This is a genomic window from Sorangium sp. So ce1036 (assembly GCF_051369805.1).
GTDB lineage: Bacteria > Myxococcota_A > Polyangia > Polyangiales > Polyangiaceae > Sorangium > Sorangium cellulosum_F.
The window spans coordinates 8,337,221-8,394,891 of the sequence record NZ_JBBMOX010000001.1 but is presented as its reverse complement, the minus strand read 5'-3'; the positions used below and the strand labels follow the sequence as shown (position 1 = coordinate 8,394,891).

41 protein-coding genes and 2 pseudogenes (2 of these 43 running past the window's edge) are annotated in these 57,671 nt (G+C 71.8%); 33 read left to right on the top strand and 10 right to left on the bottom strand.

Annotated elements, in window-relative coordinates; all coding sequences use genetic code 11:
- Positions 1-2,121, top strand: partial view of a heparinase II/III domain-containing protein gene (locus WMF31_RS31590; protein WP_436605503.1) — the 3' portion only. Its footprint begins 108 nt before the window's first position; the window shows 2,121 of its 2,229 coding nt (coding positions 109-2,229); the start codon falls outside the window, past its left edge; the stop codon is at positions 2,119-2,121.
- Between the two features lie 28 nt (positions 2,122-2,149).
- Entirely contained in the window at positions 2,150-3,379 is a 1,230-nt protein-coding gene (locus tag WMF31_RS31585; protein WP_436605502.1) for a glycoside hydrolase family 88 protein, read from the top strand.
- 56 nt (positions 3,380-3,435) lie between these two features.
- Here WMF31_RS31585 and WMF31_RS31580 read toward each other — a convergent pair whose 3' ends face one another.
- Positions 3,436-4,989 carry a hypothetical protein gene (locus WMF31_RS31580; protein WP_436605501.1) on the bottom strand — a complete coding sequence of 518 codons (1,554 nt, stop codon included), beginning with the start codon at positions 4,987-4,989 and terminating at the stop codon, positions 3,436-3,438.
- 599 nt (positions 4,990-5,588) lie between these two features.
- On the opposite strand from WMF31_RS31580, the gene WMF31_RS31575 reads away from it, so the two are divergent.
- Genes WMF31_RS31575 through WMF31_RS31560 form a run of 4 tightly spaced genes read left to right on the top strand, consistent with a single transcriptional unit; the run spans position 5,589 to position 9,905 of the window.
- Positions 5,589-6,320 carry an ABC transporter ATP-binding protein gene (locus tag WMF31_RS31575; protein ID WP_436605500.1) on the top strand — a complete coding sequence of 244 codons (732 nt, stop codon included), beginning with the start codon at positions 5,589-5,591 and terminating at the stop codon, positions 6,318-6,320.
- The gene (locus tag WMF31_RS31570; protein WP_436605499.1) at positions 6,317-7,438 is read left to right on the top strand and encodes an efflux RND transporter periplasmic adaptor subunit; all 1,122 of its coding nucleotides are present in this window, start codon (positions 6,317-6,319) and stop codon (positions 7,436-7,438) included. The genes WMF31_RS31575 and WMF31_RS31570 overlap by 4 nt, the downstream gene beginning before the upstream one ends.
- Complete coding sequence (locus WMF31_RS31565) at positions 7,435-8,661, top strand: ABC transporter permease (protein ID WP_436605498.1); 1,227 nt, start codon at positions 7,435-7,437, stop codon at positions 8,659-8,661. The genes WMF31_RS31570 and WMF31_RS31565 overlap by 4 nt, the downstream gene beginning before the upstream one ends.
- Positions 8,658-9,905: an ABC transporter permease gene (locus WMF31_RS31560; protein ID WP_436605497.1), complete on the top strand. Its 1,248-nt coding sequence runs from the start codon at positions 8,658-8,660 to the stop codon at positions 9,903-9,905. The genes WMF31_RS31565 and WMF31_RS31560 overlap by 4 nt, the downstream gene beginning before the upstream one ends.
- A gap of 447 nt (positions 9,906-10,352) precedes the next feature.
- Here the strand turns inward: WMF31_RS31560 and WMF31_RS31555 are convergent, their stop codons facing one another.
- Positions 10,353-10,748, bottom strand: a complete 396-nt coding sequence (locus WMF31_RS31555; RefSeq protein ID WP_436605496.1) for a PAS domain-containing protein — start codon at positions 10,746-10,748, stop codon at positions 10,353-10,355.
- 166 nt (positions 10,749-10,914) lie between these two features.
- The gene (locus WMF31_RS31550; protein ID WP_436605495.1) at positions 10,915-11,385 is read right to left on the bottom strand and encodes an N-acetyltransferase family protein; all 471 of its coding nucleotides are present in this window, start codon (positions 11,383-11,385) and stop codon (positions 10,915-10,917) included.
- Positions 11,386-11,560: 175 nt separating this feature from the next.
- On the opposite strand from WMF31_RS31550, the gene WMF31_RS31545 reads away from it, so the two are divergent.
- The 4 genes from WMF31_RS31545 (at position 11,561) to WMF31_RS31530 (ending at position 15,565) form a co-directional block, all read left to right on the top strand.
- On the top strand, positions 11,561-12,241 hold the full coding sequence (locus WMF31_RS31545) for a YqiA/YcfP family alpha/beta fold hydrolase (RefSeq protein ID WP_436605494.1): 681 nt from the start codon (positions 11,561-11,563) through the stop codon (positions 12,239-12,241).
- A gap of 181 nt (positions 12,242-12,422) precedes the next feature.
- The gene (locus WMF31_RS31540) at positions 12,423-13,217 is read left to right on the top strand and encodes an alpha/beta fold hydrolase (protein WP_436605493.1); all 795 of its coding nucleotides are present in this window, start codon (positions 12,423-12,425) and stop codon (positions 13,215-13,217) included.
- A 253-nt stretch (positions 13,218-13,470) separates the two neighbouring features.
- The gene (locus WMF31_RS31535) at positions 13,471-14,937 is read left to right on the top strand and encodes a basic secretory protein-like protein (protein ID WP_436605492.1); all 1,467 of its coding nucleotides are present in this window, start codon (positions 13,471-13,473) and stop codon (positions 14,935-14,937) included.
- A 262-nt stretch (positions 14,938-15,199) separates the two neighbouring features.
- Positions 15,200-15,565: a DUF1428 domain-containing protein gene (locus WMF31_RS31530; RefSeq protein WP_129345741.1), complete on the top strand. Its 366-nt coding sequence runs from the start codon at positions 15,200-15,202 to the stop codon at positions 15,563-15,565.
- Between the two features lie 26 nt (positions 15,566-15,591).
- Here WMF31_RS31530 and WMF31_RS31525 read toward each other — a convergent pair whose 3' ends face one another.
- Both WMF31_RS31525 and WMF31_RS31520 read right to left on the bottom strand, forming a co-directional pair.
- Positions 15,592-16,977 (bottom strand): DUF1552 domain-containing protein, encoded by a 1,386-nt coding sequence (locus WMF31_RS31525; RefSeq protein WP_436605491.1) that lies wholly within the window; start codon positions 16,975-16,977, stop codon positions 15,592-15,594.
- Entirely contained in the window at positions 16,977-18,662 is a 1,686-nt protein-coding gene (locus tag WMF31_RS31520) for a DUF1592 domain-containing protein (RefSeq protein WP_436605490.1), read from the bottom strand. Before WMF31_RS31520 ends, WMF31_RS31525 begins: the two co-directional genes overlap by 1 nt.
- Before the next feature lie 331 nt (positions 18,663-18,993).
- Here WMF31_RS31520 and WMF31_RS31515 point away from each other — a divergent pair, with 331 nt between their 5' ends.
- The 3 genes from WMF31_RS31515 to WMF31_RS31505 all read left to right on the top strand — a co-directional run bounded on the left by WMF31_RS31515 (position 18,994) and on the right by WMF31_RS31505 (position 23,563).
- Positions 18,994-19,890, top strand: a complete 897-nt coding sequence (locus WMF31_RS31515) for a hypothetical protein (protein WP_436605489.1) — start codon at positions 18,994-18,996, stop codon at positions 19,888-19,890.
- Positions 19,880-21,907 (top strand): SBBP repeat-containing protein, encoded by a 2,028-nt coding sequence (locus WMF31_RS31510; RefSeq protein WP_436605488.1) that lies wholly within the window; start codon positions 19,880-19,882, stop codon positions 21,905-21,907. Before WMF31_RS31515 ends, WMF31_RS31510 begins: the two co-directional genes overlap by 11 nt.
- Positions 21,908-22,192: 285 nt before the next feature.
- Entirely contained in the window at positions 22,193-23,563 is a 1,371-nt protein-coding gene (locus WMF31_RS31505; protein ID WP_436605487.1) for a glycosyltransferase family 4 protein, read from the top strand.
- Between the two features lie 38 nt (positions 23,564-23,601).
- Here the strand turns inward: WMF31_RS31505 and WMF31_RS31500 are convergent.
- A pseudogene (locus WMF31_RS31500) lies at positions 23,602-24,486 on the bottom strand (serine/threonine-protein kinase); the annotation flags it as partial.
- 700 nt (positions 24,487-25,186) lie between these two features.
- Here WMF31_RS31500 and WMF31_RS31495 point away from each other — a divergent pair.
- From WMF31_RS31495 to WMF31_RS31460, 8 genes are all read left to right on the top strand, one after another.
- Positions 25,187-25,309 (top strand): hypothetical protein, encoded by a 123-nt coding sequence (locus WMF31_RS31495; protein ID WP_436605486.1) that lies wholly within the window; start codon positions 25,187-25,189, stop codon positions 25,307-25,309.
- A 6-nt stretch (positions 25,310-25,315) separates the two neighbouring features.
- Positions 25,316-26,320, top strand: coding sequence for a glycosyltransferase family protein (locus tag WMF31_RS31490; protein WP_436605485.1), 1,005 nt, complete (start codon positions 25,316-25,318; stop codon positions 26,318-26,320).
- 240 nt (positions 26,321-26,560) lie between these two features.
- Complete coding sequence (locus WMF31_RS31485; RefSeq protein ID WP_436605484.1) at positions 26,561-28,150, top strand: glycosyltransferase; 1,590 nt, start codon at positions 26,561-26,563, stop codon at positions 28,148-28,150.
- Positions 28,151-28,256: 106 nt separating this feature from the next.
- Positions 28,257-30,890, top strand: a complete 2,634-nt coding sequence (locus tag WMF31_RS31480; RefSeq protein WP_436605483.1) for an MMPL family transporter — start codon at positions 28,257-28,259, stop codon at positions 30,888-30,890.
- 19 nt (positions 30,891-30,909) lie between these two features.
- Positions 30,910-32,112, top strand: coding sequence for a glycosyltransferase (locus WMF31_RS31475; protein ID WP_436605482.1), 1,203 nt, complete (start codon positions 30,910-30,912; stop codon positions 32,110-32,112).
- 25 nt (positions 32,113-32,137) lie between these two features.
- Positions 32,138-33,460, top strand: coding sequence for a glycosyltransferase (locus WMF31_RS31470; protein ID WP_436605481.1), 1,323 nt, complete (start codon positions 32,138-32,140; stop codon positions 33,458-33,460).
- A gap of 146 nt (positions 33,461-33,606) precedes the next feature.
- Positions 33,607-35,055: a GuaB1 family IMP dehydrogenase-related protein gene (locus WMF31_RS31465; RefSeq protein ID WP_436605480.1), complete on the top strand. Its 1,449-nt coding sequence runs from the start codon at positions 33,607-33,609 to the stop codon at positions 35,053-35,055.
- Positions 35,056-35,301: 246 nt separating this feature from the next.
- A complete protein-coding gene (locus tag WMF31_RS31460) occupies positions 35,302-35,940 on the top strand; it encodes a lysophospholipid acyltransferase family protein (protein WP_436605479.1) in 639 nt (212 codons plus the stop codon).
- A 115-nt stretch (positions 35,941-36,055) separates the two neighbouring features.
- Here the strand turns inward: WMF31_RS31460 and WMF31_RS31455 are convergent, their stop codons facing one another.
- Positions 36,056-36,520: a hypothetical protein gene (locus WMF31_RS31455; RefSeq protein WP_436605478.1), complete on the bottom strand. Its 465-nt coding sequence runs from the start codon at positions 36,518-36,520 to the stop codon at positions 36,056-36,058.
- A gap of 646 nt (positions 36,521-37,166) precedes the next feature.
- Here WMF31_RS31455 and WMF31_RS31450 point away from each other — a divergent pair.
- From WMF31_RS31450 to WMF31_RS31405, 10 genes are all read left to right on the top strand, one after another.
- The gene (locus WMF31_RS31450) at positions 37,167-37,601 is read left to right on the top strand and encodes a hypothetical protein (protein WP_242515905.1); all 435 of its coding nucleotides are present in this window, start codon (positions 37,167-37,169) and stop codon (positions 37,599-37,601) included.
- Positions 37,602-38,606: 1,005 nt separating this feature from the next.
- Positions 38,607-38,918 (top strand): hypothetical protein, encoded by a 312-nt coding sequence (locus WMF31_RS31445; RefSeq protein WP_436605477.1) that lies wholly within the window; start codon positions 38,607-38,609, stop codon positions 38,916-38,918.
- Positions 38,919-38,927: 9 nt separating this feature from the next.
- Positions 38,928-39,395: a hypothetical protein gene (locus tag WMF31_RS31440; protein ID WP_436605476.1), complete on the top strand. Its 468-nt coding sequence runs from the start codon at positions 38,928-38,930 to the stop codon at positions 39,393-39,395.
- Between the two features lie 338 nt (positions 39,396-39,733).
- Positions 39,734-43,240, top strand: a complete 3,507-nt coding sequence (locus WMF31_RS31435; RefSeq protein ID WP_436605475.1) for a helicase-related protein — start codon at positions 39,734-39,736, stop codon at positions 43,238-43,240.
- Positions 43,237-44,616, top strand: a complete 1,380-nt coding sequence (locus WMF31_RS31430; protein ID WP_436605474.1) for an AAA family ATPase — start codon at positions 43,237-43,239, stop codon at positions 44,614-44,616. Before WMF31_RS31435 ends, WMF31_RS31430 begins: the two co-directional genes overlap by 4 nt.
- A gap of 27 nt (positions 44,617-44,643) precedes the next feature.
- The gene (locus WMF31_RS31425) at positions 44,644-45,267 is read left to right on the top strand and encodes a retron system putative HNH endonuclease (protein WP_436605473.1); all 624 of its coding nucleotides are present in this window, start codon (positions 44,644-44,646) and stop codon (positions 45,265-45,267) included.
- Between the two features lie 2 nt (positions 45,268-45,269).
- Positions 45,270-48,188 carry a DUF1156 domain-containing protein gene (locus tag WMF31_RS31420; protein ID WP_436605472.1) on the top strand — a complete coding sequence of 973 codons (2,919 nt, stop codon included), beginning with the start codon at positions 45,270-45,272 and terminating at the stop codon, positions 48,186-48,188.
- Entirely contained in the window at positions 48,185-49,231 is a 1,047-nt protein-coding gene (locus tag WMF31_RS31415) for an AAA family ATPase (protein WP_436605471.1), read from the top strand. The genes WMF31_RS31420 and WMF31_RS31415 overlap by 4 nt, the downstream gene beginning before the upstream one ends.
- A gap of 3 nt (positions 49,232-49,234) precedes the next feature.
- Positions 49,235-49,741: a hypothetical protein gene (locus WMF31_RS31410; RefSeq protein ID WP_436605470.1), complete on the top strand. Its 507-nt coding sequence runs from the start codon at positions 49,235-49,237 to the stop codon at positions 49,739-49,741.
- Positions 49,738-52,605 carry an ATP-binding protein gene (locus WMF31_RS31405; RefSeq protein ID WP_436605469.1) on the top strand — a complete coding sequence of 956 codons (2,868 nt, stop codon included), beginning with the start codon at positions 49,738-49,740 and terminating at the stop codon, positions 52,603-52,605. Before WMF31_RS31410 ends, WMF31_RS31405 begins: the two co-directional genes overlap by 4 nt.
- 157 nt (positions 52,606-52,762) lie before the next feature.
- Here WMF31_RS31405 and WMF31_RS31400 read toward each other — a convergent pair whose 3' ends face one another.
- The 3 genes and pseudogenes from WMF31_RS31400 to WMF31_RS31390 form a co-directional block, all read right to left on the bottom strand.
- On the bottom strand, positions 52,763-53,374 hold the full coding sequence (locus tag WMF31_RS31400; RefSeq protein ID WP_436605468.1) for a hypothetical protein: 612 nt from the start codon (positions 53,372-53,374) through the stop codon (positions 52,763-52,765).
- A 1,095-nt stretch (positions 53,375-54,469) separates the two neighbouring features.
- Positions 54,470-54,649, bottom strand: a pseudogene (locus WMF31_RS31395) (helix-turn-helix domain-containing protein); the annotation flags it as partial.
- 18 nt (positions 54,650-54,667) lie between these two features.
- Positions 54,668-55,042, bottom strand: a complete 375-nt coding sequence (locus WMF31_RS31390) for a VOC family protein (RefSeq protein ID WP_436605467.1) — start codon at positions 55,040-55,042, stop codon at positions 54,668-54,670.
- A gap of 241 nt (positions 55,043-55,283) precedes the next feature.
- Between WMF31_RS31390 and WMF31_RS31385 the strand changes: the two genes are divergently transcribed.
- Together WMF31_RS31385 and WMF31_RS31380 are read left to right on the top strand one after the other, a co-directional pair.
- Complete coding sequence (locus WMF31_RS31385) at positions 55,284-56,213, top strand: LysR substrate-binding domain-containing protein (protein ID WP_436605466.1); 930 nt, start codon at positions 55,284-55,286, stop codon at positions 56,211-56,213.
- 477 nt (positions 56,214-56,690) lie between these two features.
- Positions 56,691-57,671, top strand: partial view of a DUF4215 domain-containing protein gene (locus tag WMF31_RS31380; RefSeq protein WP_436605465.1) — the 5' portion only. It continues 1,122 nt past the right edge of the window; 981 of the gene's 2,103 nt are visible here — the first part of the coding sequence; the start codon lies at positions 56,691-56,693; the stop codon falls past the right edge of the window.

Genomic DNA, 57,671 nt, shown 5'->3' with positions numbered 1-57,671 from the left:
CCGCGGCTCCTCGCGCGCCCCGAGCACCGCGAGCGGCTCCTCGCGCGCGTCGATCGCGAGCCCTATGCCTCGATCCTCGCCGCGCTCCGGCGCGTCGCCGCCCGCGCGTACGCGGAGGAGCCCGAGCCGGCCTCGTGGGACCACCGGACGAACGGCGACAACGCGTCGACGGCGCAGGCGAACGCCTTCCTCGCCTGGGCGTTCGAGGACCGGGCCGCGGCCGAGAAGGCGCGCGAGTTCCTCCGCCGCCTCGAGACCGACTGGGAGACGAACACGGTCCTCGACATCAACATCCGGATGCCGAAGACCCTGATCGGGTACACGAACGCGTGGGATCTCCTGAGCGCGACCCCGTGGTTCCCCCCCGGCGAGGCCGCCGAGGCGGAGCGCAAGATCACCGAGATCACGCGCCAGTTCTTCGACAGGTACCTCGAGGACGGCTTCTATCGGGATGTCCTGCTCCGCATGGCGCAGAACAACCACCCGATCCGCACCGCGGACGCGATCGGCTACGTGGCGCTCGCGTTCCCCGGGCACCCGGCGGCCGAGGCCTGGTGGAACTGGTCGCTCTCGGAGCTCGACCACCTCTGGGGCCCGGACGGCCGGTACGTGCAGCCCGACGGCGGGGTCTCCGAGGGCCCGTATTACTTCGCGTTCGCCTGGGCGCCGACCGCGGCGTTCTTCATCGCGCTCGACAACGCGCTCGGGGGGCCCGCGCCGTTCACGCGCGACTGCCGCACGCGCTCCGACGAGGACCCCTGGGCCGGGCACGGCTGCGTCGACGGCGAGCCGGCCTCGCTCGAGCTCCCGCTGCGCGGCGGGCTGTTCACGAAGGCCGTCGACTGGTCGCTCTCGCTGCGGCTGCCCTGGGGCAGCCGCCCCCCGGTCGACGATGGCGTCTTCGACACCCTGAACGGGAGCGCGCTGCTCACGTCGTTCGGGGGCAGCGGCGTGTACCGCTGGGACTGGGAGCGAAACCGCGACAAGCCCCGTGACATGGAGTTCGGCGGCGACCTCATCGCCCATCACCTCCTCTACGTCGACGACGCGGTGCCCGCCGAGGAGCCGCCCTTCCTCACGCGCTTCTTGCCGGACGCGGGCCACGCGGTCTTCCGCTCGGACTGGGGCGAGGAGGCGCGGTGGCTCCTGCTCGTCGCGGAGCACGGCGCCGCGCGCAAGGCGATCCACGATCACGTGGACGGCACGTCGTTCTCGCTCGCCGCGTACGGCGAGTACCTCCTGATCGACCCCGGCTATTACAAGCCGGACGCGCTCGCCAACGCGAGGACCAGCCCCGCGCCGTCGCACAACGTGATCCTCATCGACGGCAAGGCCGCGCCCGACAAGGGGCTCCTCACCGATTTCGGCGACGCGGACGCCTGGATCCGCAACACCCACGACGGCGTCGCGGTCGAGTACGCCGAGGCGCACCAGGACTACCAGGACACGCACGTCGAGCGCTCCGTGGTCTTCGTCGACGGCCGCTACTTCGTGATCGGCGATCGCCTGGCCACGACGCACCCCGCGGCCCGGGCGCACGCGTTCCGCCTGCACGGCCACGCGGGCCGGAGCTCGGGCGGCGCCTTCGAGCTCCTCGCCGACGGCGCGCGCTGGGAGCGGCCGCGGGCGGGCGTCGAGGCGCGCGTGCAGTCGACGGCGCCGGGGCTCGCGGTCGTGGAGCCGCCGTACTCGCCGCTCACCGCGCCCCACGTGCACGAGTTCGACATGGACCGGAGGGCCGCCGATCACGCGGTCATCGACGCGACGGTCGAGGCGGAGGCGCCGGGGTTCTTGACGCTGCTCTTGCCCTACAAGGTCGGCGCGGACGAGGGCCCCGACGCGCCCCTCGCGGCGGCGCCGCTCGACGCGGGGCCCGGCGTCGTCGCGTGGCGGATCGAGGGCGACGGCGCGACCGACGTCGCGGTGCTCCGGCGCCGGGGCGCCGCGGAGGCGCTGACGCTGCCCGGAGGGCGGGTCCTCGAGACCGACGCCGAGCTCGTGGTGCTGCGGCTCGAGGGCGAGCGGCCGTTCGCGCTGATGGCGCGCGGCACGCGCGTGCTCGTCGACGGCGCGCCCCGGATCACGGCGCCCGACGCGCCCCCCGTCGCCGTGGAGGAGTGAGATGGCGCCGTCGCCGTGGAGGAGTGAGATGGCGATCGCGAACGGCTCCAGCGGGACGCGCGCGGCCAGGAGCGCGCCGCGCCGCCGCGCGCTGCTCGCCGCCGCGGCCGTGGCGGGCGCCGTCGCGGCGGCCGGCTGCTCGGGATCGGAGGCGCCGGGCGGCTCCGCGGCGACGTGCAGCCCGACGCAGCCCTCGCCGGACGACGCGTTCGCGCGCGAGCGCGCCCCCGGCTCCGGGGACGTGGCCCTCGCGCGCGCCATCGCCGACCGCTGGATCGCCGAGCACCCCCCGGAGTCGCTCCCGTGGGACTGGGGCGAGGGCACGATCATGCTCGCGCTGGTCGACCTCTACCGCGTGACGCAGCACGCCCCGTACCGCGACCACTACCTCCGCTACATCGACCGCCACATCGAGCGCGGCTACGAGATCACGACGAGCGATCGCTGCCCGCCGGCGGCCGCCGCGCTCGCGCTCCACGCGGAGACCTGCGCCGCGCGCTACGGCGAGGTCGTCGGCGACGTGCTCCATTACCTCCGCGAGGAGGCGCGCCGGACCGAGCAGGGCGGCATCAACCACCTCGGCGTGTCGCCGCTGTTCGAGCCCACGCTCTGGGTCGACTCGCTGTTCATGTTCGGCAACGTGCTCGTCCGCGCCGGCGAGCGCGCCGAGGGCGGGCGGGAGCTCGACGAGTTCTCCGGTCAATACACCCTCTTCGCGTCGCTCCTCCAGGACGAGCCGGGGCTCTTCCGGCACGCGTACAACTGGGCGACGCCCCAGGATCCCGGCGTGTACTGGGCGCGCGGCAACGCCTGGGTCACGGCGGCCGGCTACGAGTACCTGCGCGCGCGCGCCGCGCGCGGCGAGCAGGACGGCGCCGTGGCCGGGTCGCTCGAGCGGCAGGTCGCGGAGATCCTGCGCACCCAGGACCCGGACACCGGGCTCTGGTGGACGATCATGAACCGCCCGGACGAGATCTACCTCGAGACGAGCGCGACGGCCCTGTTCGCCGTCGGGCTCGCGCGCGGCCTGCGGTACGGCTTCCTCGACGCGTCGGTGCGCGGCGCGATCGAGCGCGCCATGGCCGGCGTGCGCGCGCGCATCGTGGAGGACGGGGCCGGTCGCCCCGTGGTCACCGGCATCTCCGGCCCGACGTCGGTCGGCCGGCTGGAGGACTATGCGCGGGTCGAGCTCCGCGACGACGTCTCGTACGGCGTCGGCGCCGTGATCCTGGCGCTCGTCGAGACCTCGGGGCTATAGGCTCTGTCTGACGGACGTCGCGAGCCGGCTGAGACCAGGGGGGCGCGGGCGAGGAATCAGGGCGGGCCCGCGGCGCCGTCCGCGATCCATTGACGCAGGATCTCGAGCTCCTGCGCGCTGAGGGTCGGCCCGCTCGTGCCGGGCGGCATCACGCCCGGGATGCACTGCGCGTCGGCGGTCGGCTGGCAACCCGCGGCGCCCGCCTTGTCGGCGGCCTTGAGGTAGAGCCAGCTCTTGTCGGGATCACCCGGGACGACGAGCTTGAACTGGCCGCCGTGGATGGAGGGGACGTTGACCAGGCCCTCGACGATCTCCTTGGAGCTGATGCGGCCGCCGAGCGTCAGCCGCGCATTGGCGCCCGTCTCGGCGTGGCAGCCGCTGCACAGGTTCTTCTGACTCTCGAGGATGGGCCGCACCTTCTCGTGGAAGAACCCTGACTCCTCCGGCAAAGGCTCGTCGATGGCCGGGACCTCCTCGGGCGGCAGCTTCTCCTTGACGATCCTGATGTAGGTGTCCATCTCGCGACACTGCGTCACGAGATCATCCTTCAACTTCTGATCGTCCGGCATCAACCCCTTGGCGCGGCGATACTTCTCCCACACGTTGTCGATCCAGCCGTGGAGCTTCCAGAACATGTAGTTGTCGATGTTCGCTTCGGTGTTGTTCACGCCGTGCTTCGTGTTGCCCGGCCGCGCCCACTTGGCGTGCAGCACGAAGTGGAGGCCCACCCACGGCATGTTGGTCGCACCCCTCAGCTTCTGCCCCACGTTGCACTGGAGCCAGAAGCCGAGCTCGCCTTCGTCCTTGAACCTCGCGAGGTTCTCGGGCTTGTCGATCTCGTCGCCGATCTTTCCGGCCTCGAGGATCTGCGGATCCCAGTCCTTCCACGCGGAGCGCCACTGGGGCGGTACGTCCTCCGCCTTGGTCGGGAACTTCTCGAAGCCCGTGAACTGCTCGCTATGGTTGGGCCAGAGCTGCTTCAGCGCCTGGATCATGTGGCGGTGAAACACCAGGAACTGATATCCGTCGCCGCCGGTCTGGCAGTTCTGATCTTCCGGGACCAGCTGCTTGTAGTCGCAGATCCCCACCTTGCTCAACAGGCTGCCGCCCGGAAGGCTGCAGCCGCGGATCGCGTGCCACTCGATGTGGGCAATCTGCCAGGCGTTTTCATACATGTACTCCAGCACTTCCGGCTGCACCGTGAGGTCCACGATGTTCGGATCGTCGTTGCCGGGCGGATAGTACTCCGCGGGGCCGTCCTTCATCGTGGGGCTGGAGTCGCTCGGGTGGGGAGGGTGGCCGTACAGGCAGTGGTCATACGGGTGGTCGTTCGCGTCGCCGCCGCCCACGCCCGCGCCCGCGCCGCCCGTGCCTGCCGCATCGCCGCTGCCCGTGCCGCCCGTGCCCGCGGTGACGGGGCCGCCGCTCGTGGCGCCCCCCGCTCCGGTTCCGGTGGTCCAGCCGCCGGTGGCGGTCCCACCGCCGGCGCTCCCGCTGGTGGCCTCTCCACCCGTGCTGCCGGACCCGCCGGTATTCGCGCCGGGGCCGTCCGAGGTTTCACCGACGCAAGCTGCCAGTGCGACGCATGCCGGTACAAGGACCGAAGTCAAGAGAATTCGATGGTGTCTCATGTGCGTTCTCGCCTTCATTCTGCATAAAAAATTCGGCGTAAGACCCTGCCGGACCCGGCGCAGTCGACCGGGCACGACGGTCGACTCGCTCCGGAGAGCATTCCCGCTCGCCGCCGAGTTGATCATGCGGGTAAAAGAATTCTGGTGGAGCGTGGCGCTGCGGGGGGAGTGCGCGCCGACACCGCTCATTTCCAGTCCGAGCGCTGGAGCAGCGCGCCGTCCGGCCATTCCGCGAGCCGCGGTTCTCGATGCCGGACTCTGCCATTGGAGGGCAGCCGGCTTCGATCCGGCAATTCGACAACCCTGTCGATTCGATCGACGTCAATCGCGCCAGCGGCTTCGGCGACGAGGTGGTCGCGGCGGCCGGCGACAAGGTCACCTGCGGCGAGGTCCCCCCCGCCGCCGCCGGCCCGGCTGCCGTGCCGCGCGCGCCGAAGCCCGTCCGCCTGCCCCCTGCGGCACGCGACTTGAAGCGATCCGGTCCACACGCCCCGGGATGTCCGGGCGTGCCAGGGCGATCCGAGCGCGCGCGCCGCGGCCGCCGTCGCGGCGCGCGCGCCGGAATCGGCGAGGACTCCATGGCTCCTCTCGTCAAGCTCGAGGCGATCTCCAAGGTGTACTGGATGGGGGAGGTGGGCGTGCAGGCGCTGCGCTGTGTCTCGCTGGAGCTCTCCCGGGGCGAGATGGTCGCGATCATGGGCGCCTCGGGGTCGGGCAAGTCGACGGCCCTGAACGTCATCGGCACGCTCGATCGGCCCACCGGGGGCCGGTACCTCCTCGACGGCGAGCCGATCGAGCGGCTCGACGAGGTCGAACTCGCCCGGATCCGCAACCGGAACATCGGGTTTGTCTTCCAGTCGTTCAACCTCCTGCCGCGCGACAGCGCCCTCGCGAACGTCGCGCTGCCGATGGTCTACGCCGGCGTCCGGCCGGCCGAGCGGCGGGCGCGGGCCGCGCGCGCCCTCGCGCGCGTGGGGCTCGAGGACCGGGCGCACCACCGGCCGAGCCAGCTCTCCGGCGGCCAGCAGCAGCGCGTCGCCGTCGCCCGCGCCATCGTCAACGAGCCGTCGCTGCTCCTCGCGGACGAGCCGACCGGCGCGCTCGACTCGGCCACCTCCCGGCAGCTCATGGAGCTGTTCTGCGCGCTGCACGCGCAGGGGATGACGGTGATCGTCGTCACCCACGACCGCTCCATCGCCGGCTACGCCACCCGCGTCGTCACCTTCCGCGACGGCGCCCTCGTCGAGGACACGGGCCCTCGCGGGCGGCGCGCGGAGGTCCCGGCGGCGCGGCCCGGGGGCCCCCCGTGAGCGCCCGGCGCAGGCGGCGGCGGTGGCCGTGGCTCGCCGCGGTCGCGGCGCTCGCCGGGGGCGGCGCCGCCGTCGTCGCGGCGCGCGGCCCGGGCCCCGCGCCCATCGACCCCGCGCTCGTCGTGACCGCTCGGCGCGGCGACCTCCCGGTCGAGGTCCTCGAGACCGGGCGCATCGAGGCCGGCGAGCAGGTCGAGCTCAAGTCCAAGGTCGCGGGCCAGGTCGCCGAGGTGCTCGCCGGCGAGGGCGCCCGGGTCGCGAAGGGCGAGCTCCTGCTCGTGCTCGATCCGACCGACCCCGCGCGCGAGGTCGCCCGCGCCGAGGCCGAGCTCGCCCAGGCCAGGGCCGCCGCGCGCTTCGCCCGGATCGAGGCGGAGCGGCGGACCGCCGGGGTCGATGCCAGCGTCACCCGCGCGGACGAGCGCGACCAGGCCCGGCACGAGCTCGCCGTCAAGACGATCGCGGTCCGGCTCGCCGAGGTCGCGCTGCGCGCGGCGAAGGACCGGCTCCGGGACACGAAGATCGCCTCGCCCATCGATGGCACCGTGATCCAGCGCGACATCGATCCCGGCGAGGTCGTCACGCCGGGCGTGGAGTCGACCTTCGAGGCCAAGGCGCTGCTCACCGTGGCCGATCTCTCGACGCTCGTGGTGAAGGTCGATCTCCACCAGATCGACGTGGCCAAGGTGGCGCTCGGCCAGCCGGCGACCCTGACGCTCGACGCCCTGCCCGGCAGGACGTACACGGCCACGGTTACCCGGATCGCGCCCGCCTCGGTGAAGCGCGAGGGCCGCGAGGTCGAGGTCTTCCCGGTCGAGGCCGAGCTCTCCGGGGTCGATGGCCTCCTCCGGCCCGGGATGACGGCGGACGTGCGCATCCTGCTCGACAGCAGGCCGGGCGTGGTCTCGTTGCCGATCGAGGCCGTCGCCGAGGAGGGCGGCAAGCAGCGCGTGACGCGCGTGGTCGACGGGCCGGACGGCGAGCCGATCACCGAGGAGGTGGAGGTCGCGCTCGGCGCGCGCAACGACCGCGAGGTCGAGGTCGTGAGCGGCATCCCGGAAGGGGCCCGCGTGCTCATCAACCCGCCCTCGGCGGCCCCGAACGAGACCCGGATGTGAGGTGGCTCGTCCCTCTCTCGATCGCCGCGAGGGCGCTCTCGGCGCACCGGCTGCGGTCGCTGCTCACGGTGCTCAGCATCGCGCTCGGCGCCTCCGCCATCGTGCTCATGATCTCGCTCGCCGAGAGCGGCCTGCTCACGCTGAGCCGCGGCCTCGAGGAGCTCGGCGGGGCGCGGCTCGTCCTCGTCGTGCCGAAGGAGCCGGAGCGCGCCGCGCGGAAGAGGGCGATGTTCACGACCGGCTTCACCCGGCGGGACCGCGACCGGCTCGCGCGCGGCGTGCCGCACGTGGTCGAGCGCGCGGCGTACGCGCCGCTCGGGCCCCAGGACGTGATCTCCGACGAGGGCACGGAGGATCGCGCCCACCTCGTCGCGGCCGACAGCGGCTTCCTCGGCGCCTTCCGGATGCGCGTCGCCCGCGGCCGCGCCTTCACCGACGAGGAGGATCGCCGCCGCGCACGCGTCTGCGTCGCCGGGCCGAGGCTCGCGGAGCGGCTCTTCCGCGGCGACCCGCTCGGCCGGTCGGTCACGGTCGGCGACCTCCGCTGCCGCGTCGTCGGCGTGCTCGAGGACCGCGCGCGCCTCGGCGTCGACTTCGGCTTCGACTGGGTCGATCTGCTGGTCGCGCCCATCGACACGGTGGCGGACGTCGAGGAGGCCGCGCGCGCCTCGGCGCTCCTCGTCGTCAAGACCGACGATCCCCGCAACAACGATCCGGTGAAGCGCATCCTCAACGCGCTCCTCGTGGAGCGCCACCACGGCGTCGACGACTTCACCCTCCTCGATTTCGGCGGCATCCTGCGGAAATTCGAGGGGACGGTGGCCGTGATGAAGGCGATCGTCGGCCTCATCGCGGGCGTCGCGCTGCTCATCGGCGGCGTGGGCGTGATGAACATGATGCTCGTCAGCGTGTCCGAGCGCGTGCGCGAGATCGGCGTCCGCAAGGCGCTCGGGGCGGCGCCGCGCGACATCGGCGCCCAGTTCCTGTGCGAGGCGGCGCTGCTCTCCGGCCTCGGCGGCCTGCTCGGGGCCCTCTGCGGCGGGGCCGCGGCCCACCTCGCCTCGGCGCTCATCCGCCGCTTCACGCCGGGCTGGGTCGGCGCGGTCTCGACGTCGGCGGTGGTCGCGGCGCTCCTCGTCTCCGGCCTCGTGGGCGTGGCGTTCGGGTGGCTGCCGGCCCGGCGCGCGGGCCGGCTCGACCCGGCGGAGGCGCTGCGGCGATGAGCCCCCTCGACCTCCTCCACGAGGCGCGCGCCGTCGTGGCGCACCGGACCCGCGCCGCGCTCACGCTGCTCGGCATCGTGATCGGCGCCGGCGCGATCGTGCTGCTCTCCTCGCTGCTCGCGGGCGGCGAGGAGGCGCTGCTCCGGGCGAGCCAGCAGGCCGTGGAGGCCGATCTGATCCAGATCCGCCCCGCCGAGGTGAGCCTCGGCGACCGGCGCCGCGCCCGGCGCGAGCTCTCACGGGACGACGCCCGCGCGCTCGCCGGGTCGCGGGCGCTCGGCGGCGCCGCCGCGCTGAGCGAGTCGGCGCGCCCGACCGAGGCGCGCGCCGGCCGCAAGACGAAGCGGATCACCCTGGTCAGCGCGGCGCCGGCGACGCCCGCGCTCTACGCGCTCGAGCTCGCGGCGGGCCGCTCCCTCGGCGAGGGGGATCTCGCGGCGCGGCGGCGCGTGTGCGTTGTCGGCCACGAGGTCTGGGCCGAGCTCTTCGGCGGCCCCCCCGCGCGGGCCGCGGCGGCCGAGGCGCTCCACCTCGTCGCGGAGGGGCACGTCTGGACGGTGGTCGGCGTGCTGAAGGATCGGCCGATCCTGGGCTCCACGCGCGGCACGGACCTCTGGAACCGCAGGGTCCTCGTCCCGGAGACGACCTACGACGCGCTGCTCTCGCCGGAGCACCGGGCGGACCGCCTCTACGTGCGCCGGGATCCGCGCGTCGAGGTCCGGTCCCCGCGCGCCGTGCTCCGCGGCGTCATCGAGGCGACGCTCCTGCGCCGGCACCACGGCGTGAAGAACTTCACGATCGAGGACGAGGACACCCGTGGCCGGGAGGCGCTCGTGCTGGGCGTCATCGAGGGGCTCCTGCTCAGCACCGGCGTCGTCGCGCTGGTCGTGGGGGGCATCAACGTCATGAACATCATGCTGGTGACCGTGACCGAGCGGACGCGGGAGATCGGCGTCCGCCGCGCGGTCGGCGCGTCCCCCCGCGCGATCCTCCTGCAGTTCCTCTGCGAGGCGGCGGCGGTCTCGCTGCTCGGCGGCGTGATCGGCGTCTTGTCGGGCGTGGGCGTCTCGTGGCTGTCCGGGCGGCTGCTCGCGCGCGTGGTCGGCCGCTGGGACTTCCACGTGGAGCCCTGGTCGATCGCGCTGGGGCTCGGCCTGTCGCTGGTCGTGGGCGTCGTGTTCGGCCTCTACCCCGCGTGGCGCGCCGCACGGCTCGCCCCGGTCGAGGCGCTCCGCGCGGAGTAGCGAGGGGCCCGCCGGGTGGCGCCTCGCCTCAGATCGTGCATGACGAGGACGTGTGGTATTTCTCCCTCACGCCCCACGCGAAGCCGGCGCCCGCCACGTGCTCGACATGGTTGGCATAGCTCCGGGGGGTGCTCCCGCTGGGGCCGCTCCACCAGTGATGCCAGTTGGTGTTGGAATCCTCGAGGAGAGGCTCACCGAGCTGCTAGGAGGGCTGGTCCGCCCTCGCATGCGCTCCCTGGGCTCGGGCCGCTCGCGACGCTCGTCAGACAGAGCCTAGCGCTACTGCGAAAAGTTGCCCCGGATCAGCAGAAGACCCGCCATTGCGCCAGTGACGCCAAGAAGAGAGGGGAAGGGTCGTCCCTCCATTTCCCCCTTCTACTTTCCTAATTTCTTGGCGCCCTTTTCGTCATGGCGGTTCGCCTCTCGGCCCGACTTCCCGCAGGTGCGCTAGCCGCGGAGGATCACCCAGATGGCGTCGTCCCGCACGTGCGCGGCCCGCCGGTAGACCAGGGAGACGTCGACGTGCCGTGTCTTGTGGGGGAAATAGAACACGAAGCCGAAGGTGGCGTCGAGCGCTCGCTGCTCGACCCCGAGCAGGAAACGCCCGTAAAACCGCCTCACCCGGCTGCAGGGGGCCACCTCGGTGAAGAAATGCCTTCCTATCACGTCCTGTCGCTTCCGGCGCGCGTGGTGCTCCTCGTAGGAGTTGTAGGAGAGCACCGTGGCGTTTCGATCCAGCCGGATGATCCCGAACGGCTGTGCGTCCAGGCCGCGCTCATCCAGGTTGAACACCCCGATGTCGAGCTCGCCGGTCCTGGGCTGCTCCTGCATCTGCATCTGCATTCGACCCCTCCACACATGCTGTCTGCGACAGAGACGTGCGCCAGCGTAGAGGACGTCCGGTAGCGCGCCTATCCGGCGTGGCCCTAACGTGAGGTCGGGACAGCGGCGCCACCCCGGTCGGGGGTGCATCTAAAGACCCCGGGGCGGCGCGGCGTCGATCGGTGGCTCAACCGCGCGCGAGCTGCGCGAGCGCCTCGCCGGTGAGGCGGTAGACGGTCCACTGGTCCATCGGTGTCGCGCCGAGCTTCCGATAGAAGCCGATCGCGGGCTCGTTCCAGTCGAGCACCGACCACTCGAACCGCCCACAGCCGCGCTGGACGGCGAGCTTCGCCAGGTGCACGAGGAGGGCTTTGCCGTGGCCCGCCCCGCGGTGCTCCGGCAGCACGAACAGGTCTTCGAGGTAGATCCCGGGCTTGCCGAGGAAGGTGGAGAAGGACTGGAAGAACAGGGCGAACCCGACGGCGGTCCCCTCCGATTCGGCCAGGACGACCTCGGCCGCAGGCCTGGGGCCGAAGAGCTGCGCCTCGAGCTCTCGCTCGTCGAAGACGACCTCGTGCGCGAGCCGCTCGTACTCGGCGAGCATGCGGATGAGGCGGGCGATGGTGGGGATATCGGCGGCGGTGGCGGCTCGGATCATGGTGTCTACGGCGCCTCATACCGCATCGTCCTCCCCGCGCGAAGCGCGTGAAACCCGCGAAACGCGCGACGCCGGACACGCGCAGGCCGGCCGAGGGAGGGCGAGGGCACGGGGCCGACAGCGGGGCGCGGCTTGCCGGTCGGCGCACGATCGCCGTAGGCTCCGCCACAGGATCATGTCGACCCCGCCCACCGTCGCCGGCCCGCGCTGGCTCTACCTGCACGGCTTCGCCTCGGGGCCGAGCTCGACCAAGGGCGTGGCGGTCGCCGCGCACTTCGCGCGCCGCGGGATCGCCGTCGAGCGGCTCGACCTGCGGGTCCCCTCGCTCGAGGGGCTGCGCCTCCGCGCGATGATGGACGTCGTGAAGCAGGCGATCGGCGGCGAGCGCGACCGGGCCGTGCTGATGGGCTCGAGCCTCGGCGGCCTCGCCGCGTGTCGCGTGGCCGAGGAGGACGCGCGGGTGTGCGCGCTCGTGCTGCTCGCGCCGGCGTTCCGGATCATGGAGCGCTGGCGGCAGCGGCTCGGCGAGGAGGAGTTTCGCGCGTGGGAGGAGCGGGGCTGGCTCGAGGTCGACGACCACGCGGAGAGGCGGCGCGCCCGGGTGGACTTCGGCTTCGCCGTGGACGCGGCCGAGGTGGATGAGCGCTCGGGCGGCTGGCCCGACGTGCGGGTGCCCACGCTGATCCTCCACGGCCAGAAGGACGACGTGGTCGAGATCGCGCTGTCGCGCGGCTTCGCGGCGGGGAAGCGGCATGTGCGGCTCATCGAGGTGGACGACGGCCACGATCTCGTGGCGTCGATCCCACGCATCCTCCGCGAGGCCGAGGATTTCCTGCGCCCTTTTCTCGGTCGCTGACCGGCGCGCGGGCGCTGAGCTTCTGTTCAGCGCGGCTCGGCGCAGCGGGCGAGTCGGCCTCCCCTCGACGACCGGGGCGCATTCTCGCCGCGAACGGCACAGCTATCAAGACCGACGAGCTCCGCCTAGAGCTCGGGTGTCCCGGCCGCGGATCGCCCGCGGCGGGCGACAGGAGGGAGCCATGACGACAGCGCAGATCGGCGCGCGCACCGCGCGCCTCGATGGCATCGAGATGCACTACGACCTCCACGGTGAAGGGGAGCCGCTCGTGTTGCTCCACGGCTTCACCGGGACGAGCGGCGACTGGGGGCACGTGTTCGATCTCGCGGAGCTCGGGCGCACCTACACGGTCATCGCTCCCGATCTGCGCGGGCACGGCCGGTCGACCAGCCCGGGCGCGCCGTTCACGATTCGACAGTGCGCCCTCGACGTCCTCGCCCTCCTCGACCAGCTCGGGGTGACGAGGTACCGGGCGGTGGGCCTCAGCTTCGGCGCCAATGTCCTCCTGCACATGGCCACCCAGCAGCCGGATCGCGTCGAGTCCATGATCCTCGTGGCCGCGACACCGTACTTCCCGGAGCAGGCGAGGGCGCTGATGCGAGCGTTCTCCGATGCGCCCCGGTCGGCCGAGGAGTGGGCGGCGATGAGGGGCCGCCACGAGCTCGGCGACGAGCAGATCCTGGCGCTGTGGCGGCAGCCGCGGCACTTCGCGGAGAGTTACGATGACATGAGCTTCACGCCTCCGTACCTGTCGACCATCACGGCGCGGACGATGATCGTGAACGGCGACCGCGATCCCTTCTATCCGGTCGAGCTCTCCCTGGAGATGTACCGGGCGATCCCGCGTGCTTGCCTGTGGATCCTCCCGAACGGCGGGCACGGCCCCATCTTCGGCGAGTGGAGAGCCCAGTTCGCCAGCGCGGCGCTGGCCTTCCTGCGCGGCGAGCAGGGCGAGCCGGCCGAGGTCCGGGCGTGACGAGGCGCCCACGCGCGGCTCCCTGAGGCACGGCGAGGGCGGATGGGCGGGGACAGGCCCGTGATCCGGCCCCGCGCCGCGCGAGGCGGCCGAGCACGATTTCGTGAAGGACCCCCGCGCCTGGCAGCATCCATGGGGCGAGCGAGCGGGCGCTGACGCGCAGAGCCCGCTCTCACTGGTGCTCGTGGCGAGCGCGCGGATCGAGCGAGCCGCGCCGCGCGGGCACGCCCTCGATGCGCGCGCAGGGATGAACATGACAGGAACGATCCACCACAGAACATCCAGGCTGCTGGGCCGAGGGAGCCTCTTGCTGGCGAGCTGGGCGCTGGGCGCCTGCGCCGTGGCCGGCGCGCCTCACGACGAGGCCGGGACAGCCGAGCTCGCGCTGACGCAGCAGGAGCGGGTCTTCGGGTTCGAGGACGTGGCCGACTGGACGGCATCCTCCGGGATCCGCGAGTCGTCGACGCTCCACACCGAGGGCGCGGCCGCGCTCGGGCTGCGCGGCTTCACGTACGCGGAGCTGACCTCGCCGGCGCTCTCCACCCTGTCGGGCGTCACGGACGAGCTCGCGCTCGACATCCGGCTCCCCGCGAGCCCGGCCTGGGGCCAGGTGCAGGTGCTCGTGAGCAGCCCGACCCTCGGCTTGAACAGGGCCTGGCTGGGTCAGGCGTCGCTGCAGGGCCTGCCGGCGGGCACGTGGAGCACGCTCGCGTTTGCGGTGCCGGCCTCCATCAAGAGCGCGCTCCAGCAGAGCACCTCCGATCTCCGGATCACGCTGACGCTGAACGCCCCGAGCTCCAGCGCGGCCACCGTCGTCGACCACCTGCGCTTCGAGGGCGGCGCGCCCGCTCCGGCGTGCGGCGACGGCAGCCCGTACACCCTCGACGTCACCACCGTCCCGGGCTTCGACGATGAGATCCTCGAGGACATGATCTGCACGTTCCACAGCGTGTATCCGCAGCTCGTCCAGCGCTTCAACCCGGCCGCGCCCACCACGGTGGGCCTGATCATCACCGAGGACCCCGGCGTCGCCTGGGCGAGCAACGGCAACACGTACTACAACAAGCAGCACATGCTCGACAACCCGCTGGACACGGACGCGGTCGTGCACGAGATCATGCACATCGTCCAGTCCTACTCGGGCCCGGTCCCCGGGTGGATCGTCGAGGGCATCGCCGACTACGTGCGTGACGCCTACGGCCTCCAGAACGCGGCTGCCGGCTGGTCGATCCCGAGCGGATGGACGTACGGGGCGCACTACCTGTTCGGCTACGGTGACGCGGCCGCCTTCTTCAAGTGGATCGACGCGACGTACCGCGCGAGCCAGACGCCGGTGGCCGACGAGCTCGACGACATCCTGCGCGCCGGGACGTACTCGAGCCAGACGTGGGTCGACCTGACGGGATACGACGTGGAGACCCTGTGGCAGCAGTACTCGAACAACCAGGCCCCGCTGCCTGCCACCTCGGGCATCGCCGTGTACGAGAACCCGGGCTTCGGCGGCAGGGCGGTCGTGCTCGACCGCGGGCAGTACGACGCGAGCGACCTGGGCGCCCGCGCGATCGGCAACGACTGGATCTCCTCGATCCAGGTGCCCCCCGGCTACACGGTCACGGTGTATTACGACTCGCCGTTCTCCGGCACGTCAATCCAGTACACCGCCGACGCGGCGACCCTGGGCGCCATGAACGACCAGATCTCCTCCATCGTCGTCGAGTGACGGCCCAGGGCGCGGGCCGCTCGCGCTCTCCCGAGCGTCGGACATCCCTGTCCCGGAGCCATGGACGCCGCGCCCCGGGACCATTCTCGATCGAGGCGCATGGCAGAGAGAGCGCCCGAGTCGGCCCCTGTCTCCATAACTCGACGGGAGAGCCACCTCGCCGTCGAGCGGCGCATCGGGCGCGTACCCTACCTCGCGGATCTCGCTCGGGTCTTTTCCAGGCGCTTGACGCCGTGCGCGACCGGTTCTCATCATCGCGCCCATGAGCTACATCGACGGCTTCGTTGTTCCGGTTCCCGCAGACAAGAAGGACGCCTATCGAAAGGTGTGCGAGCACGTCGCCCCGATCTTCAAGGAGCACGGCGCCACGCGCCTCGTCGAGTGCTGGGGCGACGACATCCCCGACGGCAAGATCACCGACTTCAAGGGCGCAGTGAAGGCCGAGCCCGGCGAGAACGTCGTGTTCTCCTGGATCGTGTGGCCCTCGAAGGAGGTGCGCGACCAGGCGCAGCAGAAGATCATGAACGACCCGCGCATGCAGAATGCAGGGGAAGCGCCGTTCGACGGCAAGCGCATGATCTGGGGCGGGTTCAGGGTCCTCTTCGACACGGACGGCGAGCAGGGCTGACCGAGCCGGAGGGCCCCCCTCCTCCTTCAGGCCGTGAGCCCCGTGAGCGGCCCGGTGCAATAGTTTGGATCCCCGAACGAGTCGGCCTCGACGCCCATCGCGTGGAGCAGCGAGAGGAGCAGGTCGTTGTGCGCGACCTCCTTCGGCTGGACGACGTAGCGGCCCGTCTTGAAATGGCGGCCGGCGCTCCCGGCGAGCACATAGGGGATGTTCTTGCGCAGGTGATTGCCGTCCGCGTGCTCGTTGGTCCAGAAGATCACCGTGTTGTCGAAGACCGAGCCGTCGCCCTCCGGCATGCTCTTCAGCTTCGAGATCAGGTACGCGAGCTGGCCGGCGTAGAAGCGGCTGATCCGGCTGAGCCGCTCGCGGTTCACCGGATCGGCGTAGCCGTTGTGCGCCATCGGGTGGTGGCCCTCGGTGATGTCCTGTCCGAGGAAGCTCAGCACCTTCGCCGTCGCGGAGTTCGTGAAGTGGAGGCTCGCGACCCGCGTGAGGTCGCAGGCGAACGACATCGCGATGAGGTCGAGCTGGAGCCTGCAGAGCTCCGGCATGCTGGCGACCCGGTCGACGTCGACGTCCGGCGTCAGCACCGGCGCGGCGCACGCCTCCGACGTCGGCGCCGAGCCGCGGTCGAGCCGCGAGGCGATGTCCTCCACCGACGCGAGGTGCCCGTCGAGCTTCTCCCGATCCGCCGCGCCGAGCCGCTTCCGCAGCCGATCGTAGTCGGCGTACACCTTGCCGAGCACCGCCCGGCGCTGCTCCGTCTTCCGCGCCGCGTCGTCCGAGCCGACCGACAGGTCGGAGAAGAGGCGGTCGAACGCGGCGTACGGGCTGTTCTCCGGCGGCAGGGGCTGCGCCGGGCCGCGGTACGCGATGCGCGCGCCCACGTTCGCCCCGTGGACGAGGACGCCGAGCTCGAGCGAGGGGAACTTGTTCTTCGTCCCGATGTGGTTCGCGATCTCCTGATCGAGCGAGATCCCGTCGGCCCAGCCGCACGACAGCCCCGCGTCGCCGGGGAAGTCGCCCTCCTGCATCGCGCGCGCGGTCAGGCACTGGCCCGTCCCCTTCTGGTGCGCGTCGCCCGGCCCCACGAGCGCCGACAGCGCGCTCACGTTGCCGAGCACCAGCAGATCCTCGTTGTGATCCTTGAGCGGCGCGAGGATCGGCGAGAGCTCCTCGCCGTTGCGGAGCGTCGAGGACGACGGCCAGAAGTCCGGCGGGACGGTGCCGTTCGGCGTGTAGAGGACGACGAACCGCTTCGGGAACTCGACCCCGAACCCGGCCCGCCCGGTCTCCTCGGACGCGGGGGCGTGCTGCCTGGAACAGCCCATCGCCTCGAGGAACGGCAGCGCGAGCGCCGCGCCCCCGAGGCCCCGGAGCACCGCGCGGCGGCTGAGTCGAAACGGCTTCATCACGGCTCTCCTCCCGGCCCGCCCGGCGCGGCGCCCGACGCGTCGATCGCGCGCCGGTAGCGGAACGCGTCGGTCTGCGTCAGCGCCACGAGCAGCGCCTTGATGTTGTAGCTCGACGCCTCGAACGCCTCGGTCGCCTGCGCGATGCTGCAGTGGTCCTCGCCCTGCTCGGCGCGCCCGTGGCCGAAGCGGAACCACTGCTTCACCACGCACGCGCGCACCTGCTCGCTCTCCGCGAGCCGGTGCGCGAGCTCGACCGCGCCGTCGAACGGGCCGTCGACGTCGGTCTGCGTGAGCTCGCCGGAGGCGTCGACCGGGATGCCGTTCTCGGTGTCCCGCCAGCGCCCGAGCGCGTCGTAGTGCTCGAAGCCGAACCCGATCGGATCGAGCAGCTTGTGGCAGCTCCGGCAGCCCGGATCCGCCACGTGCTGGGAGAACTGCTCGCGCGTCGTCTTGGTCGGGTCGACCATCGGCGGCTCGGGCACCACGTCCGGCGGCGGCGGCGGGATCTGGCAGAGCAGGCTCTGGCGCACGAACCGGCCGCGGTGCACCGGCGAGGAGCGGTTCGGCTTCGCGTAGAGCGACAGGAGCCCGGCGTGCGTGATGAAGCCGGCGCGCTGCGACGGGTCGAGCTCGACCCGCTCGAACGCCTCGCCGCGCGGGCCGCCCTCGACGCCGTAGAGCTCGGCGAGCTCGCGGTTCATCATCGAGTACGACGCCGTGAACAGCGTGCTGACGCTGGCGTCCTGCTCGAAGATCGCGTGATCCAGGAACGCCTCGGTCTCGGCCTGGAAGAGCGGCAAGAGCTCGTCCCGGTACTCGGGGTAGAGCTCCGGGTCCTTCCCGCCCGCGGCGATCTCGCCGATCTTCTCGAGCCCGAGCCACTGGCGATGGAAGCTCTTCACGGCCTCGCGCGCCCGCGGGTCCTCCAGCATGCGCCGCGCGTGCGCCTCGATCTCCTCCGCCGTGCCGAGGGCGCCCTGCTCGGCGGCCGCGAAGAGCGCGTCGTCGGGCATCGTGCCCCACAGGAGGTACGAGAGCCGCGAGGCGATCTCGTAGGAGGTGAGCGGCACGACGTCGCCCTCCACCGGATCGGGCATGCCGAACTCGACCCGGTAGAGGAAGTGCGGCGACTGGAGCATCGCCTGGACGACGAGGGAGAGGCCGGTCTCCGCGTCCGCGACGTCGGGCGCCTCGCCCAGGGTGAGCCCCTGCCGGAAGAGCTCCGCGAGCTCGGCGACCTCGTCCGCGGCGAGCGGCCGGCGGAACGCCCGCTTGCCGAACGCGGCGATGAACGCCTCGACCTCGTCGCGGCAGGCGTCGCCCCCCGCGGCCTCGCGGCAGGAGGGCACCTCGTCGAGCAGCCTGCCGACCGCGCGCGCCGCGATCGACTCGGCCGCCGACATGTACTGCTCGGCGAGCAGCGGGCTCACCACGAGCGCCGCCGCCTGGTTGTTGAAGCCGAGCGACTCCTCCTCGGGGACGAAGCCCCGCGCAGGGCGGCTGTCGTCGCCGAGGAGATCGAAGATCGTGTTGTCGTACTCCACCCGTGTCATCCGGCGGAGCGGGGACTCGCCGGGCTCGATCGTGGTGCAGAGCGGGGCCGTCGCCTCGCCGCCGCCCCCGGCCCCGTCGTGCGCCGGCAGGTCGCCGAACTGGCCTGTACAGGAGGCGAGGAGGAGCAAGCCGATAGGCCAGCGGAGAGCTCGGGGTTCAGCCATATGCCTCGTCAGCGAATGCGAGCAAGGGGCGAGGGCGCAGCGGGTCGCTGCGGTGTGCGGCGCGCTGTGCGGCGCGCTGTGGAGCGTGCAGCGGACGCGGCGCGCCGTCTCGCCATCATCCACGGAGCCTAGAGTAGTCCGCTTCTCCCGGATAGGCACGGCGAGCCGAGAGCGCGAATCGAGTGGGAGCTCGGGGGCCGGAGGACCCTTTTCTGCGCACACGCCTTACCGCGGACTCCCGACCTCGCGCGCGGCGCTCGACCCGGGCAGCGCAGAGCGACTATGCTCGCGGCCGATGCAAAGGCGAACGCTCGCCCGTTCTGTCCTTCACGCGAGCTCCCGGCGGCGCGCGGGTTGCTCCCCGGCGGCCGCGGCGCTCGTCACGGCCCTGTCGGCGCTCGCCGCGGCGCCCGTCGCGCGGGCCGACGGCGCGCAGGCCGCGGCCGGGGCGCGCGACCAGGACGATGGCCCACCCCCCGTGGGGACTGCGCTCTTCGTGGCGGGGGTCGACCTGGAGATCGCGGGCCGCGCGCTCTCCTATAGCGATCTGCTCTCCGAGAACCTCCGCACCTACGAGGCGCTCGGCGTGCCCATGCCGTGCGTCTGGGGCGAGCTGTTCCCGCTCGCGCGGAGCGCGCTCCCGGTGCTCCGCGATCTCGGCCTCTCGCTCTCGTACGCCCGCGCCCTGGGCCTCGACTCCGAGGGCGCGGGCGGAGCGCGCGCGTCGACGTCCTGGAACCGGCTGCACGCCGGCCTGCGGGGCCGCTATCGCCTGGACGGGCAGGCCGGGCCGGTCGTGTTCGGGACCTTCGGGCTCGCCTGGACCGGCTTCGATATCGAGCCCACCGGGGATCCCTCGCGCGACGCGGCGTCCGTCTCGTACGTCAGCTTGCGGCTGGCGCTGGACGGCCGTCTGCCGCTCGGCCCGGTGGCGCTCGAGGCGGGGGGCGGCTACCAGGCGCCGCTCTCGACCGGCAGGCTCGCGTCGTACTTCCGCGAGCCGAGCGCCCACGGCGTCGATCTGAGGCTCGCGCTCGCGGTCCCGTTCGCGCCGCGGACCGAGGCGCGCGCGGGCGCGTCGTACACGCGGTTCTTCTATGACTTCGACTCCGAGCCCGGCGACCTCCACGTCGCCGGCGGGGCGCTCGATCAGCTCTTCGGCGTTCACCTGGGGGTGTCTCATGCGTACTGACGGGCGCGCCGGTCGCGCGGCGGGCGCCGCGCGGGGCCTTCGTCGCCGCGGGCTCTGGGTGGCGGCGGCGCTCGCCGCGCCGGCGCTGCCGCTGCTCTCGGGGTGTCCGGGGACGATCGACGATCCGTGGCGGTTCGAGCGGCCGGGCGGCGGCTCAGGGGAGGGGGGGAGCGCCGCGTGCGCCGACGTGCCCGCGACGTTCGTCGAGCGGTGCGGCGGCCAGAGCTGCCACGGGCCGGGCGAGCCCGCGGCGGCGCTCGATCTCGTCACGCTCGGCGTCGAGGCCCGCGTGGCCGGCGTCCCGGCCCAGAGCTGCGCCGGGGTGCTCGCCGATCCCGCGCGGCCGGAGGACAGCGTGCTCTACGTGAAGCTCACGGACGCGCCGTCGTGCGGCGCGCGCATGCCGCTCGGCGGGGCGGCGTACTCGCCCGAGGAGCTCGCGTGCGTCGCCGCCTGGATCGCGGCGCTCACGCCGGACACGTGCAGCGGCGAGGGCTGCGGCTGCCCCGGCTGCGTGTGCCAGCCGGGGGCGCAGGAGGCGTGCTACACGGGCCCGGAGGGGACGCTCGGCGTCGGGCTCTGCGAGGCCGGGCAGCGGACCTGCAACGCGGAGGGGACGTCGTGGGGCCCGTGCACCGGGGAGGTCCTGCCCGCGTTCGACGCGTGCGACACGCCCGAGGACGAGGACTGCGACGGGCTCGAGCCGCCCTGCGAGGACGTGTGGAGCCGCGGCTTCGGCGACGCGAACGGCCAGTATGCCCGGTCCGTGGCGGTCGACGCGCAGCGGAACGTGGTCGTGGCCGGCCAGCTCGAGGGCGTCGTCGACTTCGGCGGGGGCCCGCTCGAGGCCACGGGCGTCGACGCCTTCGTGGCGAAGTTCGACCGCTTCGGCACGCACCTCTGGAGCAAGCGGTTCCCGGGCGACGGCAACCAGTTCGCGATGGCGGTCGACGTCGGCCCGGGCGGCGAGATCGTCGTCGCGGGGCGCGCCTTCGGCCGCATCGATCTCGGCGGCGGGGAGCTCGCGTCGCGCGGGCGCGACGACGTGTTCGTCGCGAAGCTCGACGCCGACGGCGACCACGTCTGGAGCCGGATCTTCGGCGGCTCGGGCGAGGATCGCTGCGACCGGATCGCCGTGGACCGGGCGGGCAACGTGCTCGTGGCGGGCGGCTTCGAAGGGGCCGTGGACTTCGGCGCCGGCCCGCTCTCCAGCGCGGGGGGGCGCGACGCCTTCGTGCTGTCGCTCGATCCGCGCGGCGAGACGCGCTTCGCGCTGCGCGCCGGCGGCGAGGGCGACGACTACGCCCACGCGGTCGCGGCGGACGCGGACGGCAACGTCGTGGTCGCGGGGCATTTCGCCGGGGCGATCGACCTCGGCGGCGGGCCGCTCGAGAGCGCGGGGCTCTCGGACATCTTCCTCGCGAAGCTCGACCCCACGGGGGCCCACGTCCACAGCGCCCGGTTCGGCGGCGAGGGCGCCGACGAGGCCCACGACGTCGCGGTCCACGAGGCCACGGGCGACCTGGTCCTCACGGGCACGTTCACGTCGACCCTCGACCTCGGCGGCGCGCCGCTCTCGAGCGCCGGCGAGCGGGACCTGTTCGTCGCGAGGCTCACCGGCGCCGGCGCGCACCTCTTCAGCCGGCGCTTCGGCGACGCCGAGGACCAGCTCCACACCGACTTCGAGACGGGCGCGCGCGCGAGCGTCGCGGTGGACCCGGACGGCAACACGCTGCTCGCGGGGCCGCTGTTCGGGTCAGCGGACTTCGGCGCCGGGCCGCTCACGAGCCGGGGCAGGACCGATGTCTACCTGGTCAAGCTCAGCCCCGCTGGAGAGCAGCTCTTCGGCGCGCTGTTCGGAGATGCCCAGACGCAGGTGGGCCTCGACGTGGCGGCGGACGCGGCCGGGAGCGCGCTGGTCGCCGGCCGCTTCTACGGCAGCATCAACTTCGGGCAAGGCCCGCTCTCGGGCGCCGGCGACGGAGACGCGTTCGTCGCCAAGCTTTCTCTCCAGTAGCTCGATCACGAAAATGGCGCTTCCTGCGCCGATGCGCCGTCTGCCAGGCTCTCCCGCCCGGCGGAGAGCGCGCGTGTGCAAATCCGCCTCGCATGGGGCAGGCTGGATCCCGACATTCCTGCTGAGCCGGTCTCTCGCGTCCTTCTTTCGCCGCGTTTCCAGCTTCTCCGACGTGGCATGTTCTCTGCTCGGGGTGGCCTGACCGCGCGGCGAGGCCGCGCACCCCATCCCGCATCCCGGAGCGGGCCTGTCGAGCCAGGCGGGCGAGCCCGGAGGAGCAGAGGTATGCGCATCCTGCTTATCACCAAGATCTTCCCGAACGAGATGAACCCGGGCCAGGCGCCGTACAACCGGCGTCAGTTCGCCGCGCTCTCTCGCTATTGCGACCTCGATGTCTTCGCCACGATCCCCTGGTTCCCCGGGGCGTCGAGGTTCTCCCGGTGGGCCATCTCGACCAGGGCGCCCCGCGAGGAGGTGATCGACGGGATGCCGGTGCGCCACCCGAGGTTCCTTTACCTGCCCAGGGTCGCCCCGTACCTCAACGGCCCGCTCTACGCGGCCTCGATGCTCGTCGAGCTTACCCGCCGCCACCCGGCGCCGGACGTCATCGTCGGATCGTTCGCCTATCCGGACGGCTTCGCCGCGGTCTGCCTCGCGGAGCTGCTCGGCGTCCCCTCGGTCGTCAAGGTGCACGGCTCGGACGTCGACGTGCTCTCCCAGCAGCCGGCGGTGAGGCCGGCGCTCTCGTGGGGGCTCCGGCGCGCGACCCGGGTGGTCGCCGTGAGCCGGCCGCTGGCGGAGGGGGTCCACGCGCTCGGCGTCCCGCGCGACCGCATCGACGTGGTCATGAACGGCGTCGATCGCGGCGTGTTCCGGCCGCGCGACAGGGGCGAGGCCCGCGCCGCCCTGGGCCGCCCGGCCGGGCGCCGGACGCTGCTCTACGTCGGGCACCTCCTGCGCGACAAGGGGGCGCTCGACGCGATCGCCGCGTTCGCGCGGATCGCCCCGGCGCACCCGGATCTCGACCTCGTCCTCGTGGGCGGCGGCGCCGACGAGCCGGCGTGCCGCGCGGCGGCCGCGCCGCTCGGCGGCCGCGTCGTCGTGACCGGCCACCTGCCGCACGCCGACGTCGCGCGCTGGGTCGCGGCGTGCGACGCGCTGGTCCTCCCGAGCCACCACGAGGGCACGCCCAACGTGGTGATCGAGGCGCTCGCCTCCGGCCGCCGCGTGGTGGCGACCCGCGTCGGCGGCATCCCCGACGTGCTGAAGAGCCCCGAGCTCGGCGAGCTCGTGACGCTGGGCGATCTCCCCGCCCTGTCCGCGGCCATGGTGCGGGCGGCCTCCACGCCGTACGATCCCGACCGGATCGCGGCGCTCGCCGGCTGCTCGGGGTGGGACGAGAGCGCGCTCTCCCTGTTCAACGCGATCCTCGTGGCGCGCGGCGAGCGGCCGCTCCCCGCCGCGGCCCCGCTTCAGGCCACGGAGGCGGCCTTCTCCGGCCGCAGGCGCACCGTGGGGCCGGGGTCCGGGGGCGGCGGCTCGCCGCGCGGCATCGCGGCGCGCGCGGCCCAGAAGCTCCTCGCGTCCTCCGGCGTCCACGGCGGGTCCGGCGCGCACGCGTCGAGCGCCGCGAGCAGCTCGCGCGCGCTCTGGTAACGGTCGCCGGGCCGCTTGGCGAGGCACCGCATCACCACCTCCTCCAGCGCCGAGGAGAGCGGGCCGGGCGCGCGGAGCGACGGCGGGATCGGCGGCATCGTCAGGTGAGAGTAGATGAGCTTGCCGAAGCTCCGGCCCTCGAACGGGGCCACCCCCGTGAGCAGGTAATAGAGCGTGACCCCCGCCGAGTAGATGTCGCTGCGGGCGTCGACGTTGCCGGCCGAGATCATCTCCGGGGACATGTAGGTCGGCGTCCCCTTGATCACGCCGACGTCCGTCATGGTGGCGTCCCCCTCGAGGCTCACCTGCTTGGCGATCCCGAAGTCGAGCACCTTGAGCACGTCGTGCTCGTCGCCGACGCGCGTGCTGAACAGGTTGTGCGGCTTGATGTCGCGGTGGATCACGCCCGCGTCGTGCGCCTCCGCCAGCGAGAGGCAGAGCTGCCGCGCGAAGTGCACGACGCGGGCGGGGGGCATCGGGCCGTGATCGCGCACCAGGGTGGCCAGGTCGGCGCCGGCCAGGTGCTCCATCGCGATGTAGAAGATGCCGTCGCTGCTCGCCCCGAAGTCGAAGATCCGGATCGTGTGCGGCGACGTCAGCCGGCTCGTCGCGCGCGCCTCGCGCTCGAAGCTGCGCACGTCGGCCTCCGACTTGCTCTCGCTGCGCAGCAGCTTCAGCGCGACGTCGCGGCGGAGCGACTCGTCCCAGGCGAGCCACACCTCGTTCTGCCCGCCCCGGCCGACCGGCGCCACCAGCCGGTACCGGCCGAGCTTGCGCGCCTCGTAGACCTGCTGGCGCGCCGACCACAGCCCGTGGCTCGCCGCCGACACCAGGATCGCGGTGGCGAGCACGAAGATGTAGTTGCAGGCGAACACCACGAGCGACCGCGGCGACGTCCACTGCGCCGCGAGCGCCGGATCCATCGTCGCCCCCGCGCCCATGATGATCGGGAAGCTGAGCGCCACCGGCAGCGTCATCCGGAGCGAGCGCGTGAAGTGCGTGGGCAGGATCGTCGCGTCGACCAGCATGACGATCGAGAGCCCGTGCATGTAATTCCAGGTGAGATCCCCGAACTCCAGGGCCATCACCGAGATCAGCCCCCCGGTGCACCAGACCGCGAAGACGTGCGCCGCGTCGAGGAGCTCGGCCGACGTCCGCTCGCGCCGCGCGAGGACGTAGAGCGAGAGCAGGATGAGCTCGCCGAGCAGCCGGTAGAGCAGCAGGCGGGTGATCGAGGCGCCGGGAAAGACCGCCAGCACCACGAACACGTCGAGCGCCGCGAACGTGGGCCACGTCACGAGCGCCGTGGGGAGGCCCCGCGCCATCGCGCGGCGCTCCTCCGCCAGGGCGACGCCGTGCTGTCCCTGGGTTCCCGACAAGTGGAAGCTGCTCGAGGCGATCATGCTCCGGCGTGACCCAGGCTACGCGCGCATTGGAGCGCTGCGCCGGCGGGGAGTCAAAGCGCACGTCGCCGCCGTCGCGCCTTGGAGGCGACGGTGTGCGCGCCCCGGCGAGGCGCGCGTTGCCGCGCCGGGACGCGCGGCTGCTAGAGTGCGCGCGGTGCCGGAGCGACGCCCGCGGGCCGGGCGCGCGCGCCGGGGGATGAGGCAAGGAGTCGCGCGCGTGATCATCGATGGCAAGGAGGGCGTCCTCGCGGGAGGGGCGCCCGCGAGGAGGGCGAACGGCAGGGTGGGGGGCCGCCCGCGCGGCGCCCGCGGGGCCTCGGGCGCGCACATCGAGCTCTGACGGCGCGTGGCGAGGATCGGCTACTACGTCCACGGGCGCGGGCGCGGGCACGCGAGCCGCGCGCTCGCGATCACGGGCGCGCTGCGCGAGCGCGGCCACGAGCTCCGGATCTACGGCGGCGGCCAGGCCGCGGAGCTGCTCGGCGCGCTGCCGGAGCACCGCCCCGTGCGGCCCATCCACCGCGGCCTCGCCGGCGTGATCGAGCTCCCGCGCCGCGTGGCGAAGGAGCTCGTCGAGCAGGCGGGCTTCCGGCCCGACGCGATCGTGAGCGACGGCGACCTGCCCTCGCTGCTCGCCGCGCGGGCGCTCGGCGTCCCCGCGGTCGCGATCGGCCACGACCTCGTCTTCGCGCGCTGCCGCCTGCCCGAGGGGCTGCCGCGGCTGCGGGTGCTCGCGTGCCGGCGCACGACCTGGGCCTCCGCCCGGGCGCGCCACGCGGTCGCGGTCCACTTCCTCCCCGCCGAGCCGGAGGCGCCGGGCACGGTCATCGCGCGGCCGGAGCGCCGGGTGCCGGCCGCGGGCGCCGCGCGCGACGTCGAGCCCGGGGCCGTCGTCTGCTACTTCAGCGAGTACGACGCGCGCGGCCCGCTCGAGCTCGTCGCGCGCGCGGGCCGGCGCGTCATCGCGTTCGGCGCCGCCGGCGTCGACGTGCCCGGCGTGGCGGCGCGGCCGTTCGATCCGGACGCGTTCCTCGCCCACCTCGAGGCGGCGTCGGCGGTCGTGACCACCGCCGGCAGCAACGTCCTCGCGGAGTGCGTGCTCGCGGGCAAGCCGGTCCTCACGCTCCACGACGAGCGCCACCACGAGCAGACGCTCAACGCGCTCCTGGCCGAGCGCGCCGGCGTCGCGGTGGCGAGCCCGCTCTCGTCGCTCTCGTGGGGCGTCGTGGCGCGCTTCTTCGATCGCGCCCGCGCCGCCGACTTCGCGCGCATCGATCTGGAGCGCGCGCTGCCCAGCGCGCCGTCGGCCGCGCGTGCCCTGCTCGACGAGGTGTGCGCCGGCAGGAGCTAGGTGCAACACCACGTTCGCACCGCCGGGCGTGGCGTCATGCGAGACAACCGGCATGAGGTTTGCTAATCACCCGGCCGATCGGCCGACGAGGAATGGCTGCTGTGGCGAGCAGCAGGCCGCGCCCGCAGGCGCGGAAGCGACACGATGGCCCGAGGCGCGACATGCGCGTCACACCGCCTGTCACGCTGCGCGCATCGGTCATCGATCACGGTTCGCGCCGCCTCTCCAGGAGCAACGAAGATGACCATGGATGCAATTCAGCCGCTCGGTGACCTCCGCAGCGATCGCGCGCAGCATGAGGCGATCGTGTCGGTGCGCCACACTCCATCCCCCGGACCGGCGCGGGGAGGGCACTCCTTCGTCAAGGCGCAGGCGGCGATTCCGGAGAATCCCTTCGCTTCCCTCTCCGGGGCCAACGGGCGGCCGCTCAAGGTCGCCATCCTCAGCGACTTCACGCGCATTCCTTACGCGAACGGCGCGGTCTTCCAGACGCGGGCCCTGTATCGCGCGCTCAACACCTGTGGTCATCAGGCAACACTGATCGGGCCCCGGGATCCGGAGGCGTCCGCCGACGAGATGCCGCCCGGCACCGTCGCCCTGCCGAGCCTGCCGCTGCGCACGTACCCGGGGGTCCACCTGCCGATCCCCCTGGAGTCCTCGGTCTTCGATCCGATGCGGTGGGATTTCGACATCTGCTTCGCGCAGACCACGACGCTGCTCGTCGAGTTCGGCATCTGGCTGCGCAAGATGCGGGGCATCCCGCTGCTCTGCGTGAACACGACGCACCTCGCGGCCGCGTACGACGTGCTCCTGCCGGAGCGCGTCTCCCGGATCGGCGCGGTCCACACGGTGCTCCACAAGACGCTGCGCGCGCCGATGGAGCGCCTCTTCGTGGATCTGTACAACCAGGGCGACGGGCTCGTCGTGCTGAGCGAGGGCCTGCGCGACTACTGGCGCGAGCGGGGCGTGACGGTGCCCATCCACGTCATCCCGCGGATGGTCCCGGAGGACGTCTTCGATCGGCCGCTCGGCCCCGACCCGTACGCGCCGCTGCTCGAGGAGCGCGGGCTCGACGTGCGCGGCCCGCGCCTCGTGTGCGCCGGGCGCCACACGCGCGAGAAGTCGCAGCACCGGCTCATCCGCATCTTCGCCGAGCACATCGCGCCGCACCACCCGCAGGCCACGCTCACGCTCGTCGGCGACGGGCCGGACAGCGCGGCGTACGCGGCGCTCGCGCGCGAGCTCGGGGTCGCGCGGCGGGTCATCATGACGGGCGAGGTGCCGTACAACCGCATCGCGGACTACTACCGGCACGCGAACGTCTTCCTGCACGCGTCGCTGAGCGAGACGTTCGGCAACGTGCTCAGCGAGGCGCTCTGGTGCGGCTCCCCGACGGTCGCGTTCGCCGACGGCATGGGCGTGAGCTCGCAGATCCAGAGCGGCTACAACGGCCTCCTGCTCGATCCCGGCCGCGGCGCGCTCGCGGAGGACCGGGCGAACGCCGCGTTCGGCCAGGCCGCGCTCGCGCTCGCGCGGGACCCCGCGGCCGCGGCCCGGCTCGGCGGCGCGGCGGCGCAGCGCGCGCGCGAGCGCTCCTCGCCGATCGTGGTGCAGCGGATGCTCGCGAACGCCTTCGTGCACGCGCGCGAGCACGCCGCGCAGTCCGGCCTCCGCCCCCTCGTCGACGGGCCGAAGGCGCTGCAGTGGCTGGAGACTTTCCGGCACTTCCGCTCCTGGGTGGGCTTCACCAGCGGCCTCTTCGCCTTCGGTCACCTGCGCCCTGCCGCGGCGCCGCGGCCGCGGGGGATCCAGCCTTCCTTCTGCGCATAGATTCTGCGCAAAAAGCCCAATCAGCCCGTCGTATCGCGCCTCGCGCGCGTGGTAAGACCCGCCCGGCGCCGAGCCGCGTGAGGCGCCGGCTCGAGGTGTTCTTCGCATGTTCCTCCGGATGATCGGGGCGCTCGTCGACTTCAGCGGGCGCCGTCCCTGGCACATCCTCATCGCGGCGCTCGTCGCCATGGCCGGGCTGTGGGGCTACGCCTCGCGGCTCGAGCTGCGCACGGAGCTCCGGGAGCTCCTGCCGAGCGACAGCCCGGCGTTCATGGCCTACGAGCGCCAGGCGAAGCGGATGGACGGCGGCGCCCAGCTCATCGTGATCGCCGAGTCGCCGGATCGCGCCGCGAACGAGCGGTTCATCGACGCGCTCGCGGCCGAGCTCGAGGCGCCGCTCCGGGAGCGCGCGGCCTGCCTCGAGGCGTGCCGCGACGAGGCGTGCAGGGCGGCGTGCGGGCCGCCGTCGCTCATCCGCACCATCGAGTCGGGCACCAAGGAGGTGCGCCGCTTCTTCGACGCGAACAAGTGGCTCTACGCGAGCGTCCGCGAGCTCGAGGAGGCCGACGAGGCGATCGAGCTCGAGCTCGCGCTGCGGGGCGGCCTCATCGACGACCTCGACGCGGGCGAGCCCCGCGGCGATGCGGCGGCCGGGGCGCCGGCAGGGGGGGCGAAGGAGGAGAAGGGGGGCCTCTCGCTCGACGCGACGTGGGACGAGGTGCAGCGGCGCCTGAAGAAGATCGACGAGTTCCCGAGCGGCTACTTCGCCACGAAGGACGGGCGCATGGTCGCGCTCCGCATCGTCTCGCGCAGCGCCGGGATGGGCGATCGCAACGCGGCCAGGCTCCTCGACGACGTGACCGCGCTCGCCTCGCGCCTCGGGCCCGCGTCGTTCCACCCGGCCATGCAGGTCGGGTACGCGGGCGACATCCCGAACGCGATCGCCGAGCAGAAGTCGCTCGTCAGCGAGGCGGTGTGGGCGACGGTCGTCGCGCTCGCGCTGATCCTCGGGGGCGTCGTCTTCTACTACCGTTCGCCGTGGTCGCTCATCGTGATCGGCCTGCCCACCGCGTTCGGCGCCAGCGCCGGCTACGCGTTCGCGACGGCGACGTACGGCTACGTCAACACGGTCGGCGCGTTCCTCGGGGCGATCATCGTCGGCAACGGGGTCAACTACCCGATCGTGCTCCTGTCCCGGTACCGCGACTTCCGCGCGCGCGGCATGGCGGCGGAGCAGGCGCGGCGCGAGGCGGTCCTCAACGCGTTCCGGGCGGAGCTCGTCGGGGCGAGCGTGGCGGCGATCGCCTACGGCTCGCTCACGATCACGCATTTCCGCGGGTTCAGCCAGTTCGGCACGATCGGCTTCGTCGGGATGCTCGCGGTGTGGGCCTCCATCGTGCCGCTCGTGCCCGCGACGCTCGTCGCGATCGAGCGCGTCCAGGCGAGGCTCCCGCGCTGGCTGCGCGACCCGCCGCCGCGCGTCTCGGACGAGGGCGCCGCGGGGCCCGCGGCGCGGCTGCTCGCGCGCGTGACGGCGCGGCGGTCGCTCGTGTTCCTCGCGATCGCGCCGGTCGTCCTGGCCCTCGCGGCGTGGAAGCTCCCCGCGTACGTGCAGGATCCGTGGGAGTACAACTTCGCGCGCCTCGGCTCGAAGAGCTCGCAGCAGAAGGGCCCGGGGATCTGGTCGCGCAAGGCGTCGGAGGTCTTCGGCGGCAAGATGAACGTCGCGGGCGCGATGATGCTCGCGGACACCCCGGAGCAGGTGCCGGCCATCAAGGCGCAGATCCTGGCGAACGACGCGAAGGACCCCGAGGGCCGGCTCGTGGCCGAGATCGCGACGATCGCCGACGTCCTCCCCGGCACGCCCGAGGAGCAGCGCAAGAAGATCGAGATCCTGGAGCGCATCCGGGAGCGGATCACCCCGCGCGTGCTGAGGTCGCTCTCCCCGGAGGAGCGCGCGCGCGTCGAGCAGATGACGCCGCCGGAGGACCTGCGCGTCATTACGCCGAAGGACCTGCCGGACCTCATCCGCCGCAGGTTCGAGGAGAACAACGGCGTCATCGGGACGGTGTTCTACGTGAAGTACAAGAACGACGTCTCGTTCTCCAACGGCAAGAACCTCCTCAGGATGGCGGACACCACCGGCAACGTGGTCCTGCCCGACGGGACGCGCGTCGTCACGGCGAGCAGGCCGACGGTGTTCGCCGAGATGATCCGCTCCATGGAGCGCGACGGCCCGCTGGCGACGGCGGCGTCGTTCCTGGCCGTCACGGTCGTCGTGGTGCTCGCGACCGGCAGCCTCCTGGGCTCGCTCTCGGTCCTGTCGGCCCTGGTGCTCGGCGTGCTCGCGACGGCCGTCGCGATGGCCATGCTCGACGTCAAGATCAACTTCCTGAACTTCATCGCGCTCCCGATCACGTTCGGCATCGGCTGCGAGTACCCGTTCAACGTCTTCGATCGCGCGCGGCTGCTCGCCGGGGACGTGACGCTCGCGGTCAAGCGCTCGGCCGGCCCGGTGGCGCTCTGCAGCTACACGACCGTGCTCGGCTACGGCTCGCTCGTCTTCGCGGACAACCAGGCGCTGAACTCGTTCGGCTGGGTCGCGGCGAGCGGCGAGATCGCGTGCGTCGCGACGGCGCTGCTGTTCCTGCCGGCGCTGCTCCACGTCCTGAACCGCGCGGGGCGGATGCGCGGCGCGTGGAAGGGCGGCCTCCTGCTCCGGGGGGGCAGCCACTCATGAAGGGAAGGGGTCACAACGGATGAAGATCCTCGACGTCGCGGAGTTCTTCTCGTCGCGCGGCGGCGGCGTGCGGTCGTACCTGGAGGAGCTCGTGCGCCAGGGCGGCCGGCGCGGCCACGAGGTGGTCGTCGTGGCGCCCGGGCCGCGCGACGAGGTCGTGCCGCTGGAGCAGGGCCGCATCGTGCGCGTCGCCGGGCCGCCGATGCCGTACGACCCGACCTACCACGCCCTGCTACGCCTCGGCGCGGTGCGCGCGATCGTCCGCCGCGAGGCGCCCGACGTGCTGCAGGCGAGCGCGCCGTACGCGGCCGCGCTCGTCGTGGCGGCCGAGCGCCGGGTCCCGCTCCGCACCTTCGTGTACCACTCCGACCAGATCAGCACGTACGCCGCGCCGCTGCTCGACCGGCTCCGCCCGCGCGCGGTCGCCCGCGCCCTGGAGGGCGCGCTGTTCGCCTGGCCGCGGGCCCTGTCGCGGCGGTTCGACGCGACGATCGCCCCGGGGGCGTTCATCGCCGAGCAGCTCGCGAGCCACGGCTGCGAGCGCGTCCACCGCGTCACCTTCGGCCTGCGGCGCGACGCCTTCCACCCGTCCCGCGCCGACGCGGGGCTCCGGCGGACCCTGCTCGGCCGGCTCGCGGACGACCCGTCGGCCGCGCTGCTCCTCGTCGCGTGCCGGCTCGCCGTCGAGAAGCGGGTCGCGCTCGTGATCGACGCGGCGCGGGAGCTCGCGTCGCGGCGCCCGGTCGCGCTCGCGGTGCTCGGCGACGGGCCCGAGCGGGCGCGGCTCGAGCGCCGCGCGGCCGACCTGCCCCAGGTGACCTTCATCGGCTTCACGAAGGACCGCGCCGAGTACGCCGCGATGCTCGCCAGCGCCGACGTGTTCGTCCACGGGGGCGCCGCGGAGACGTTCGGCTTCGTGCTCGGCGAGGCGCTCTGCTCCGGCCTGCCGCTCGTCGTCCCCGCGGCCGGCGCGGCCGTGGACTTCGTCCACCCCGGCGCCGCCGAGGCGTACCCGCCGCGCGCCTCGGCCGCGGAGGTCGCGGCCGCGATCGAGCGGGTCCTCGCGCGCCCCCGGGGCGAGCGCGCCGCCGCGGCCCGCGCCGCGGGGGAGCGGTTCCCCTCGAGCGACGAGCACTTCGACGCGCTCTTCGCGCTCTACGCGGACCTGCTCGGCCGCGGCCGCGCGGCCGAAGGCGGCGAGGGCCCGCCCCGCGATGCCTGACCCCCGCGATGCCTGAGCCGACGCCATGGAGGCCGCGCCCGTGCGCCCGTTCCTGCTGATCTCGCCCGCGTTCGCGCCCCAGACGAGCGTGGGCGCCTTCCGCTGGGTGAAGCTCGCGCGGCATCTGCCGCGCCACGGCTTCCGCCCCGTCGTCCTGTCGGGGACCTTCCCCGGCGACCCGCGCGACGACGGGCTCCTCGCCGCGCTGCCGCCCGAGGTCGAGGTCGTCGACGGCTACCTCGATCCGGCGGTCCTCGCCGCGGGGGCCGCGCTCTCGGCCGTGCGCGCGCGGCTCCCGCGCCCTCCGGGGCGCGCGGGGCCGCTCGTCGGGTTGCGCCCGTTCCAGGCGCTCACCGATCGCTGGATCGCCCACGCCCCGCACGGGGCGCGGGCCGCGGTCGCGCTCGCCCGCCGCGCCGGCGCGCGGGCCGTGGTGGTGAGCGCCGGCCCGTACTCGGCGTGCCCGGTCGGCCTCCACGTCAAGCGCGCGCTCGGCGTCCCGCTCGTCCTCGACCTGCGCGACCCGTACTCGCTCCACGAGACGGGCAGCGGCCCGCCCTCGGGTCTGGCCGAGCGGGCGCGGCGCGCCCTGGTGCCGCGCATCGAGCGCCGCTGGCTCGACGGCGCCGACCACGTGATCCTCAACACGCGGGGCGCGCTCGAGGCGTACCGCGCGCGGTTCCCCGGGCTCTCGGCGAAGTCCTCGTTCGTGCGCAACCACTTCGATCGCTCGCTGTACGCGCCCGCGCCCGCGCCCGAGCCGCCCCGGAGCTTCGTCATCCTCCACCTCGGCACGCTGCGGGAGGAGGCCTCGGCCGATCTGGTCGGGGCCGCGCTGCGGCGGCTCATCGACCGCGAGCGGCTCGCGCCGGGCGACGTCGTGCTGCGGCAGATCGGCCGGATGTCGGACTACGACCGCGGCTGCTTCGAGCGGCTGGGGCTCACGCCGTTCGTCGAGGCGCTCCCCTCGATCCCGCAGCGCGAGGTGCTCGGCGCGCTCCGGCGGGCGCACGTGCTGTTCACGATGTTCGGCCCGCACGTCGTGCTGCGCATCTCGGCGAAGACCTACGACTACATCGCGTCGGGGATGCCCATCGTCAGCGTCACCGCGAACCGCGAGGTCGACGAGCTGCTCGCGTACCGGAGCGACAGCGCGCGCGTGGATCCGGGCGACATCGACGGCATCGCCGCCGCGCTCGCGCGCCACCTCGCGCGCTTCCGGGCGACGGGGGCGCTGCCCGCCCCGGCGGCGCCGCCCCCTGAGCTCTCGTCGGAGGCGGCCGCCGCCCGGATCGCCGGGATCCTGGACGGCGTGATCCGTGGCGCGGACGGCGGCGCCGCCGGCTGAGCCGGGGCGCGGCCGCGGCGGCGGCGCGCCGCGAGGCCGGGGCGCCGCCGCCGCCTCGCCGGGCGCGGATCACGACCGGCTTGCTCTAGACTCGCGCGCTGCCGCGCGCGGCCGCGGCGACATTCCCTCTCAGATCGGAGCTGTGCATGCGCTTCCTCCACCCCGAGCGAGACGAGAGCCTGGAGCTCGCGCTCGAAGACGTGTTCCTGACCCCCGGGTACTTCGCCGGCGGCTCCCGCCTCGACACCGACCTCTGCCCGACGGACTTCCCCGGCGGATCGCACCCGATCGTGTCGGCGAACATGAACGCCGTCACCGGCAAGCGGATGGCCGAGACGATGGCGCGCTTCGGCGGGCTCGGCGTGCTCCCGCAGGACATGGATCTCGACACGGTCGAGCGCATCGTGCGCCACATCAAGCGCGCGGACCCGCGCTACGACACGCCGCTGTCGGTCTCGCCGCGGGCGACGCTGCGGGACGTGCTCGGCATCATCCGGAAGCGGTCGCACGACATGGTGGTCGTCGTCGACGACGAGCGCCGCCCCATCGGCATCGTCACGCACGCCGACCTGCGCAACCGGGACCAGTACACGCCGGCGTCCGCGCTCATGTCGTCGCGCCTCATCACCATCGCGGCGGGCACGCCGAACCGGACGGCGTTCCTGCTGATGGAGGACGCGCGCGTGAAGGCGGTGCCCGTGCTCGACGACGAGGGGCGGCTCCACGGCGTCCTGACCCGCGACGACGCCGTGCGCCTGGAGCTGCTCCGGCCGACGCTCGACGCGCGCGGCGAGCTCATGGTCGCGGCCGCGATCGGCATCTCGGCGCAGGCGGCGCAGAGCGCCGGCCGCCTCCTCGAGATCGGCGTCTCGGCGATCGTGCTCGACACCGCGCACGGCCACCAGCGCCGGATGATCGAGGCGGTCCGCGCGGTGCGGGGGGTGACGGGCGACGCCGTCCCGCTCGTGGCCGGCAACGTCTGCACGGCGGAGGGCACGCGGGAGCTCATCGAGGCCGGCGCGGACATCGTGAAGGTGAACGTCGGCCCGGGCGCGATGTGCACGACGCGCATGCAGACCGGCGCCGGCCGGCCGACGTTCTCGTCGGTGCTCGCGTGCGCCCGCGAGGCCGCGCGCCACGGCAAGCGCGTCTGGGCGGACGGCGGCGTGCGGCACCCGCGCGACGTGGCGCTCTACCTGGCGGCCGGCGCGTCGCGCGTCATGGTCGGGACGGCGCTCGCGGGGACGTACGAGAGCCCGGGCGACGTGATGGAGGACCGCGAGGGGCTGCTCTACAAGGAGAACTACGGCATGGCGAGCGCGCGCGCGGTCAGCGAGCGCACCGCCGATCTCGACCCGTTCGAGCGCGCGAAGAAGGCGTTCTTTCGCGAGGGCATCTCGACGTCGCGCATCTACATCCACGAGGGGCGCGAGAGCGTCGGCGCGATCCTGATCGAGATGATCACCGGCGTGCAGTCGGCGTGCACCTACGCCGGCGCGGCGAACCTCGACGAGCTGCACGAGAAGGCGGTCATCGGGGTGCAGACGCTGGCCGGCTACGGCGAGGGCAAGCCGCACGGCCTCGAGCGGCGCTGATCGCCCGCGCGGCCGGGCGGCGCCTGGGGGCGAGGGGGCTCGGGGGGCTCACCTCCGGGGCTTGCGTTCCGGCGAGCCCCTTTCGTGGCTCGCCTGCACTCCGGCCCCTCCGGTGAGCCCCCCGAGCCCCCTCGCCCCCAGGCGCCGCTCTGCGTCGTGCCGCGGCTGCGCGGGCATGACGGAAGCGTGACGTGACATCCCCCCGGGCAGCGACAACCCTCCGGCTCCTTACCGTCGAGGTCCTCCATGTCGAGCGCCCCTGTTCCGCGTCTCTCCGCTGCCCGCCGCGCGATCCGAAGGTTCATCGGCCACACGTGGCTCTCCGTGTTCGGCTGGCGCGTGGAGGGCGTGACGGAGCTGCCGCGGAAGGCGGTGCTGGTCGCGGCGCCCCACACCTCGAACTGGGATTTCCCGTTCACGCTCGCGGTGAGCTACGTGCTCGATCTCGAGTTCTCGTGGCTCGGCAAGCACACCCTGTTCGAGCCGCCGTTCGGCTTCTTCTTCCGGTGGCTCGGCGGCATCCCCGTCGATCGGCGCGACCGGAACAACCTGGTCGCGGCCGTGGTCGAGGTGCTGAAGCAGCGCGACGAGCTCATTCTCGTCGTCGCGCCCGAGGGCACGCGCTCGCGCACCGGGCGGTGGAAGACGGGCTTTTACTACGTGGCGCTCGGCGCCGGCGTCCCGATCGTGCTCGGCTACCTCGACTTTCCGCGGAAGCGCGGCGGGATCCTCCACGTCTTCCAGCCGACGGGCGACATCGAGGCGGACATGGCGGTGATCCGCCGTCACTACGAGTCCATCGGAGGCAAGCACCCGAGCCGGATGAGCGAGATCACGCTCGGGCCCGGCAAGGCGCAGGTGAACGGGGCCGCGCAGCACCCGTGAGGGGCGCGCGTGGCCCGGGCGCGGGCGCCGGGACGCCGCCGGGCGCGCGCGCCGGTGCGTCGCGGGACGCGTGCGCCGGTGCGCCGCGGGGCGCGTGCGTCGTCCGCGGGACGCGTCAGTAGGACGGCGCGCGCAACGACGAGGGGGCCCCTGTCGTGATCCTCGTCGTCAGGGCGCTGGCGAGCGTCCACTCGAACTTCGAGCGGTCCGTGTACACGAGGAAGCGGCCGCCCGTCGCGAGGTTCGCGACCGTGACGCCCATGGCGACGAGGCCGGGCCGCACGAGGATATGGATCTCCTTCAGGTCGCCGGCGTGCCGCAGGTGCCACGCCGTGAGCTTGGCCCTGACCTCGCTGTCATAACCGGTGCCCAGCTCGAAGTCGTTGAAGAGGATGGGCTGCAGGCCCGATGCGATGAGGGTCTCCAGGTGCCTGATCGCCGGCTCGATGAGCTCGGGCGTCGCGTGGCCCTCGAAGCGCCGCGTCACCACGTCGACCGCGGGCGTGCGGACCTCCAGGACTCCCCGCGAGGTCGCCCAGCGGTCGCCGCGCGCTCCGAGTCGCGTGTGTGCCAGATCCATCTCGATTCGGGGACTCTAGTCGATGGACGGCGCTCCGCCACGCGATCCTTCGGCGCGCAATCCTTCGGCACGGCGTCGCGCCCGCGTTCCACGTTGCGCGGGCCCGAACGCGCGTGAGCCCTGGCCGCGGGTGAAGCCTGGCCGCGCGTGAGCCCTGGCCGCGGGTGAAGCCTGGCCGCGCGAGCGTCCCGACCGCGCGTGAGGCCCCCGCGGCGCAGGGCGCACGTCGGGCCGGCCTTCGCGGTCGGTCAGGCAGGCCGCGGGTGCGGATCCCGCTGGCGCGCCGGGCGAGGCGGCCGGAGCGACCGGGCGGCCGAGGCGTCCGGGCGCCGCGCCTCGGCGCCTGCCGCCGGGATGAGCGCGACGCGTGCCGTCGGGTGATGGGGTACCTTGGCTGAAGGTGGGGTCTTTTGAACCGCCAAGACGCCGAGGACGCCAAGAAAAACACAAAGATCTTGGCGTCTTATGGCGCCTTGGCGGTTCCGGTGTCCCCGCAGGGTGGGGCAAGTACCCCACTCCCTGCCGTCGGGAGGACCGAGCGGCTATGATGCCGCGCCCGTCACGGCCGCCGGCCGGTGCCGGCCCGGTGCTGGCCGCCCGCGAGGCGTCCCGGCCCGCAAGAGAGGACGAAGGAGGATCTACCGAGATGAGAGGACATGCATCCAAGGTGCTGCGGCTCGCCGTCGTGGCGTTCGCGTGCGCGATGATGGCCGCCTGCGGGGGCCCGCTGCGCTACACGCCGCAGGGCATCGGGAAGGCGCCTGGCGCCGACGCGGTGGTCATCGCCGACATCAACTTCGATGCGGCCATGACCCGCCTCGACGTCACCGCGAAGAACCTCCCGCCCCCCGAGCGCCTCGACGCGTCCAGCACCGCCTTCGTCGTCTGGGCGCGCCCGGACGGCAGCGCGCCCTGGCAACGGATCGGCGCGCTCAACTACGACGCCGACGGCCGCACCGGCAAGCTCAAGGACGTGAGCGTGCCGCTCACGCGCTTCGAGCTCGTCGTCAGCCTCGAGAAGAACATCAATCCCGAGGAGCCGTCCTCGGAGATCGTCTTCCAGCAGATCGTCGAATACTGACGCGGCGGAGCCTCCGCCGGGGGGAACGGACGGCGGGGCGGAGCAGGGCCCCATGGCGCGGTTCTTGCCTCGTGGATCGTTCGCTGGGGGTGGAGGGAGCTTCGCGAGGTATCGGCGGATGCTTCGCGAGGTATCGGCGGATGCTTCGCGAGGTATCGGCGGATGCTTCGCGAGGTATCGGCGGATGCCTCGCGAGGTATCGGCGGATGCCTCGCGAGGTATCGGCGGATGCCTCGCGAGGTATCGGCGGATGCCTCGCGAGGTATCGGCGGATGCCTCGCGAGGTATCGGCGGATGCCTCGCGGGGTATCGGCGGATGCTTCGCCAGGCATCGGCGGATGCTTCGCGAGGTGTCGGCGGATGCCTCGCGGGGCATCGGCGGATGGCTCGCGGGGTGTCGGCGGATGCTTCGCGGGGGCCGGCGGACGCCGCGCGGGGGGCGGCCGACAGGATCTGCGTTCCGCCGATGCAGCGCCGCCGGGGATGCCTCAGGAAATGTCGTGGGTTACCGGGCACAGGCGGCGGCCACCCGGGCACCGCGATGAACGACCTCAGAGCGCCGCCGTCGTTGATGGTTCGCAGCTCCACCTCGAACCGCTCCGGGTCACCACCGTCGTCCTGATCGCCGACCCCGTGCCAAGGCCTGGCGAGCGCGCTCTCCTTGATCATCGCTCGTGACGCCTGCCAGAGCTCCAGGAACGTCTTCAGCCATCCTTGCACTCACCGAGGACGGTCAATTCGTCTCAGCCCTCCGCTCCGCAGCGGCGCGCCGAGGCGAGCGGTGGCGATGAGTTCCAGCAGCTTGCGAGCCGCCTGTCGACGCCTGCTCGGTACGCACTATGTTCTCGAGTGCGTACGGCTGTTGTGGGGGCAAATTGTGAAGGGGGGCGACCATGGCGAAGAGGTGCGTTGTCGTGCATCCGTGGTATCTTGCTTTGTCGCCTCGCGGTGCTACCTGCGACCGTACGTGCGGAAATGCCGGGAAATGGGCCGCGGATGGAAGTCATGGTCGCCAAGGAGAGGACGGATGTTGCTTCGAGCTCGAGTGCGACCGCATCTCTCGAGCGAGCCCGCGACGCTTGGAAGGTAACGAGGTGCGCAGCGGCCATCACCGTAGTGATCGCCAGTGTGGCGGTTCCTGCGGCGAAGGTCGTGAAGCTCCGTAAGTTCGTGATCGCCGTGGGTGGGGTGCGCGAGGCAGCTAGATTGCTGGTCGGTGCTACCACCGTCGCAGAGAAGGTGCGCGTAATCGGTGGCGCGATCGGTGCCGGAGCAGCGGAGATTCTGAGCATCGACGCCATCATCACCAACTGTTAAGAGGCGACGTTGCGCATCGTCATCGTCTACGCTGCCATGCTGCTGCTGGGGGTCGCAGCCGTTGCGGTTTCGGTATCTCACTACGTTGTCGTGGCGTGGCGCAACCGGGAGGCTGACGCGCGCGCTCTCGCCGGGGCTCTCGAGGCTCGTCGAGATGGTGGCGTCGCGCCGCTGCCCGACAGGTCCCGGGGCCTGGATCTCGGGCTGCTGCTCAGCGCATTCGGGTTTGCGTTCGCCTGTGACGCCCTGGCGTCCGCGGTGGGTGGGGCGTTCACCCTGCGCGGTGCCGGAGGTCGGGCCGTCGCGGCCGCGTTCGTGGCGGTGGGAGCACACTACGTGCTCGCCCGGGTCGGGCGTGTGCAGCGGCGTCCGGCCTGGTCGCGCTCACCCTGGCTATGCTGGCTCGTCGCCGTGGCCCTGGGCTTGCTGGGCGGCGCCGCCGCGGTGACATCGCCTCCCATGATCGCAGCAGAGTAGACTCGGTCGAGCGTGGCCGTCCGGTCGCGTCGAGCCGGTGGTGTCGACGATGACGGCGGTCCTCGAAGAGCCGCCGCCACCCGCACCTTCGCGAACGCGTCGTCCACGTGCTCCGCGTTGCCCAGCGGAAGGCCGCGCTGTGGCCGTGGATACGTCTACCCAGGGGAGCGCTGCGCGGCGGGGGCGGCTCGCGCTGCCCCGAGGGCGAGGATCCTCTGGCGGGGCGCGGCTCGCGCCGTCCAGCACCGCGCCTCGGTGTCGGCCCTTGTTGGGCGAGCCTGGCCCGGCTACGGTGCGTCGCCTCGCGGCATGCTCGCTTCGATCGGAAGGGGAACACGTTGAAGCTCGAGGACGTGACGAACGGCGCGAGCCTGGAAGGCGTGGAGCCGTCGAGCGTCGTCACCGTGGTCGCGGCGATCCCCATCCCGCCGGACTCGCTTCAGCTCATCTACCGGCTGCCGGACGGCGCGCTGCGCGAACGGCTGCTGTCGCGCGCCGACGAGGCCGCGCTCGCGCTCGCGACCGCCGCGCGCCCGTGGTCGTTCGACGGCGACGGCGCCGCCTTCCAGCTCGCCGCGGAGGCGAAGCGCATCGACCTCGCCTTCCTCTTCGACCCGATGATGGCGGTCCACACCTCGAACGTGGAGCCGCTGCCCCACCAGATCACCGCGGTCTACGAGGCGATGCTCCCTCGCCAGCCCCTGCGCTTCGTGCTCGCGGACGACCCCGGCGCTGGCAAGACGATCATGGCGGGGCTCTACATCCGCGAGCTCGTGATGCGGGCGGACGCGCGCCGCGTCCTCGTCGTCGCCCCCGGCGGCCTCGTCGAGCAGTGGCGCGACGAGCTCTTCGAGAAGTTCGGCCTCGAGTTCCGCGTGTTCTCGAAGGAGCTCGAGCTCGCCTCGCCGAGCGGAAATCCCTTCGAGGAGATCGACTACCTCATCGTCCGGCTCGACCAGATGGCGCGCGCCGACGAGCTGCACGACAAGCTCTGCGCCACGCCCTGGGACCTCGTCGTGTTCGACGAGGCGCACAAGCTGTCGGCCCACTTCTTCGGCCAGAAGCTGGAGCGGACGAAGCGCTACGCGCTCGCCGAGAAGCTCGGCGCACACACGCGGCACCTCTTGCTCATGACGGCGACGCCGCACAACGGCAAGGAGGCGGATTTTCAGCTCTTCCTCTCCCTCCTCGACGCGGATCGCTTCTACGGGAGGTTCCGCGACGGCGTGCACGAGGTCGACACGTCGGACCTCATGCGCCGCATGGTCAAGGAGGAGCTCGTCAAGTTCGACGGGACGCCGCTCTTCCCCGAGCGCCGCGCGTACACCGTCAACTACGAGCTCTCGGAGCTCGAGGCCGCGCTCTACGAGCGCGTAACGACGTACGTGAAGGAGCAGATGGGGAAGGCGGACGAGCTGGACGGCCAGCGCCGCGGCTCCGTCGGCTTCGCGCTGACCGCCTTGCAGCGACGGCTCGCATCGAGCCCGGAGGCCATCTACCAGTCGCTCAAGCGGCGCCACGCCCGCCTCGAGCAACGCCTTCGCGACGAGAGGCGCGCGTCGTGTGATCGCGGCGCCGTGGGGGAGCTCTTCGCGGCCGTCCCGGAGGACGAGGACGAGCTCGCCGCCGACGAGCAGGAGCGGATCGAGGAGGCGCTCGTCGACCAGGCCACGGCGGCTCGCACGGTCGGCGAGCTCGAGGGCGAGGTCCTCGTCCTCCAGGCGCTCGTGCAGCGGGCGTTCGATGTCATCGACACCGGCCGGGACCGCAAGTGGGAGGAGCTGTCGCGCATCCTTCAGGACGACCCGCTGGTGCGCGACGCGCATGGCCGCGTGCGCAAGCTCATCGTCTTCACGGAGCACCGGGACACCCTCAATTACCTGCACCGGAAGATCGCCGGGGTGATCGGCGACCGCGAGCACGAGGCGGTCGTAACCCTCCACGGCGGCACGCCGCGCGACGAGCGCAAGCGGATCCAGGCCGCGTTCTGGAGCGACCCCGACGTGCGTGTCCTCATCGCGACGGACGCAGCGGGAGAGGGGGTGAACCTCCAGTGCGCCAACCTGATGGTGAACTACGACCTGCCCTGGAACCCGAACCGCCTCGAGCAGCGCTTCGGTCGCATCCACCGCATCGGCCAGCAGGAGGTCTGTCACCTCTGGAACCTGGTCGCCAAGCGGACGCGGGAGGGCGCCGTGTATCACCGTCTCCTCCAGAAGCTGGCGGTCGAGAACGAGGCGCTGAAGGGGCGCGTGTTCGACATCCTCGGAGAGGTCTTCGAGGAGACGAGCCTGAAGGAGCTCCTCCTCGAAGCCATTCGCTACGGCGACCAGCCCGAGGTCCGGGCCAAGCTCTACCAGAAGGTCGAGCGGGCGCTCGACAGCGACCATCTGAAGAAGATCCTCGATCGCAACGCGCTCGCCGAGGAGTCGATGAACCCCGAGCGGCTCTTCGCCGTGAAGGAGGAGATGGAGAAGGCCGAGGCCCGCCGCCTCCAGCCGTTCTTCGTGCGGTCGTTCTTCATGAAGGCGTTCGAGAGCCTCGGCGGGTCCATTCATCCCCGCGAGCTCGGGCGCTACGAGATCACCTACGTCCCGACGTCGATCCGCGAGCGGGATCGCCGGATCACGGGCCGCAATCGCCGTGACACGACGCCGGTCGTGCGGCGCTACGAGCGCGTCTGCTTCACCAAGGACGCGGTGCAACCGAGCAAGCCGGGCGTCGCCCGCGCGGCCATGATCCATCCGGGGCACCCGCTCATGCTCGCGCTGACGGACCTCGTGCTCGAGCAGCACGAGAACCTCCTGCGCAAGGGGGCCGTGCTCGTCGACCCGGCGGACGACGGCCTGGAGCCGCACCTGCTCTTCCTGCTCACGCACGAGATCAAGAGCGGCCATGGAGAGGTCATCTCGAAGCGGCTCCAGTTCGTCCGTGTCACGCCGGACGGGGCCGCGGCGTTCGCGGGGTGGGCGCCTCACCTGGATCTCGAGCCGCTCGACGAGCGCGATCGCCCGCGGCTGAAGGCGGTCCTCGACGCGCCGTGGATCCGCGCCGACCTGGAGACCAAGGCGCTGACGCTGGCCATGACGGCGCTCGTGCCCGCGCATCACGAGGAGGTCGCGGCGCGTCGGATCGCGCACGTCGACAAGACCCTCGCGGCCGTGCACGAGCGGCTCAGCAAGGAGATCGCGTTCTGGTCCGACCGCTGGATGAAGCTGCGCGACGATCAGCAGGCGGGCAAGGACGTGCGCCTGAACCTGGAGAACGCGCGGCGGACCATCACGGATCTCGAAGGCCGCCTGGAGGGCCGGCGCCGCGAGCTGCAGGCGATGCGGCACGTCGCGTCGGCCACGCCCGTGGTGCTCGGCGGCGCCCTGGTGGTCCCTCTGGGGCTCTTGCGCTCGCTGCGGGGCGAGGAGGCCCCGGACGTGGGGTTCTCCGCCGATCCGGCCGCGCGGAGCCGCATCGAGCGGCTGGCGATGGCGGCGGTGCGCCGCGCCGAGGAGGCGCGCGGGTGCCGCGTGGTCGACGTCTCGTCGCAGAAGTGCGGATGGGATCTGACGTCGTATCCCCCCGCCGTGGACGGCAAGCTGCCCGAGGCGCGGCACATCGAGGTGAAGGGCCGCGCGCGAGGGGCATCCACCGTGACCGTGACGCGCAACGAGATGCTGTATGCCCTGAACCAGGCCGAGAAGTTCCTGCTCGCGATCGTGCTCGTCGCGGAGGACGACGGCATCGAGGGGCCGTACTACCTGCGCAACCCGTTCGAGCACGAGCCGGGCTGGGGGGTGTCGTCCATCAACTTCGAGCTCGATGCGCTGCTGGGACGCGCCGAGCGCGCATGAGCTCGTCGAGCATGCTCCACCTGGACAGGCTGACCTTGCGCAACTTCCGTTGCTTCGCGGCGTGCGAGGTCGAGCTGCACAGGGAGCTCACGGTGCTCGTCGCCGACAACGGGCGCGGCAAGACGGCGATCCTCGATGCGATCGGCATCGCGCTCGGGTTGTTCGTGGACACCGTGTCGGGGATACGGAAGTACCGGGGCTTCGAGCGCGAGGACGTGCGCCACGTTCCTGCCGCGGATGGCGCGATGAGGGCGGCGCTCCCGACCGAGATCGTGGCGTCCGGCACGGTGGACGGGAAGCGGATCCGGTGGAGCCGGGCGCTCAAGGGCGATGACGCCCGGGCGCGGACCACCACGAAGGACGCCGAGGAGCTCCGCCGGGCGGCGCAGGGGCTTCGCGACCGCATCGACGCCTTCGCGGCGGGGCCCGGGAAGGCCCGGCCGCTCTTGCCACTCGTGGCCTTTTACGGCACCGGCCGGCTGTGGAGCGAGCATCGGCTGACGGAGGGCAAGCGAGCGCCGGATCCCGCGACCCTGGGCCGGCTGTCCGGATACATCGACTGCCTGTCGTCGTCGTCGTCGTTCAAGACGTTCGTGGCCTGGTACGAGGACATGGCGAACGCGGCGCGCAGCCCGGCCTCGGTGGCCTACGGGCCGCACGAGCGACCGGAGAAGCTGCTCGCGGCGGTGCGGAAGGCGACGCGCACGGTGCTCGCTCCCACGGGGTGGCACTCGCTGGACTGGGAGTTCGCGCAGCGGAGGCTCGTCGTCGAGCACGCGGAGCACGGCCGGCTACCGCTGTCGATGCTGAGCGACGGCGTGCGCAACATGGTGGCCCTTGTCGCGGATCTGGCGCACCGGTGTGTCCGGCTGAACCCGCATTTCGGCGAGGAGGCCGCGCGGTCGACGCCGGGGATCCTGCTGATCGACGAGGTGGACATGCACCTCCACCCGCGCTGGCAGCAGCTCGTCGTCGACCTGCTCCGGAAGGTCTTCCCGCGGATGCAGATGGTGTTGACCACGCACAGCCCGCATGTCCTGTCGACGGTCGACGTGGACTCGATCCGCATCATCCGGCTCCGCGACGGCGAGGCCGCGCTCGACGTTCCGACGTTCCAGACGCGCGGCGTGGAGAGCGCCGACGTGCTGGCGGCGATCATGGGCGTCGACCCGGTCCCGCAGGTGGAGGAGGCGCGCTTGCTCAGCCGGTACCGGGCGCTCATCGAAGACGGCATGGCCGAGGCGCCGGACGCTCAGGCGCTCCGCGAGAGGCTCGTGCAGCACTTCACGCCGAACCACCCGGTGATGCTCGACTGCGATCGGCTGCGCCGCTTTCAGGCGTTCAAGCTTCGCCGAGCTCGTCCGGAGGGGGCCTGAGGGATGCGGAAGCTCGACCGGGGTAGGGTGGCATCCCCGCCTTGTCTCGCCGGCTACCGGCACGGCACGCACACGTGGGCCCACGTCGATGCGGCGGACAAGGGGGCGATCCGGGCAGCCCTGGAGCAGATGCAGGGCCGTCGGTGCGCGTACTGCGAAGGGGATCTCGAGGCGCTGGGAAAGCACATCGAGCACTTTCGCCGGAAGCACGCCTTCCCGCATCTCACGTTCGCCTGGGTCAACCTGTACTGGTCGTGCGATCAACGCGATTCGTGCGGCCGGCACAAGGACCATGACGCCGGCCCGCACAATCCGGATGACCTCGTTGACCCATGCGTGGATGATCCGGATCGATTCTTCCGGTTTCGATCGGACGGGACCATCGACGTGCGGCCGGGCCTCTCCGCGAGCGATGTGCGAAGGGCCCGCGAGACGTTGCGCGTGTTCAACCTCGATCCGGCCCACGGTCGCCTGCGCTCGATGCGTCGCCGCGTGCTGGAGGGGTACTGCGCCCGTGAGACCGGGATCCTGGAGTTTCTGGAGGGCCTCACGCCGGAAGACCGGCGCACAATCATCTCCGAAGAGCTGGCGTGCACGAGCGGAGAGCCGTTCTCCACCATCATCCGGCACTTTTTCGAGGACGTCATCTGATCATGAATTACGTTGTGAAGTCACCGAAGAAGCTGATCGAGGTCGCCCTGCCGCTCGATGCGATCAACGCCGCGGCCGCGCGCGAGAAGTCGATCCGCCACGGACACCCGAGCACGCTGCACCTCTGGTGGGCGCGCCGGCCGCTCGCGGCGGCGCGGGCGGTCATCTTCGCCCAGCTCGTGAACGATCCGGGGTTCCAGCAGGGGAAGGGCTTCCGGTACGGGAAGAACAAGAAGGAAGCGGAGGTCGAGCGGAAGCGGCTCTTCGGGATCCTCGAGAAGCTCGTGAAGTGGGAGAACACCACGAACGAGGAGGTGCTCGAAGAGGCGCGCGCCGAGATCCGCCGGTCGTGGCGGGAGGTCTGCGAGCTCAACAAGGACCATCCGCAGGCCGCGGAGCTGTTCAACCCGGACAAGCTGCCGGGGTTGCACGATCCGTTCGCCGGGGGCGGGACGATCCCGCTCGAGGCGCAGCGGCTCGGGCTCGAGGCGTTCGCGTCGGACCTGAATCCGGTCGCGGTGCTGATCAACAAGGCGATGATCGAGATCCCGCCGAAGTTCGCGGGGCGCCCGCCGGTGGGGCCCTTGCCGCAGGGTCAGCAGATCGCCGTGAAGGACTGGCCCGGCGCCACAGGGCTCGCGGAGGACGTGCGGCGCTACGGGGCATGGATGCGCGCGGAGGCGGAGAGGCGGATCGGGCACCTGTATCCGAAGGTGGAGATCACCGCCGAGATGGCGCGGGAGCGGCCTGATTTGAAGGGCCTCGTGGGGCAGAAGGTCACCGTGATCGCGTGGTTGTGGGCGCGGACGGTGAAGAGTCCGAATCCGGCGTTCTCACATGTGGAGGTGCCGCTAGCAGCATCCTTCGTCCTGTCGAGCAAAGATGGGCAGGAGTCATATATTGTTCCGACGGTCGAGAGAGATCGATACTGGTTCAGGGTGAAGGTGGGAAAGCCACCGAAGCAGGCTGCGGAGGGCACGAAAGCTCAAGGCCGTGGCGCGAATTTTCGATGCATTGTGTCTAACGCCGTTATCGGCGGTGATTATATCAAGACTGAGGGTCAGGCAGGGCGCCTGGGAGCGCGGCTCATGGCCATCGTTGGTGAGGGGCATCGGGGTCGCGTATACTTGCCGCCTACGCAGGAAATGGAGGACATCGCGAGGAGCGAGGAACCTGCGTGGAAGCCGGACGTCGAGTTCTTCCAGCAGGCGCTTGGGTTTCGAGTCGGGAACTACGGGATGCGGAAGTGGAGTGATCTTTTTACGCCGCGACAGATCGTTGCGCTGACAACCTTCACTGACCTGGTGTGCGAAGCGCGTGATCATGTGAAGCAAGATGCTCTTGCGGCGGGGATGAACGATGATGGTAAGGGGCTGGATGCGCAAGGTGCGAGCGCGACTGCATATGCCGAGGCTGTCAGTGTTTACCTTGCTTTCGTTGTTAGCAGCCTTTCGGATCGTTTGAGTACAATTTGTACATGGGACTCTGGTGGTCCAACCTGGGGCACTAAGACTCGCAGCACCTTTTCTCGGCAAGCGATTCCAATGTCTTGGGACTTTGCCGAGGTAAATCCCCTGTCGACGCAATCCGGCAGCTTCGATAATTCGCTTGAGTACACTGCGAAAGGTATTGCTTCGGCACAGGGGGAATTTGTTGCTGGTGGTGTAGCCCAGCAGAGCGATGCGGCGACCCAGACGCATTCGGTGCGCAGATTCGTTTCCACCGATCCTCCTTACTACGACAATATCGGGTACGCAGATATTTCGGATTATTTCTACGTGTGGATCCGCCGTGCCTTGCGTGTTGTCTATCCCTCGCTCCTGGCATCGATAGCGACCCCGAAAGCTGAGGAGCTCGTCGCGACGCCCTACCGCCACGGCGGAAAGGAAGCAGCGGAACGCTTTTTTCTTAGCGGAATGACTGCGGCAATGCGGCGTCTCGCAGAGCAGGCGCACCCGAGTGCTCCGCTCAGTATATATTACGCATTTAAGCAGTCGGAGACAAAAGGTGAAGCGGGCACATGGTCGACTGGATGGGAGACTTTTCTCGAAGCCGTCCACCGTGCGGGGCTTGCCCTCACGGGTACATGGCCGATGCGCACCGAGCTCTCCAATCGCATGCGAAGCTCGGACTCGAACGCCCTCGCGTCCAGCATCGTCCTCGTCTGCCGCCCTCGCCCCGCCGACGCGCCCACCGTCTCCCGCCGCGAGTTCCTCCGCGAGCTGAACGCCGTTCTCCCCGACGCCCTCGACGAGATGACCAAGGGCTCCGGCGACGACCGCTCCCCCGTCGCGCCCGTCGACCTCTCCCAGGCCATCATCGGCCCCGGCATGGCCGTCTTCTCCAAGTACGCGGCCGTCCTCGAGGCGGACGGCCGCCCCATGTCGGTCCGCACGGCGCTCCAGCTCATCAACCGCTTCCTCGCCGAGGACGACTTCGACCACGACACGCAGTTCTGCCTCCACTGGCTCGAGCAGCACGGCTGGTCCACCGGCGCCTACGGCGAGGCCGACGTGCTCGCCCGCGCCAAGGCGACCAGCGTGGGCGGCCTCGCCGACGCGGGCGTGGTCCAGACCAGCGGCGGCAAGGTCCGGTTGCTCCGGCCCAGCGAGTACCCCCCCGCCTGGGACCCTCGCAGCGACACCCGCGTCCCGGTCTGGGAGGCCCTCCACCAGCTCATCCGCGCGCTGCGCAGCGAGGGCGAGAGCGGCGCCGGCCGCATGCTCGCCGCCGTCAAGCCCAAGAGCGAGGCGATCCGCCAGCTCGCCTACCGGCTCTATACCCTGTGCGAGCGCCGCGGCGAGGCCGAGCGCGCGCGCGCCTACAACGAGCTCATCACCTCCTGGTCCGCCATCGAGGCAGCCGCCAGCGAGGTTCCGGAGACGACGGACCAGCTCGATCTGTTCGCAGGCAAGCCATGATCAGGTCGCTTCATGTCAAGAACTTCACCGTCTTCAGCGAGGCGGACCTCGACTTCGGTCAGCACCTGAACGTGCTCGTGGGGGAGAACGGCACGGGGAAGACGCACGTGCTGAAGCTCGCCTACTCCATCCTCGCGACGAGCTGGGAGGAGGGGCGCAAGCCGAACGCCGCGTCCCCGACCAAGGCCGCCCTGCAGACCCGGCTCGCGGACAAGCTCGTCAACGTGTTCCGCCCGGAGGCCCTGGGGCGCCTCGCGCGGCGGCGGCAAGGTCGCGAGCGCTGCGATGTGCGGATGAGCTGCACCAACGAGGCCTGGGATATCGCGTTCGGCTTCTCGACGCAGAGCAAATCGGACGTCTCGATCGACGCGCTCCCCACGGAGTGGGTCGACGCCGCGCCGGCCTACCTGCCGACCCGGGAGCTCCTCACCATCTATCCAGGCTTCGTGTCCGTGTACGCGAACCACTATCTCGAGTTCGAGGAGACATGGCGCGATACCTGCCTGCTCCTCGGCGCGCCGCTCAAGCGGGGCGTCAAGGAGAAGCGCGTCCGGGAGCTCCTTAGTCCTCTGGAGGAGGCGATGGGCGGGGCCATCGAGCTCGACAAGAACGGTCGATTCTACTTCCGCAGCGCGAGCGGGCGCATGGAGATGCCGCTCGTCGCGGAGGGCCTCCGCAAGCTCGGCATGCTCGCCCGCCTCATCGCGACCGGAGCGCTGCTCGACAAAGGGTGCCTGTTCTGGGACGAGCCGGAGGCGAACCTCAACCCGCGCATCATCAAGAAGGTCGCCAGCAGCATCGTCGATCTGAGCCTCGGTGGCATCCAGGTGTTCATCGCGACGCACAGCCTGTTCCTGCTGCGCGAGATCGAGATGCTGCTCGCGCGCAAAGAGGGAGAGGTCGACGCGCGCTTCTTCGGGCTGCACCTGTCGGATACCGGTGTCTCGGTCCAGCAGGGGCCCTCCGTGGACGACATGGGGACGATCGCTGCGCTCGACGAGGAGCTCGAGCAGTCGGACCGCTTCCTGAGCTCGGAAGACTGAGCCATGCCGACCGTCGCCGTCGATGGCCTGGATTTCGAGTTTCCGAGCACCTGGATGGTGAGCAAGTACGACGAGTGGACGTTCTATCGGAAGCAGTTCTCGAGGGTGCGGGACGGGCTCAAGGCGCTCGACCTGCTCGCCGTCGATCCCGAGGGGACCGCGTGGCTCATCGAGGTCAAGGACTACCGGGGCCACGTGCGCACGAAGCCGTCGGCGCTGGACGACGAGGTTGCAGGCAAGGTCCTGGATACGCTCGCCGCGCTGCTTCCGGCGAAGGTCAACGCCAATGACGCCCAGGAGGCGGAGATGGCGGCGGCCGTGCTCGGCGCGAAGAAGCTGCGGGTCGTGCTCCACCTGGAGCAACCCGAGAAGCACTCGACGCTGCGGCCGCGCGCCATCAATCCCGCGGATGTTCAGCAGGCGCTGCGGCGCCGGCTCAAACCAATCGACGCCCACCCCCTCGTGGCGGAGACGAGCCGCATGGGCTCGCTCGCCTGGAAAGTGACATGACCCTCATCAAGCCCTGGCGTGAAGTCGCGGTGCCCCACCCTGACGTGCTGCAAGGCACGTTTCAGCAATCCGAGTTCGCGGCGGACATCTCCGCCGTGCGTGACGGCAAGGCGTCGCACGAGTACCAGGACGCGGCCGCGTTCTTCCAGCGCACCTTCATCACGGAGGGCATGCGCCTGCTGCTCACGCAGGTCGCGCAGCGGTTGAACGGAAAGGGCGGCGAGCCCGTCATCCAGCTCCAGACCGCCTTCGGCGGCGGCAAGACGCACACGATGCTCGCCGTCTACCACCTCGCCACGCGCCGCGGGCCGCTCAAGGAGCTCGCCGGCATCCCCGCGCTGCTCGACCATGCCGGACTGATGGATGTGCCGAGGGCCCGCGTCGCCGTACTGGACGGGTCGGCCCGAGGTCCCGCAGAACCCTGGACGCGCGGGCAAACGCGCATTCATACGCTCTGGGGCGAGCTCGCGTTCCAGCTCGGCGGCGACGAGGGGTACGCCCTCGTCCGTGATTCCGATCTCTCCGGGACGTCGCCCGGCAAGGAGGCGCTGCGCGCCTTGCTGGAGCGGTTCGCGCCGTGCGTCGTGCTCGTGGACGAGCTCGTCGCCTACATCCGGCAGTTCTCGGACGCCGCGCCGCTGCCGGGCGGGACCTACGACAGCAACCTCTCGTTCGCGCAGGCCCTCACGGAGGCGGCGAAGCTCGTGCCGACGGCGATCGTGCTCGCCTCGCTGCCGGAATCGGCGGTCGAGGCGGGCAGCTCGCGGGGCGTGGCCGCGCTGAAGGCGCTCGAGAAGACGTTCGGGCGCGTCCAGGCGCTCTGGAAGCCGGTCGCGGCGGAGGAGGCGTTCGAGATCGTCCGCCGCCGCCTCTTCGAGCCCATCCGCGACACCGAGGCGCGCAGCGCGGTCTGCCGTGCGTTCTCGAACGCCTACGCGGCGGAGGCGAAGCTCCCCTCCGAGACGCACGAGGCCCGCTACCACGACCGGCTGGTACGGGCGTACCCGATTCATCCGGAGGTCTTCGACAGGCTCTACGAGGACTGGACCACGCTCGAAGGCTTCCAGCGCACGCGCGGTGTCCTGAAGCTGATGGCGCGCGTCATCTATCGGCTATGGCAGGCACAGAACCAGGATCTCATGATCCTGCCGGGCAGCATTCCGCTCTCCGACGGCGGAACGCGCAACGAGCTGACCTATTACCTTCCGCCGGGATGGGACGCTGTCATCGAGCGGGACATCGACGGCCACGGCGCGGAGACGGCGGAGCTCGAGCGGAGGGAGCCGCGCTTCGGCGCGGTGAACGCGGCCCACCGCGTCGCCCGGACGGTGTTCCTCGGCAGCGCGCCGTCCTCCGGGGGCACCCACAAGGGGATCCGGGGCGTCGAGCGCGCGCGCGTGCTGCTGGGATGCCTCCAGCCCGGACAGTCGGTCTCCACGTTCTCCGATGCGCTCAACCGGCTGTGCGACAGGCTGCATTACCTGAACAGCTCGGGAGACAAGGAGCACGACGCCACGCGGTTCTGGTTCGACACCCGCGCGAACCTGCGCCGGGAGATGGAGGACCGGAAGAACCGGTTCGACGACCGCGCCGAGGTGCGCGCCGCGATCGCCGAGGCGCTGAAGAAGCTCGTGGCAGGGGCGAGCCTCTTCGAGGCCGTGCACACCTTCACGCCGAGCGGCGATATCCCCGACGACAGCGCCCTCCGGTTGGTGATCTTGCCGGTCGAGAAGGCGTTCAGCAAGCAGGGGGCCAGGACGGCGGAGACCGAGGTGCTCGAGATCGTGCGCACCAACGGCACGAAGCCGCGCTACCGGGGCAACCGTCTGGTCTTCCTGGCGCCGGATCAGGGCGCGCTCACCCGCCTGCGCGACTGCGTTCGTACGGTGCTGGCCTGGAATTCGATCGTGGCCGACATCGCGGCCGGGCGGCTGAACATCGATCGTCTCCAGGAGCAGCGAGCGAAGGACGAACTCCACAAGGCCGGGCAGGCGGTGCCCGGGGCGGCCCGGGAGTGCTTCAGGTGGCTGCTCTGCCCCGTGATGGCATCGCCCACGGATCGAGAGGCCTCGGTCGAGGCGTACGCGCTCCCCACGAGCAGCGGCACGTTCGCGGACGCGGTGGAGCGGGTATGCGAGGAGAACGAGCTCGTCATCTCGACGTGGTCGCCGATCCACCTGCGCAGCAAACTGCGGGAGCTCTACTGGAAGGAGTCGACCATCGCGGTGCGCGCGGCCTCGGTCTGGGAGGACATGCAGCGCTATCTCTACATGCCCCGGCTGAAGCGTCGCGCGGTGCTGGAGCAGGTGATCGTGACCGGCGCGGGGAGCAGAGACTTCTTCGGCACCGCGTATGGCCAGAGCGGCGACCGGCTGGAAGGCTTCAAGCTGGGCGACACGAACGTGCAGGTCGACGATACCCTGCTGCTGGTGGAGCCCGCGGCGGCCGCGGCGTACGAGTCGGCGCAGGAGCGCCCCGCCTCGGTCCCGCCGAGCGCAGGGGGCGCGCGTGGGCAGGGCGGGCAGAGCGGTGACGGCACGGCCACGGCGGGCGGTGGGAGCAAGACGGGCGGCGCCGGTGGCGTGGCCCCGCAGCCCGGGTCGGGCGGAGCGCAGCCGAGCCCTGCGGCTTCCCGGCCGAAGGCATTCTTCGGATCGGTCGAGGTGAACGCGACCACCGCGAAGATGAAGCTGGTCTCCATCGCCGAGGAAATCATCGCGGTGCTCACGGAGGATCCGAACGCGAGCGTGAAGGTCACGGTGGAGATCTCCGCCGAGTTCCCGGCAGGAGCCTCGGAGCAGACGAGGCGCGCGGTCTCCGAGAACGCGACGGCGCTCGGATTCAAGAGCAAGTCATGGGAGTAGAGGCGTCTGCTCGCTGCCACGGAGGCTAGCGCATCGGAGGGCAAGCGCTCACGGTCGCAGCCGGCGCGGCCCAGCCGGAGGCGGCCTTACCGGCCCAGCGGAGCGATGAGGATACCGGCCCCGGCGGCGGGGCCGCCGGGGCAAACCCGCGCCGTCATCAGAACGGCTCGGCCCTGGGCGCCTCGGGCCTGGACGCCTCGTCCTTCGGCGCCGCGAGCTTCTTCGGCTTGCGCGCCTGCTTGGTCATCGCCCGGAAGTCGTCCAGCACCGGCGCCAGGATGGAGCGGGAGCCCGCGTTCTGGCGCGCGATCGTGCGCGCCAGATCGAGCGCCGCGAGGCCCGGCCCGATGACCGTCTCGGCGGTGGCGAGGACGTCGTCATCGAGGTGGCGCGCCAGGTCCTCGAGCGCGTCGGCGACCCTCTGCTCGGCCAGGGCGCGCTTCAGGCGCCGCTCGAGCAGCTCCACCTCGAACCGCTCGGGATCCTCGCCATCGTCCTGGTCCCCGAGCACGTGGAACGATCGCGCGAGCGCGCTCTCCTTGCCGTCCCTGGGGCGCAGCACCGCGAACAGCTTGGCGAGCGGCGGCCCCAGCACGCCGAGGCTGCGGCCCACGCTGCGCTTGCGCTGGGCCTCTTCGAGCCGCTCCAGGCCAGGCCAGAGCGCCCGGATGGCCTCGATGTGCTCGAGCGTCTTCTCGACGCGCTCATCGATCTGGGCCGCCGAGAGCTGATCGACGTCCGTGGGGTCCTGCACAGATTGCTTGGGCATGAATCGACCTCCCTGATTCCGTTGCGCGCTGTCGTGTGCGCGCACGGATCCGGGAAAGCTACGTGGAGGTCGCTGTGGGAGGCAACCCGCTCGACGCGGCGGAATCTTGCTCGACGAGCTCCGCCTTCCATCGGCTCGCCGCGTGCCCGCCGGGGGCCATCGCTCCTGCGGAAAGTCGGGCCGAGAGGCGAACCGCCATGACGCCAAAGGCGCCAAGAAACCAGGGAAGTAGAAAGGAAAAATGGAGGGACAACCCTTCCCCTCTCTTCTTGGCGTCGTTGGCGCCATGGCGGTTCTTCTGCTGATCCGGGGCGACTTCCCGCAGCCCGGCGGCGCCTGCCCCGGCTGCGGGTGTACGCCCCCTCAGTGCGCGCCGCCCGAGCACATCGATTACACCTGGATCTACACCGACGATCCCAAGAACCGCCCCGGCGAGCGGTGCGACTCGGAGCTGCACCATTTTGCGCGCGACGGCTTCGAGCCGGCGGGCTTCTGGGATGGTGCCTGCCTGAGGCACGATGCCGTTCCCGTGGCCCCCCTGGCCGCCGCGATCATGTCCCCGTCGGGACAGAGCCGGCGCTGCGATCCTTTCGAGTCTCCCGCGGGGCTGGACGCGCTCGTCGGCGCCCTCTGGCGCGTCTGCCGGCGGGACTTCGCGCTGGAAACGGAGTGCGTCCGGTCCAGGGAACGCTGCATTCCTCCGGCCCCCGAGGGGTTCCGGTCCTGCGTGTGGCTCTTCACAGGGGGGGACCCGGAGAGCGAGCGCACAGCGTGTCCGCCGTCCTACCCCGAACGGTCACACGTCGCGAGCGACATTGGCGGCTGCGATAGCTGCGCGTGCACGACGGTCACGACGCCCGAGTGCACGGTGAGCCTGTCCCGGTACCGGGATCCGGACTGCAACGACCTCATCCGCACCGATACGATCGTCGAACCCCAGGACAACTTCCAGTGGGGCTTCTACGGATGGACCTGCCTGGAGATGCCCACCGAGGGCACCGTGGGCGGCGTCAGCGCGACCGTCGTGGTGGACCGGGAGGGCGCGTGCGAGGCGACCGGCGGTGATCAGGTCGTGACGCCGTATCTCATGAATGACTACCTCCTCTGCTGCGAAGCGCCTTCCGGCGGCTGCGCCGATCTCCGCCGCATCCAGCGGATTGCCTCCCCTGCGATCCGGTTGCGCCACTTGCGCACCGTCTCGATGTCGCAGCGCAACTCGCGCCGGATCTGCTCGTCGCTCCGGCCCTCGTCGGCCAGGAGCGCGATCCTGGCGCGCCGCGCACCGCGCTGCGCTCAATCGGCAGGCTGCCAGAGCTCGATGGGGTTGCCGGACGGGTCCTCCAGCAGTATCTGGGAGCCGCCGACGCCCCTCACGACGTCGTTGCGGAACCGCAGTCCGGCCGCGCGGAGCCGCGCCACCTCGGCGGTGAGATCGGCCACCGGCACCTGAGCGCGGTTCCAGCCGCCGGGGACAGGCCGGCGCCCGTCGGGCATGGGCCGCGCGCCGGAGCTGGTCTTCCCGCTGAGCAGCAGCCGCAAGTTGCCGAGCGTGACGGAGGCGAACGCGGGGCTGCTGTCGACTTCGAGCGTGAAGCCGAGGTGCGTGGTGTAGAAAGCAATGGCGGCGTCGACGTCGTCGACCAAGTAGCGGACGCTTACCGTGCTCATGGGCTCCAGATCCTCTTGCGGTGATGTGCTTGGCGAGGAGACGCAGCTGGACGGCGACATCAGCGACAGGACCGCCAGCATGTTGATCGCCGACCTCGCGAGAACCGATCTTCTTCTGTACCGCATGTATTCACTCGTCCTCCGTTCCTTGACGGACAAGATACCCGCGTGCGCGCAGGCGACCACATGGAGCGGAGGTAAAGCATTGTCAACCACGGGTTAACGATCTAGTCTCGCCCCCGTGGACCTCTTCTACGGTGTACTGCCGTTCGTGCATGTGGCGGAGGCGGGGGGGTTCCGTGCCGCGGCCGCGCGCCTCGGCGTCACGGCCGCCGCGGTGAGCAAGTCGGTGGCCAAGCTGGAAGCCGAGCTCGGGGTCGCGCTCCTGGAGCGCACGTCGCGCCATGTTGCGCTCACGCCCGAGGGCGCGGCGTTTCTCGAGCGCTGTCGCGTGGCGATCGCGGAGCTCCAGGCAGGGCGCCAGCAGGTCGCCGGCGCACAGCGGGAGCCGCACGGCACGCTGCGCGTGACGCTGCCGCCAGTGCTCGGTCGTGGCGTCCTGCCGCTCGTCGCCCGGCTGTCGGCGCGTTACCCGCGGCTGTCGATCCGGCTCATCGTCACCGATCGCCTCGTACGGCTCGCGGAGGAGGCGATCGACGTCGCGCTGCGCATGGGCCCGCTCCAGGACTCATCCCTCATCGCGCGCGCGCTGCGGACGCCACGCTGGATCACGGTCGCCGCTCCTGCCTACCTTGCGAGCCGGGGGATCCCGACCTCGCCGGCTGATCTCGCGCGGCACGAGTGCATCAAGTTCGTGCTGCACGGCAAGGCCGTCGAGTGGTGCTTCCGCGCCGACCAGGGGGCGACCCGCGTCGTGACGCCATCGCGCATCGTGCTCGATCAAAGTGACCTGCTCATCGACGCGGTGATGCACGGGATCGGGATCGCGCAGGTCCTCGATTTCATGGCCGCGCCGCTGCTCGAGGCGGGGCTCCTCGTCGAGGTGCTGGCGTCGTTCGCGACCGAGGGGCCGCCGCTCCACGCGCTCACGCCGGCGCGTCGGGCGTCAGTGCCGCGCGTGCGTGTCTTCCTCGATGCGCTCGGCGACGTGCTCGGCCGCGGTGGTCATGGTGCGCGGAGAGCACCGACCAGCCGCGCCCCGGGGGGCTAGTACGTCGAACGGCTCCCGGATTGCGTGACAATCCCGCTCACGAGCACGCCGGCTCTCCATGAGCTCGTCCGAATCCAGAGCTTAGCATGATGCAGTAGGCGACGTGCGTGGGGTCCTGCACCGAGTGCTCGGGCATGAATCGACCTCCCTGATTCCGTTGCGCGCTGTCGTGCGCGCGCGCGGATCCGGGGACGCTACATAGAGGTCCTGGTCGGGCGCAATCCGTCCGAGGCGACGGATACGTGCTCTGCGAGCTCCTCGATCCGCTCGTCGCGGAGGAGCCCGGGATCATGGTCAACGCGATCCAGACGGCACGCGACCGCTCCGGCGTGCCCTGCTGGCGGCGGCTGGCATCCTCTCGAATCCATATCAGTCTATTACCCCGAGGATCGACCGCCTGCGTGTCCGTCAGGCCCGGATCGGGCTTTTTCAGGACATCGCCGTTCCCGCGAGACGCGGAGGAAGTTCGAGGTGTCCGTGCCCGCGAACCCCTTTCGTGGCGCTCCGTTCAGGAAGGTTCTGTCGCCGCTCGCCGTCGCCGCCGCCCTCGCCGCATCCGGCTGCGAGCGCTCCGCGGACACGCCGCGACCGGAGACCGGCGGCGCGGGGAACGGCGGCGCGACCCCGGGCGCGACCGACGGCGCCGGCGGGGGCGGCGGGAACGGCGCGGGCGGCGCGCCCTGCGGGACCGCCGAGGACTGCCCCGGCGTCGACGGCGCGTGTCAGCGGCGCACCTGCGAGGACGGCCGGTGCGGCGTCGACCACGCGCCGCGGGGGAAGCCCGTGGCCGAGCAGACCCCGGGCGACTGCAAGGCGCGCGTGTGCGACGGGCAGGGCGCCGTGGTCGAGATCGAGGACGCGCGGGACGTCTTCTCCGACGGAGATCCGTGCTCGGCCGACGTCTGTGTCGCGGGCGCGCCGGAGAACCCGCCGGCCCCGGCGACCACGGAGTGCGGCGGGCCCGACGCGTCCGGCGGGCGCTTCTGCGACGGAGACGGCGCCTGCGTCGAGTGCCTCGCCCCGGGCGATTGCGTGAGCAACCGCTGCGTCGCGAACCGCTGCGTGGCGCCGGAGTGCGGCGACGGCGTGATGAACGGGGACGAGACCGGCGTCGACTGCGGCGGCCCCTCGTGCGTGCCGTGCGCGGAGCTCGAGGGGTGCCTCGCCCACGCGGATTGCCGGAGCGGGGTGTGCCAGGGCGGCGTGTGCAGGGCGTCGTCGTGCACCGATGGCGCGAGGAACGGGCCGGAGACGGACATCGATTGCGGCGGCCCGGCGTGCCCGCCGTGCGCCACCGGGAAGGCGTGCTCCGTGGACGGGGATTGCCTGGGCGGCCGGTGCTCCGGGACGACCTGCCTCGCGTCGTGCACCGACACCGCCCGGAACGGGGCGGAGACGGACATCGATTGTGGCGGCCCGGCGTGCATCGGATGCACCGCCGGCATGGGCTGCGCGGCC

What these genes read in the sequence shown, in the direction of transcription:
- WMF31_RS31585 (WP_436605502.1), top strand. Translation starts at nt 2,150, where the DNA reads ATGGCGATCGCGAACGGCTCCAGCGGGACGCGCGCGGCCAGGAGCGCG.
- WMF31_RS31575 (WP_436605500.1), top strand. Translation starts at nt 5,589, where the DNA reads ATGGCTCCTCTCGTCAAGCTCGAGGCGATCTCCAAGGTGTACTGGATG.
- WMF31_RS31560 (WP_436605497.1), top strand. Translation starts at nt 8,658, where the DNA reads ATGAGCCCCCTCGACCTCCTCCACGAGGCGCGCGCCGTCGTGGCGCAC.
- WMF31_RS31555 (WP_436605496.1), bottom strand. Translation starts at nt 10,748, where the DNA reads ATGCAGATGCAGATGCAGGAGCAGCCCAGGACCGGCGAGCTCGACATC.
- WMF31_RS31550 (WP_436605495.1), bottom strand. Translation starts at nt 11,385, where the DNA reads ATGATCCGAGCCGCCACCGCCGCCGATATCCCCACCATCGCCCGCCTC.
- WMF31_RS31545 (WP_436605494.1), top strand. Translation starts at nt 11,561, where the DNA reads ATGTCGACCCCGCCCACCGTCGCCGGCCCGCGCTGGCTCTACCTGCAC.
- WMF31_RS31540 (WP_436605493.1), top strand. Translation starts at nt 12,423, where the DNA reads ATGACGACAGCGCAGATCGGCGCGCGCACCGCGCGCCTCGATGGCATC.
- WMF31_RS31535 (WP_436605492.1), top strand. Translation starts at nt 13,471, where the DNA reads ATGACAGGAACGATCCACCACAGAACATCCAGGCTGCTGGGCCGAGGG.
- WMF31_RS31530 (WP_129345741.1), top strand. Translation starts at nt 15,200, where the DNA reads ATGAGCTACATCGACGGCTTCGTTGTTCCGGTTCCCGCAGACAAGAAG.
- WMF31_RS31525 (WP_436605491.1), bottom strand. Translation starts at nt 16,977, where the DNA reads ATGAAGCCGTTTCGACTCAGCCGCCGCGCGGTGCTCCGGGGCCTCGGG.
- WMF31_RS31515 (WP_436605489.1), top strand. Translation starts at nt 18,994, where the DNA reads ATGCAAAGGCGAACGCTCGCCCGTTCTGTCCTTCACGCGAGCTCCCGG.
- WMF31_RS31510 (WP_436605488.1), top strand. Translation starts at nt 19,880, where the DNA reads ATGCGTACTGACGGGCGCGCCGGTCGCGCGGCGGGCGCCGCGCGGGGC.
- WMF31_RS31505 (WP_436605487.1), top strand. Translation starts at nt 22,193, where the DNA reads ATGCGCATCCTGCTTATCACCAAGATCTTCCCGAACGAGATGAACCCG.
- WMF31_RS31485 (WP_436605484.1), top strand. Translation starts at nt 26,561, where the DNA reads ATGACCATGGATGCAATTCAGCCGCTCGGTGACCTCCGCAGCGATCGC.
- WMF31_RS31480 (WP_436605483.1), top strand. Translation starts at nt 28,257, where the DNA reads ATGTTCCTCCGGATGATCGGGGCGCTCGTCGACTTCAGCGGGCGCCGT.
- WMF31_RS31475 (WP_436605482.1), top strand. Translation starts at nt 30,910, where the DNA reads ATGAAGATCCTCGACGTCGCGGAGTTCTTCTCGTCGCGCGGCGGCGGC.
- WMF31_RS31470 (WP_436605481.1), top strand. Translation starts at nt 32,138, where the DNA reads ATGGAGGCCGCGCCCGTGCGCCCGTTCCTGCTGATCTCGCCCGCGTTC.
- WMF31_RS31465 (WP_436605480.1), top strand. Translation starts at nt 33,607, where the DNA reads ATGCGCTTCCTCCACCCCGAGCGAGACGAGAGCCTGGAGCTCGCGCTC.
- WMF31_RS31460 (WP_436605479.1), top strand. Translation starts at nt 35,302, where the DNA reads ATGTCGAGCGCCCCTGTTCCGCGTCTCTCCGCTGCCCGCCGCGCGATC.
- WMF31_RS31455 (WP_436605478.1), bottom strand. Translation starts at nt 36,520, where the DNA reads ATGGATCTGGCACACACGCGACTCGGAGCGCGCGGCGACCGCTGGGCG.
- WMF31_RS31450 (WP_242515905.1), top strand. Translation starts at nt 37,167, where the DNA reads ATGAGAGGACATGCATCCAAGGTGCTGCGGCTCGCCGTCGTGGCGTTC.
- WMF31_RS31445 (WP_436605477.1), top strand. Translation starts at nt 38,607, where the DNA reads ATGGTCGCCAAGGAGAGGACGGATGTTGCTTCGAGCTCGAGTGCGACC.
- WMF31_RS31430 (WP_436605474.1), top strand. Translation starts at nt 43,237, where the DNA reads ATGAGCTCGTCGAGCATGCTCCACCTGGACAGGCTGACCTTGCGCAAC.
- WMF31_RS31420 (WP_436605472.1), top strand. Translation starts at nt 45,270, where the DNA reads ATGAATTACGTTGTGAAGTCACCGAAGAAGCTGATCGAGGTCGCCCTG.
- WMF31_RS31415 (WP_436605471.1), top strand. Translation starts at nt 48,185, where the DNA reads ATGATCAGGTCGCTTCATGTCAAGAACTTCACCGTCTTCAGCGAGGCG.
- WMF31_RS31410 (WP_436605470.1), top strand. Translation starts at nt 49,235, where the DNA reads ATGCCGACCGTCGCCGTCGATGGCCTGGATTTCGAGTTTCCGAGCACC.
- WMF31_RS31405 (WP_436605469.1), top strand. Translation starts at nt 49,738, where the DNA reads ATGACCCTCATCAAGCCCTGGCGTGAAGTCGCGGTGCCCCACCCTGAC.
- WMF31_RS31400 (WP_436605468.1), bottom strand. Translation starts at nt 53,374, where the DNA reads ATGCCCAAGCAATCTGTGCAGGACCCCACGGACGTCGATCAGCTCTCG.
- WMF31_RS31390 (WP_436605467.1), bottom strand. Translation starts at nt 55,042, where the DNA reads ATGAGCACGGTAAGCGTCCGCTACTTGGTCGACGACGTCGACGCCGCC.